Raw genomic sequence first — 56,734 nt, 5'->3', positions numbered from 1 at the left:
TGAGCGACGCGTTCATGCCGGTGCCGACCAGTGACATGGCCGGCGGCTTCCTCACCGTCAAGAACGACAGCAAGACCGCCGACAAACTCACCAAGGTCACCAGCGACCTGTCGGACAACGTCACGATCCACGAGACGAAGAACCAGAAGATGCAGGAGGTGGCTTCCTTCGACATCCCCGCCAATGGCGAGCTGGACCTCGAACGCGGCGGCAGCCACATCATGTTCATGGGTCTGAAGCAGAAGCCGAAGCAGGGCGGGAAGGTCACCGTCGAGCTGCACTTCGAGAAGGCCGACCCCATCAAGGTCGACCTCCAGGTGAAGGAAGCCACCTACAACCCGAAGCACCACTGAGGTAACCAGAGGGACTTGAGGGACTGACATGACGGCCACCGCCCCCCGCCTTCGAACCACCGCGAGCCGAAGCCTGACCCGGCTGCTGCTCGTCACGGTGGCGCTGCTCGGCGCGCTCTTCGCGGGCGCCGAGCCCGCGTCGGCGCACGCCGCACTGACCGGCAGCGACCCGAAGGAGGGGGCGGTGGTCGCCACCGCCCCGGCCCAGGTCGCCCTCACCTTCTCCGAGGGCGTCGCCCTGGACGCCAACTCCATCCGGGTCCTGGACCCGACGGGCAAGCGCTCCGACACCGCCGAACTCGTCAACCTGTGCAGCGGCGACGTCGTCAAGTACGGCGTCCGGCTGCGCACCGGCATCCCGAACGGCACCTACACGGTGGCCTGGCAGGCGATCTCCGCCGACAGCCACCCCGTCTCCGGCGCCTTCACCTTCTCGATCGGCGCGCCCTCGGCGACCACCGCGGTCGTGCCCACCCAGGCGGTCGGCGGCGGCCTCGTCGGCGCCCTCTACGGCATCGCGCGGTACGCGGCGTACGGCGGATTCGTGCTGCTCACCGGCGGCGCGGCCTTCGTGCTGGCGTGCTGGCGGCGCGGGGCGACCGTGGGACCGGTGCAGCGGGTCGTCGTCGGTGGCTGGCTCACCATGACCGCGGCAACGCTCGCGATGCTGCTGCTTCGCACGCCCTACACCGGCTCCGGGAAGCTCTCGGACGCCTTCGACCTGAACGGCCTGCGGGCGGTCCTGGAGACCAAGCCGGGCGCGGCGCTGATCTCCCGGCTGCTGCTGCTCGGCGCCGCCGCCCTGTTCGTGTCGGTCCTGTTCGGCGCGTACGCCAAGCGGGAGGACGAGGCCGAGAAGAAGGACCTCACCTTCGGCCTGGCCATCGGCGGGGCCGTGGTCGCCGCCGGTCTCGCCGCGACCTGGGCACTCGCCGAGCACGCCTCGACCGGCCTCCAGCCCGGCATCGCCATGCCCGTCGACGTGCTGCACCTGCTGGCCGTGGCGGCCTGGCTCGGCGGGCTCGTCACCCTCCTCGTCGTCCTGTACCGCTCCCCCGGCATCGAGCGCGCGGCCGTCCTGCGGTTCTCGCGGATCGCGTTCTGGAGCGTGGCGGTGCTCGCCGCGACCGGCGTCTACCAGTCCTGGCGGCAGGTCGGCACCTGGTCGGCCCTGGTCGACACGGCCTATGGGCAGCTGCTGCTCGTGAAGGTCGGCCTGGTCGCGGTGCTGGTAGGGACCGCCTCGGTCTCGCGGCGCTGGACCGCGCGCCTGTCCGAGCACACCGCGCCGGAGGCCGACGCCGCCCTGGTCGTCGAGGAGCGCGCGAGCGAGCCCGAGCCCGTCACCGTCCCCGACGACGGCAAGGACGCCAAGCGGGCCGCTCAACTCGCCCGCCAGCAGGCCGCCCTGAGCACCGCCCGCGAGAAGCGGATCCGGGATGCCGACCCCGAGCGGACCGGGCTGCGCCGCACCGTCCTCGCCGAGGCCGGCGTCGCCGTGGTGCTGCTCGCCGTGACGACCGTGCTGACCTCGACCGAGCCGGCCCGCACCCAGGAGGCGGTGGACAAGGCGAAGGCCGGGTCCCAGGTCGCCGTCGCGGACCGGCCCGTCGACATCCGGCTGCCGTTCGACACCGGCGGCCAGAACGGCAAGGGCACCGTCGAGCTCGCCCTCGACCCGGGCCGCACCGGCTCCAACGACCTGCGAGTGTCCCTGGAGGACCCGGCGGGCAAGCCGAAGGACGCCCCCGAGGTGAAGGTCTCCTTCACGCTGGCCGCCAAGTCGGTGGGACCGCTGCCCGTCGTGCCCGACCGCGTCGCCGCCGGACAGTGGAAGGCGAGCGGCGTCCAGATCCCCATGGCGGGCGACTGGCAGATCTCGGTGACCGTACGCACCTCGGAGATCGACGAGACCACCGTGGACAAGAACGTCAAGATCGGCTGAGTAGAACTGACATGAGCGAGACCAAGAACTCCGATCGGGCTCCGGCCGCCGCCACCGGGGCGACCCTCGACATCTCCCGCCGCAAGCTGCTCGGCACCGTCGGCGGAGTCGGCGTGGCGGGCCTGGCCCTTGGCGCGGCGGGCGGGGCCGGGGTGTACGCGGCCGTCGAATCGCCGGACGGCACAAGCCCGTTGACGTCGGTGGGTTCCACGGAGGTGATGTTTCACGGGAAACATCAAGCGGGGATCGCCACTCCGCTTCAGTCCACCGGCCATCTGATCGCCTTCGACCTGGCCCCCGGCGCCGGGCGCAAGGAGGCGGCCGCGCTGATGCGGCGCTGGTCGGCGACGGCCAAGTCCCTGATGGCGGGCGAGCCCGCGAGCAGCGGCGACACCGGCGTGGCCCTGGACGCGGGCCCCTCCTCGCTGACAGTCACCTTCGGCTTCGGCGCCAGCTTCTTCGACCGCACGCAGCTGGCCGACCGGCGCCCCGCACAGCTGGACCCGCTGCCCGACTTCTCCTCCGATCAGCTCGACCCCAAGCGCTCGAACGGCGACCTGTGGGTGCAGATCGGCTCGGACGACGCCCTGGTCGCCTTCCACGCGCTGCGCGCGATCCAGCAGGACGCGGGCTCCGCGGCGAAGGTGCGCTGGCAGATGAACGGCTTCAACCGCACCCCGGGCGCCACCCAGAAGCCGATGACCGCCCGCAATCTGATGGGCCAGATCGACGGCACCGGCAACCCCAAGCCCTCCGACGCCGACTTCGATCAGCGCATCTTCGTGCCGGACACCGCGCAGCCCGCATGGATGGCGGGCGGCTCGTACGCGGTCGTGCGCCGGATCCGGATGCTCCTGGACACCTGGGAGAAGCTGCCGCTCACCGAGCAGGAGCAGGTGATCGGCCGCAAGAAGTCGAACGGCGCCCCTCTTTCGGGGGGTACGGAGACGACGAAGATGCAGCTCGACAAGTTCGGCCCGGACGGCAAGCTGGTCATCCCGGAGAACGCCCACGCCCGCATCGCCGCCCCCGAGCAGAACGGCGGCGCGGCCATGCTGCGGCGCGCGTTCTCGTACCACGACGGCATCGCGGCGGACGGGACCCCGGACGCGGGCCTGCTCTTCGTCGCCTGGCAGGCCGACCCGGTCAAGGGCTTCGTACCGGTGCAGCGCAAGCTCGACCGGGGGGACGCGCTGTCGCCGTTCCTGCGGCACGAGGCGAGCGGCCTGTTCGCGGTACCGGGCGGACCGCGGGCCGGCGAGTACGTGGGGCAGCAGCTGCTGGAGTCGTGAGCGGGGCCCGGCAGAGGTGGGCCGGGACGCCCGGCGGAACGGTTCGCCGTGAGCGGGCCGCGGGGTGGGCCCGGTCGCCCCGAGCGGTGGGTGCCGGTGACTTCGGGCCATTAGTGTGACGTGCATGTCCGCCACGCGATACACCTATCTGGGTCCCGAGGGCACGTTCACCGAGGCCGCCCTGCGCACGCTCCCCGAGGCCGCGACCCGCGAACTGGTCCCGATGGTGTCCGTGCCGGCCGCCCTGGACGCGGTACGCAGCGGGGAGGCGGCCGCGGCCCTGGTCCCGATCGAGAACTCGGTGGAGGGCGGCATCACCACCACCCTGGACGAGCTGGTCTCGGGCGAGCCGCTGATGATCTACCGCGAGGTGCTGCTCTCCATCAAGTTCGCGCTGCTCGTACGCCCGGGGACGACGCTGGCGGACATCAAGACGGTGACCGCCCACCCGGCCGCCCAGCCCCAGGTCCGCAACTGGCTGAAGGCCAATCTGCCGGAGGCGCTCTGGGAGTCGTCCGCCTCCAACGCCGACGGCGCCCGCCTCGTCCAGGAGGGCCGCTACGACGCGGCGTTCGCGGGCGAGTTCGCGGCGGCGACGTACGGCCTGGAACCGCTGATCACCGACATCCACGACGCGGTCAACGCGCAGACCCGCTTCGTGCTCGTCGGCCGCCCGGCCCGCCCGGCGGCGCCGACCGGCGCGGACAAGACCTCGGTGGTGCTGTGGCAGCGCGAGGACCACCCGGGCGCCCTCCTCGAACTGCTCCAGGAGTTCTCGGTGCGCGGGGTCAACCTGATGCTGCTCCAGTCCCGGCCGACCGGGCAGGGCATCGGCAACTACTGCTTCGCCATCGACGCCGAGGGCCACATCTCGGAGCGCCGGGTGGGGGAGGCGCTGATGGGCCTGCGGCGGATCTGCCCCGAGGTGCGCTTCCTCGGCTCGTACCCGCGCGCCGAGGTGACGCTCGACGACGTACGGGCGCTGCGGGCGGGGACCTCGGACGCGGAGTTCGTCGAGGCGGCGGAGTGGCTGGCCCGCTGCCAGGACGGCCGCGCGTAAGCCAGGACCACAGGGGCCTGCGGCGGCACTGTCCCCAGCCCCCACCCGGCCCGGCGGCTGGTCCTACCTGCTGATTTTCGTTGTCCACAAAGTTATCCACAGGCCTGCTTCTCGACCTGTGGGTAAGTCGACAACACAACCGGACACAGTCGACAAATCCCTGTAGTGACGACACATCAGTCCACAGGCCGCCAGGACATCCTCTGTCACCTCAATTCCATTGATCAACTCTTTAGAGCGAGCAATTCCCACCCGAATGAGTGTGTGGAACGGGTTTGAGAGGGGAAACCTCGGTCCTGCATGCGGCTTTCGGAACGATCCCTTCCGCAGTCCACAGACCCACCGCACAGCCTGTGGATAAGTTTCCGGGGGTGTGCGCTTCTGTGGACAACTCCTGTGCATCACAAGGGAGTCGGTCAACGGCGGTCCGGAAAGCGCCTCTTTTCGGGGGATAGTGGCAATTTCATTGACAGCCACCGGGAGCCCGCCGCGGAAATTCCCGGACCGGATTGCCCAATTCGGTCAATTGGGACAAAATGCCGCGCTGATGGCGGCGCGAGGGATATCCGGTGGGGTGCCGGGAGTCCGCACCGGTAGCCTGGAGGGGTGATTGACCTTCGCCTGCTCCGTGAGGACCCCGACCGTGTTCGCGCCTCCCAGCGCGCCCGTGGAGAGGACGTCGCCCTCGTCGACGCCCTGCTCTCCGCCGACGAGCTGCGCAGGTCCTCGGGCCTCCGCTTCGACGAGCTGCGCTCCGAGCAGAAGTCGCTCGGCAAGCTCATCCCCAAGGCCACGCCGGACGAGCGCGCCGAGCTCCTGAAGAAGGCCGAGCAGCTCAAGACCGACGTCAAGGCCGCGGAGGCCGCGCAGAACGAGGCCGACGAACAGGCCAAGCAGCTGCTCCTCCAGCTCGGCAACATCGTCCACACGGACGTGCCCGTCGGCGGCGAGGAGGACTTCGTCGTCCTGGAGACGCACGGCACCATCCGCGACTTCGGCGCCGAGGGCTTCGAGCCCAAGGACCACCTGGAGCTCGGTGAGGCGCTGGGCGCCATCGACGTCGAGCGCGGCGCCAAGGTGTCGGGCTCCCGCTTCTACTACCTGACCGGTGTCGGCGCGCTCCTGGAGCTCGCCCTGGTCAACGCGGCGATCGCGCAGGCCACCGAGGCCGGGTTCATCCCCATGCTGACGCCGGCGCTGGTCCGCCCGCGCGCCATGGAGGGCACCGGCTTCCTCGGCCAGGCCGCCGAGAACGTGTACCACCTGGAGAAGGACGACTACTACCTGGTCGGCACCTCCGAGGTCCCGCTCGCGGCGTACCACATGGACGAGATCATCGACGCGGACAAGCTGCCGCTGCGCTACGCGGGCTTCTCGCCGTGCTTCCGCCGCGAGGCCGGTACGTACGGCAAGGACACCCGGGGCATCTTCCGGGTGCACCAGTTCGACAAGGTCGAGATGTTCTCCTACGTCCACCCGGACGACGCCGAGAGCGAGCACAAGCGCCTCCTGGACTGGGAGAAGCAGTGGCTGACCGCCCTGGAACTGCCCTTCCAGGTGATCGACGTCGCCACCGGTGACCTCGGCGCCTCGGCCTCGCGCAAGTTCGACTGCGAGGCGTGGATCCCGACCCAGGGCAAGTACCGCGAGCTGACCTCGGCGTCCAACTGCGACGGCTTCCAGGCCCGGCGCCTGTCGGTCCGCATGCGGGACACCACCGACGGCAAGAGCAAGGTCGCCCCGCTGGCCACCCTGAACGGCACGCTGTGCGCGGTCCCGCGCACCATCGTGGCGATCCTGGAGAACCACCAGCAGGCCGACGGCTCGGTGCGGGTCCCGGCCGTGCTCCGTCCCTACCTCGGCGGCCGAGAGGTCTTGGAGCCGATCTCCAAGTGAGCACCACCGTGGGGCGCGCGTTCCCGTACAAGCTGATCGCGACCGACCTGGACGGGACGCTGCTGCGCTCCGACGAGTCGGTCTCGCAGCGCACCCGTGACGCGCTGGCCGCGGCCACCGAGGCGGGCGCCGCGCACATCGTGGTGACCGGCCGGTCCGTGCCCTGGACCCGGCACATCCTCGACGACCTCGGCTACGAGGGCCTCGCGGTGTGCGGCCAGGGCGCGCAGGTCTACCACGCGGGTGAGCACCGGCTGCTTACGTCGGTGACGCTCGACCGCCAGCTCGCCGGGCTCGCCCTGTCCAAGGTCGAGGCGGAGATCGGCCCGCTGGCGCTCGCCGCGAGCCGTGACGGCATCGACGGGGAGGTCCTGGTCGGCCCCGGCTACCAGGTCCAGGAGGGCCCGCTGCCGGTCCGGTCCTTCGAGGACCTCACCGAGCTGTGGTCGGCGCCGCTGAACAAGGTCTACATCCAGCACCCCGGGTACGACGACGACGCGCTGGCGAAGATCACGCGGCAGGTCGTCGGCAGCCTGGTGGACGTGGTCATGGCGGGCGCGGGTGTCGTGGAGCTGCTGCCGCTGGGCCTGAGCAAGGCCACCGGGCTCTCGCTGGCCGCACGCCGGCTCGGCTGCAAGGCCGCGGACACGATCGCGTTCGGCGACATGCCGAACGACATCCCGATGTTCGGCTGGGCCCAGCACGGCGTGGCGATGGCCAACGCCCACGACGAACTGAAGGCCGTGGCCCACGAGATCACCGCGTCGAACGAGGACGACGGCATCGCGGTCGTCCTGGAGCAGCTGCTTCAGCGCTGAGGGTTAGAGGCGTTGCGACCTTGAGGCGTTGAGGCGTTGAGGGTTTTCGAGGGTGCGGAGCTTCGAGGAATCGAGGCTTTGAAGTCCGGTCCTGGGCAAACGCAGTAAACGCCGCCCCTGGGGAACGAGTTGGGCATGGGTAAGGGGCGTCCGCCATTGCGGGCGCCCCTTACCCATGTAGGAGGGGCGGCCTCGCGCTGATGCGCGCTCGAAGCGGCCGCCCCGGCAGCCGCGCGCGGTCGGCCCGTCGGAGTCGTCGGTGCTGCTCCGATGCCCCGCGTGGCCCTGCCGGGAGCGCGACGGACTCGTCCGTACGGTCCTCTTCGGACCTGTACGAACCGTCTTCGTCTCGCTCTTTCCCCCGTCCGGCGGGCCCGCGTCTGCCGCGTGCGGCTGCCTCAACCACTGTGCCCGGCACCGTCGTTGGCCGCCACTGGTTTTCGCGTGGGCACGCCCCGGGTCAGCGGATAGCAGGCGAAGCCGATGGAGAGCGCGGTCACATGGCCGAGGTCGGTGAACGTACCGCCGGTGGCGAGCGGGATGCCGAAGAACGCGACCACCCCTACGAGGTATAGCCAGCGCCAGGGGTACGGCAGCCTGTAGACGAGGATGCCCGCCGCCGCGGCGAGCCCGTAGCTGACGCCGATGTCCACGACGTGCGACATGGCGTGCGCGAGCCTCTTGGGCAGGTGCTGGTTCTGGATCGACCACAGCACGTACTCCTGGCTGATCAAGGTCGCCACCACATGCCCGACGACGACCGTGCACAGCCAGCGCAGCGTGCCGAGCCAGCGCTCCACCGTGCCGTGGACGACCTCGAAGAGCACCAGGTAGAGCAGGAGCGAGGACGGATTCTCGATCCAGAACGCGCTGGTGAAGAGGGACTGCGCGGGGTGCCGGGTCAGCTCGTGGATGTTGCTGCTGTTGCGGTGCAGCAGGAAGCGCTCCAGGCCCTGGGTGGACAGCTGGATGACGAGGCTGGTGATGGCGATGATCAGCAGCCAGATGTGCGTCCCGGGGGTGGAGCGCAGCCAGGACCGGACCGGCCGCGAGCGCTCGGTGCCGCGGTGGAGCAGCGTCGTCATCCCTAGATGATGCCGCGAAACTCTGAGGAGCAAGTGAGAGGCGGTTGTAGGACGACTGCGGGTTGGCTGGGTGAAGTCAGTTGTAGGATGACTGGGCAACCGGGTGAATGGAGTGGGCGACGTGGCTCTTCGTACGGCAGGGCGGCAGTCCCTGGTGGACGCCGTGGTCGATCAGCTGAAGGCCCAGCTGACCAACGGCGAGTGGGCGGTCGACGACCGGATTCCGACCGAGCACGAGCTCGCCGAGCAGCTGGCCGTCGGCCGCAACACGGTCCGCGAGGCAGTACGCGTCCTGGTGCACGCCGGGCTGCTCGAATCCCGCCAGGGCAACGGCACATTCGTCCGCTCCACGGCCGACCCCTCCGCGGTCCTCCAGGGAATCCGGGCCGCCGACGCCCTTGACGTACTCGAACTCCGCGTCGCATTGGAGGCCGAGGCCGCCCGGCTCGCCGCCGAACGCCGGGACACCGCCGACATGGTGGCCCTGCGCGGCGCACTCCAGACCCTGCGCGAACACGGCGACCGCGCCGCCGACGCCGACATGGCGTTCCACATGGGCGTCGTACAGGCCACGCACAACCCCGCGTTCATCGAGGTCTACCGGTTCTTCTCGGTGCAGGTGCACGAAAGCCTGATCACCTCGCTGCGCGACGAGGAGATGCCGCCGATCGACCTCGACACGCACGAGGCGCTGGTCGACGCGATCGAGAGCGGGGACCCCGGGGCGGCCGAGCGGGCGGTACGCGAACTGCTGCGCAAGCCGCTGGAGGCGGTACGGGCGGTGGCGGCCCGGCGGAGTGGGTGAGGTTCGTCCGGACGGCGGGCCGACGCCCGAAATCTGAACCAGCCGAAATCTGAACTCGTTGAGAAAGGTGCCTGTTTTGTCACGCCCGGATGTTGATCGCCTGCTGTTGCCCGATGCCGAGGCCGACGTACGGCCGTCGCCACAGGGCGCCGCCGCGCGACGGGCGCTGCTCGCGCATCCGGTGGTGCTGCTGGTCGGGATCGTGCTGGCGTCGCTGAACATGCGGGCCGCGCTGGCCAGCGTGTCGCCGCTGGTGAGCGAGATCAGCCAGTCGTTCGGCCTGTCCTCGACGGCGAGCAGCCTGGTGACCTCGGTGCCGGTGCTCTTCCTGGGGCTCGGCGCGCTGGTGGCGCCCTGGCTGGCCCGCCGCTTCGGGAGCGAGCCGGTGCTGCTGTCCGCCCTGCTGCTCCTGGCCGTCGGCATCCTGGTGCGCGTCGCCCCGTCGACGGTGGCGCTGTACGGCGGAGGCGTACTCGTCGGCACGGCGATAGCCCTGCTCAACGTGCTGATGCCGGGCCTGATCAAGCGGGACTTCCCGGACAAGGCGGCGTCCATGACGTCGGTCTACACCGGCGCGATGATCGCGGGCGCGACGCTGGTTGCGGCTTCGTCGGTGCCGCTGGAGAAGGCGTTCGGCGGCAGCTGGGAAGCCTCCTTGGCGGTGTGGTCGCTGCTCGCGGTCCTCGCGGCGGTGGCCTGGCTGCCGCAGGTCCTGATCGCCCGCGGCCGTACGGGCCATGAGGTACGGACAGCGACGTCCTCGGCCTCCTCTGCCGCCGGGAAGAGCGTGTGGCGCTCGCCGCTGGCCTGGCAGGTCACCCTCTTCATGGGGCTCCAGTCGCTGTGGTCGTACGTGCTGATCGCCTGGATGCCGACGATCTTCACGGACCACGGGATGAGCCGCTCCACAGCGGGCGTGATCTTCGCGTTCAACAACCTGATCCAGGTGGCCGGCGCGTTCGGCGTGCCGCTCCTGGCCGGCCGCATGCGCAGCCAGCGCCCGCTGATCGTCCTGGTCACCTCGCTGGTCGCGGCCGGTTACGCGGGCCTGATGGTCGCCCCCGTGAGCGGCGCCTGGCTGTGGGCGGCGGTCCTCGGCATCGGGCAGGGCGGCGCGGTGGGCCTGGCACTCACCCTGATCGTGCTGCGCTCGGGCGACGCGCGGACGGCGGCCCAGCTGTCCGGCATGGCCCAGACGATCGGCTACCTGCTGGCCGCGGCCGGTCCCATCGCAGCGGGCGCGGTCCACCAGGCGACGGGCGGCTGGACCGTACCGATCGCCCTGGTCCTCGGCGTGTGCGCGGCGGCGCTGGCGGTGGGGCTGTTCGCGGCGCGGGACCGGACGGTTTAGGCGAGGCCGGGCGGGCCCGGCGGTCTGGGCGGGCCGGCAGGATGGGGTGCCTGACCGGGTTCGGCTCAGCCCGAACAGCGCGCCGAAACGTTTGTTCCCAACACGTGTTCCCTGGATGCGTGACCTGTACGAAAGTCCGCTCGTTGTCCAACGTGCGTGGAGGCAACTGGAGTAGTGGCGTCGTAGCTCTCGTGAATTTGAGGATTGCCGGTCGCTGTACGAGAACCGGTCATTGAGTCAGTGGCGTAGATGAGCGGACCTCCACCCCTGTAGCCCGGGGACAGGGCGTCCAAGTCATGCACCACCGACCATGAACGGAAGGCCGGACCATGCCATCCGAAGTCGCCCTGCTCGAATCGCGCACCCTGCGCACCGACCACCTGGGACGTGTCGACGTCCTGGAGAAGGTCAAGGCGTTGCAGCTGCTACCTGATGGGCTGCACGTGACCACCGAGGGGGTCGCCCAGTACTTCGTTGTCCACAAGGAGGCTGTGCATAGCCTCGTCAGGCGACACCGCGAAGAGCTCACCAGCAACGGAATGATCACTCTTGGCGGCGATGAACTGCGCATCGATGACGTGGTCAAGATGACCACGTCATCCGAGGCCCCCAATGACACCCCCGAAAGTTATCCACAGGGCCGCTCGCACCTCCGGGTTTTCACCCGCCGAGCCGTCCTCAACATAGCCATGCTTCTTCGCGACAGCGAAGTGGCGCGGTGTGTGCGTACCTATCTCCTCGACACCGAGGAGCTCCATCGGGCCGCCGTCGCGAGCGACCCCCGCTACGACGGTCTGGACCGGCGGGTCACCAACCTGGAGGGCTCCATGGCTCAGATCGGGCCCGCGCTCCAGGAGCTCGGGCCGGTACTGAGGCGGATGTCGGTTCGGCTGGAATCGATGGACCATCGGATGGCGGCGATGGATCACCGCCTGGAGACGATGGATCACCGGATGGACACGATGGACCGGCGGCTGGAAGCCATGGACCATCGGGGCGAATCCATGGACCGGCGGCTGGAATCCGTAGACCGTCGGCTCGACACCACCAACCGCGTGGTCGGCGCCATGAGCGTCCGGCTCACGGATCTCTCCGAGGACGTCGCCGACATCCGGCGGCGGCTCCCGCATCCCCCGCACCCGGGGCGCAAGCGCCGGAGGTAGCCGGGCCGGAAGTATCCGCCCCCTCCGCACAACAGGCCGTGCCCGGCGACGAGTTGATGTCGCCGGGCACGGCCCCCGTCCGGGAAACCCCCGTCACTCCTCCCCGGCCAGTTTCAGGGTGCGCAGCTTCTGGCCCGCGTACCAGGTGGCTGCCACGGTCACGCCGACCAGGAGGACTACCGCGAGCGGCAGGCCCACGTCGGAGGAGATCACGTCGTTCTCGCCGATCTTCTGGGCCAGGGCGAGCGACCACTGCTGGACGCTCAGGGTGCGCGCGCCCGGTACCAGGTTGCCGAACAGCGACTCCCAGACCAGCGCGTACACCAGGCCGAAGACCACGGCGTGCCGGGTGACGGTGCCGAGCAGCAGGAACACCGCGGCGTACGCGATGGAGGCGACCAGGGCGGCCACGGTGTAGGCGATCGCGATCTGCTGGCCGTTGCCGTTCAGGATGAACCCTGCGATCAGTGTGGGGATCGCGGAGAACGCCATCGTCACGGCGATCGCGACGATCAGCTTGGTGAAGATGATCGTCGAGCGCTTCACCGGCTTGGCCAGCAAGTAGACGATCGAGCCGTCGTCGATCTCGGGGCCGATCGCTCCGGTGCCGGCGATGACACCGATCAGCGGCACCATCGTGGCCAGCGCGAAACTGCCGAGGAGGTCGGCGGCGACCTGGTCGTCGGCCCCGCTGAAGGACCGTACGGCCACCGAGATCACGATCAGCAGGGCGGGCAGGACGAAGAGAATGGCGGCCCGGCGGCGGCCGAGCAGAGCCCGGTAGGTGAGCCGGGCGACGGTCGGGTTGTACATGGGAACGTCACCGCTCCTTTCTGGAGGCGCTCAGGCCGCTACGAGGTAGGAGAAGACGGATTCGAGGGACTCGTCGGAGGGCGAGACCGTCAGCAGGCGGATGCCGTTGGCCTGGGCGACCTGCGGGAGCAGCGTGGTGAACCGGCCGAAGTCGACGGCCTGGATGCGCAGCGCGCCCTCCTTGAGGTCCACCTCGATCCCGGCGGTCGACGGGTCGGCGATCAGCGCCGCGGCCAGCGCGCGGTCGTCGCTGGAGCGGATCAGATAGCGGTGCGGGCGGTCCGTCATCAGGCGGCGGATCTTGCGGAAGTCGCCGCTGGCCGCGTGCCGTCCGGCCACGATGACCTCGATGTGCGAGGCGAGTTGCTCGACCTCTTCGAGGATGTGGGAGGAGAACAGGACCGTGCGGCCCTCGGCTCCCATCCGGCGCAGCAGGTTCATCAGCTGCATGCGCTGGCGCGGGTCCATGCCGTTGAACGGCTCGTCGAGCAGCAGCACCGACGGGTTGTGGACGAGGGCGGAGGCCATCTTGACGCGCTGGCGCATGCCCTTGCTGTACGTCTGGATCTTGCGGTCCTGTGCGTACTCCATCTCGACCGTGGCGAGCGCCTGGCCGGCCTCGCGGGCGCCCAGGCCGTGCAACTCGGCGTTGGCGACGACGAATTCGCGGCCCGTGAGGAAGTCGTACATGGCTTCCCGCTCGGGGACGATGCCGATCTTCTTGTAGACGGACTCGTTGCGCCAGATCTGCTCGCCGTCGAGCGTGACCGTTCCCGTGGACGGGGCGAGGAAACCGCCCATCATGTTGATGAGGGTGGACTTTCCGGCGCCGTTGGGGCCGAGCAGTCCGGTCACACCGGGGCCGATCGTCATGGTGACGTCGTTGACCGCCACCACGTTGCCGAACCAGCGTGAGGTGTGGTCGATGTCGATGGTGGTCACAGCCCGACCTTCCGGTAGCGGCGCATCAGGACGGCGTACGAGCCGTAGATGAGCGCGAGGACGACGAGCAGGTAGACCGCTCCGGTTCCGGATCCCGGGCCGTGGCCACCGGGGAAGTTGGAGCTCGCTCCGAGGAACGCGGTCTGTACGCCGTCGATGAGCGTGATGGGGGAGAACAGGCCGAGCCACTGGACCGCCCCGGGGGAGCCCTGGTTGAAGGCGATGGCCTGGACGGCGGAGACGGCACCGTAGGAGACCGTCAGGACGGCGATGACGGCGGCCACTCCGAAGCCGCGGCGCGGCGTCAACGCGGCGATGACCAGGCCGAGTCCGGCGAAGAGGAGGGAGAGCAGTGCCACTGAGACCAGCCCCTGGGCGAACCCCTTGGTCTGGTCCGCGAAGTCGAGTTTGGCGAGCAGGGAGCCGATGTACAGCACCACCAGGGGCGCGCCGGTGATGATGAACAGGGCCGAGGCCATGGCGGCGAACTTGGCCAGGACGTAGTCGAGGCGCTCGATCGGCCGCGAGAAGTACAGCGGCACCGTCTTGAAGCGCAGGTCGCGCGAGACGGTCTGGGGTGCCTGGGCCGCGATGAACAGGCCGATGACGGCCTGAAGGAAGATCGCGTACCGCGTGTACTGCACCGGCAGGTCGTTGGCCTTGGTGGCGACGGCGACCGCGACCATGATGGCCGCGGGCACGCACATCACCGCGAACAGCAGCATCGGCAGAACCTTGGACTTGGCGCTGCGGCCCAGGCCGTACGCCCCGCGCAGGGACTGCGAGAAGAGCGAGCGGCGGGCGTAGGCCCGGCCCAGGCGCGGCCCGTCGTAGTTGCGGTAGCCGATGTTGTGGATCTGGGTCTGGGCGCTGTCAGTTGCCATCGCGGCCGGCTCCCTTCTGCTCGGCGCCGGCCGCGGTGGCTGCCCATGCGGCGGCGCGTTCGGAGACCGGCTCCTGCGCCGGGGTCTGGAATACCTCGGCGATGTGGTGACGGCGCTGTTCCATCCGTACGAGACCGAGGCCGAGGTGGGCCACGGTGTCGCGGACCGTGTCGTAGGTGTCCTCGCCGGTGGCCTCGACGAGGAGGATGTGGCCGGCGCCGGGCAGTCCGTCCTCGACGCCCGCGTGCAGCGTGAGCCCGGCCGCGGCGAGCGCCTTGCGGACCGCCTCCGTGCCGTCGGGGTGGCTGTCGGAGTCGGTGACCTCGACCGCGAGGGTGGTGGTGGTCTGCGTGAAGTCGCTGGTGGAACTGGAGCGGAGCAGCTGGCCGCCGTCGATGACGACCACGTGGTCGCAGGTGCGCTCCAGCTCGCCCAGGAGGTGCGAGGTGACCAGGACCGAGATGCCGAAGTCGGTGTGGATGCGGCGGATCAGGCCGAGCATCTCGTCGCGGCCGACCGGGTCCAGGCCGTTGGTCGGCTCGTCGAGGAGGACCAGCTGGGGGTCGTGGACGAGCGCCTGGGCGAGCTTGACCCGCTGCTTCATGCCGGTCGAGTAGCCGCCGATCGGCCGGTAGCGCTCCTCGTAGAGGCCCACGTGGCGCAGCGTGTCGGCGGTTCGCTCGCGGGCCGCGGTGGCCGGCAGGCCCGACATGCGCGCCATGTGCACGACGAACTCGGTGGCCGAGACGTCGGGGGGCAGGCAGTCGTGCTCCGGCATGTAGCCCACCCGCTCCCGGATGGCGCTGCCGCTGGTGGCAACGTCCAGGCCGAGCACGGCGGCGGTCCCCTCCGTGGCGGGCGAGAGACCCAGAAGGATCTTGATCAACGTGGACTTGCCGGCTCCGTTGGCGCCCACCAGCCCGGTCACGCCGGGGCCGATGTCCAACGAGAGCCGGTCAAGCGCGGTCACCCTGGGGAACCGCTTGCTCAGGCTTTCGGTCGCGATCACAGTCACGTCATCGACGGTAGTGGCGCAGGCCACACGAATCGTCAGCCCAGACGGCTGGATCCATGTCCGACTCCAGAGGTACGGGCCCGTAGGGGAACCCGTACGTGAGGCTGATGGGGTCGCTGCCGCGAGGGACGGAGTTGTCCACAACCGGCCCGTTGTCCACAGCCTTGCGCAGGACCCTTGACGCAGCCGCCGGGCATTGTCACATTCATCAGTGTCAAGTTACGCACGCGTAGGGCGACAGGGGTGGACGGATGCCATCGGCACTGAAGGCTGAACCCGACACGCGGCTGCGCGGGTTCAGGGAAGTACAGAGCCTCGCGTACGAGTGCGCGGAAGCGGTGGCCGCGCAGCTCAAGCCGGGGGTGACCGAGCGGGAGGCCGCGCGGATGCAGCGGGACTGGCTGCGCGAGCGGGGCGTGCGGGACTGGTTCCACCTGCCCTTCGCCTGGTTCGGCGACCGCACGGCGTTCGTGCACTTCCGCATCCCGCTGCAGTTCTTCCCCACCAACCGGCGCCTGGAGGCGGGGATGCCCTTCATCCTCGACATGGCCCCGGTCTACAAGGGCTTCACCGCGGACATCGGCTACTCGGGCTGCCTCGGGCTGAACCCGGTGCACAACCGGCTGCTCGCCGACCTGGAGGCGCATCGCGAGCTGATCCTGCGCGAGGTGCGCGAGAAACGGCCGCTGCGCGAGATCTACGAGGACGTGGACCGGCTCATGGTCCGCCAGGGCTACGCCAACCGGCACCGCGCCTATCCGTTCGGCGTGATCGCTCACAAGATCGACCGGGTGAAGGAGCGCCGCTGGTCGCCGAACGTGTTCGGGTTCGGCACCCAGGCGCTGAAGGGCCTGGCGAGCGACGCGGTGCACGGCCACCGGGACGGCTGGTCACCGCTGTGGTCCCCCTACAAGTTCTCCGACCACCCGCCGCGGCCGGGGCTGTGGGCGGTCGAGCCGCACCTCGGCTTCCGGGGTACGGGCGCGAAGTTCGAGGAGATCCTGGTCGTCACCGACTCCAGGGACCCGGAGCAGAGCGCGTTCTGGCTGGACGACGACCTGCCGCATGTGCGGCGCTGGGCCGAGGAGAAGGCGGCGTGAGCGTGACGAGCGTGGACATCGAGGGAGCGCGCGAGCGCTGGGTGCGGACCGGCGGCGTGGAGCTGTGCGTGGCGGAACTGGGCGACGAGTCCCAGCCGACCGTGCTCCTGGTGCACGGCTACCCGGACAGCAAGGAGGTGTGGTCCGAGGTCGCCGAGCGGCTGGCCGAGCGCTTCCACGTGGTGCTGTACGACGTCCGCGGGCACGGCCGCTCCACGGCGCCGGCCCCGCTGCGCGGCGGGTTCACGCTGGAGAAGCTTACGGACGACTTCCTGGCGGTCGCGGACGCGGTGAGCCCGGACCGGCCGGTCCATCTGGTCGGCCACGACTGGGGTTCGGTGCAGGGCTGGGAATTCGCGACCGTCGAGCGCACCGAGGGCCGCATAGCGTCCTTCACCTCGATGTCCGGTCCCTCGCTCGACCACTTCGGGCACTGGATCAAGAACCGGATGAGCCGCCCCACCCCGCGCAAGGTGGGCCAGCTGCTCGGCCAGGGCGCCAAGTCCTGGTACGTGTACATGCTGCACACCCCTGTCCTGCCCGAGCTGGCCTGGCGCGGGCCGCTCGGCAAGCGCTGGCCCAAGATGCTCCAGCGCCTGGAGAACGTGCCCGCCGACGGCTACCCCACGGCCTCCCTCGCGCAGGACGCGGCGCACGGCGCCTGGCTCTACCGGGACAACGTCCGCGCCCGGCTGCGCCGCCCGCGCCCCGACGCGTACGCCCATGTGCCCGTCCAGCTGATCACGCCGCTCGACGACGCGTTCCTGTCGCCGAAGCTGTACGCCGAACTGGAGCACTGGGCACCCCGGCTGATCCGCCGCACCCTCCCCGCCAAGCACTGGATTCCGCGCACCCGGCCGGACCAACTGGCCGCCTGGATCAGCGAGTTCGTGCGCGCCAACGAGGACGGCACACCGGCCAGGGACACCGTCGCGACCGGCCCGTACGCCGACCGGTTCGGCGGCCAGCTGGTGCTGGTCACGGGGGCGGCGAGCGGTATCGGCCGGGCCACGGCCTTCGCGTTCGCCGAGGCCGGGGCGCGGATCGTCGCCGTGGACCGGGATGCCGAGGGGGCGGCGCGGACCGCGGAGATGTCCCGGCTGATCGGCGCGCCCGAGGCCTGGGGCGAGGCCGTCGACGTCAGCGACGAGCAGGCGATGGAGAAGCTCGCCGAGAAGGTCGCCACCGAGTACGGCGTCGTCGACGTCCTGGTCAACAACGCCGGGATCGGGCTCTCGGGCTCATTCTTCGACACCACGGCAGAGGACTGGAAGAAGGTCCTCGACGTCAATCTGTGGGGCGTCATCCACGGCTGCCGCATCTTCGGCAAGCAGATGGCCGAGCGCGGCCAGGGCGGCCACATCGTCAACACCGCGTCCGCCGCCGCCTATCAGCCGTCCCGGGCGCTGCCCGCGTACAGCACGTCGAAGGCCGCGGTGCTGATGCTCAGCGAGTGCCTGCGTGCCGAACTGGCGGGTCAGGGAATCGGAGTCTCGGCGATCTGCCCGGGCCTCATCAACACCAACATCACCTCGACCACGCACTTCGCCGGGACGGACGCCAAGGAGGAGAAGCGCCTCCAGAAGAAGACCTCCCGCCTGTACGGGCTGCGCAACTTCCCGCCGGAGAAGGTCGCTTCGGCGATCCTGCGCGCCGTGGTGAAGAACCAGGCCGTGGTGCCGGTGACGCCCGAGGCACGGGGCGCGCACCTCATGTCCCGCTTCACACCGAGGATGCTGCGCGCGATCGCCCGATTGGAGCCGCCGCTGTGAGTACGGAGCGCCGAGAAGGCACGAAGAGCGAGGAGCACTACCGGATAGCCCCGCGCCGGGTCTCGTTCGACTGGGACGGGACACCGCTGCACTGGATACCGGACGAGCCCACCGCCACCCACGTCATCAATGTGCTGCACCTGCTGCTCCCGGCGGGCGAGCGCTGGTTCGTGAAGGTGTTCAAGGAAGCCCTGCCGCTGGTCGACGACCCGGTGCTACTCAAGGACGTCAAGGGGTTCATGGGCCAGGAGGCCACCCACAGCGTCCAACACGCGTATGTACTGGACCACTTGGCGCATCAGCGGCTCGGCACCGAGGCCTACACCCGGCACGTCGACTTCCTCTTCGAGAAGCTGCTCGGCGAGGCGCCGCCGTTCGGGGCGCCGATACCGACCCAGGAGTGGCTGCGCTTCCGGCTCTCGCTGATCGCCGCGATCGAGCAGTTCACGGCGGTCCTCGGCAACTGGGTGCTGCACGCCGAGGGCCTGGACCGGGCCGGCGCGGACCCGGTCATGCTCGATCTGCTGCGCTGGCACGGCGCGGAGGAGGTCGAGCACCGGGCGGTGGCCTTCGACATGTACCAGCACTGCGGCGGCACGGGCCTGCCCCGCTACGCCCGCCGCGTCGAGGGCATGGCGGTCGTCGCCCCGGTGCTGCTGTGGCTGTGGGTGTGGGGCGCCTCCTATCTGATGCGGCACGACCCCCGGCTCGCGGGCCGGATGCGCTACTCGCTGCGTGAGCACAACCGGGCCGTACGCCGCGGTCTGCTGCCCACCTGGAAGGAGCTGGGCTCGGCCATACCCCGCTACTTCCGCCGGTCGTACCATCCCTCGCAGGAGGGCTCCCTGCGCAAGGCCGTCGAATACCTCGCGACCTCGCCGGCGGCCCGAGCGGCGGCGGGCGCGGCGGGCCGCGCCGCCCTGGGGTAGAGGGAGTGGGTTTGTCCGGGCAGTCAGCACTTCAGCAGGTGGCGCCGGCGGCGACGCCGGCCGAGTACCGGATCGAGGACCTGGCGCACGCCAGCGGCGCCACGGTCCGCACCATCCGCGCCTACCAGGACCGGGGCCTGCTCCCCCGGCCCGAGCGGCGCGGCCGGTCCAATGTGTACGGCGACACCCACCTGGCCCGGCTGCACCAGATCGCCGACCTCCTCGACCGCGGCTACACCCTGGCCTCCATCAAGGAACTCCTGGAGGCCTGGGACGCCGGGCGGGGGCTCGGCGGCGTGCTCGGCCTGGTCGCCGAGGTCAGCGGGCCCTGGACGGACGAGGAGGCCGCCCGGATCTCCCGCGCCGATCTCGACGAGACGTTCGGCGGCAACCCCGACGACAAGGCCGTCGCCGAAGCGGTGGAGCTCGGCATCCTGGTGCGTATCCCGGACAACGACGCCGAGTTCCTCGTTCCCAGCCCCCAAGAGCTGGCGGTGGCCGCCGAGTTGCATGCCGCCGGGGTGCCGCTCGACGCCATCTCGGGGCATCTGCGCGAGCTGCGCGGTCAGGTCGAACACATCGCGGCCCGCTTCCTCGACTTCACCACGGAACACGTCTTCGCCCGCTACCTGGGCCACCACCCCCCGACCGACACCGAGGCAGCCGAGGCGGCCGATCTGGTGCGCCGCCTGCGCCCGCTGGCCCAGCAGACCGTGGATGCCGAACTGGCCCGCGCGATGCGCCTGTTCGCGACCCGCCACCTCCAGAAGCACCTGGGCACCCCGGCCGCCACTCCCGTCACCCCGGACCCCGGCCCGGTGCCTCTCCCCGCCGAGACGGTCAGGGCGGTTCAGGACCTGGTGGGCCCCGACAATGTCGCCGCGTTCATCACAGCTGCCACCGAACGAGAGGTACAGGCTCGCGCCATGGATGCCCTGTCCCTCTCAACACGGCATAGGGACCGACCATCCACACCACCAAATAGCCCATAGGGGAACTTATTTACTCAAAGCTCCTTTATAGGGCTTGACTTGTCCACAGCGCTGTCAAATTGCCTGTGGATAACGCGACTTCGCTGTGGAACAAACCCAACTGGGGTCCTCAATAAGGTGATTGCGGTCACTCCTTGCTCGATTCCGGTCACCGATCGGCGAGCCAGTTGCCGTGGAAGCCGAACGGCACGCGCTGCGGAAGATGGACCGTCGCGACCGGCGGTGCCGCGAGGTCGTCCGCGTCCAGGACGACGAGATCACTGGCGTCCCTGGCGGCGTCGTACACATAGCTGAGCAGCCACCCCGGCCCGCCCGGCCGGTCGTCCGCCGGGGCGAACGCCGCCTCCGCCGGAGCCCGCCCCGCCCCGAAGTCGTGCCGTGCCACCGCCCCCGTCCTCAGGTCGTACCGGAGCAGTGCCCCCGATACCGGCCCCGAGGACGGCGTCCGCGCCACCGTGACGTGCCCGAACCCGGCATCGAGCCCGGCCAGCCGGTCGTCGATCCGGGGGAACTCGCACGCCTGGTCGTCGAGCTGCTCCTCCCCGGCCACGCCCGTCGCCAGGTCCAGCGTCCACTTCCACAGGGTGGCCCCGCGCGCCCCCAGCCGCTCGTACCGCACGACGTGCAGCACGATCCGCTCCCCGCGCCCGGCGCCGTCACCCGGCTCGTCGTACGCGTTCAGCGCGTGGAAGACGTAGCAGGGGTCGACCGTCAGCCACCGCACCTCTCCGTACGGGTCGTCCCTGCGCAGCACGCCGAGCCGCGCCCCGTACTCCGCGTCCCAGCGGTAGGGCAGCCCGCCGCCGGGCCGCATCGCCGTCTCCGGGTCGAAGACGGCGGGCAGATCCATGAACACCACATGGGAGGCGGTGAGGTGGAAATCGTGCATCATCGTCGCCCCCGGCACCTCCACCGGCCGGCTCACCACCAACGCACCCTTGGCGTCGGCCCGGTGGTAGGTGAGATGGGGCGGCTCGGCCGTCCCGTATCCGAAGAAATGCAGCTCTCCGGTGGCCGGGCAGGTCTTGGGGTGGGCGGTCATCGCGGTGCTGAGGCGGCCGCCGAAGTCGTACGCGCCCAGCGTCTCCAGCTCGTGCCCGGGCCGGCAGTCCAGTTCGTACGGGAAGGACGACTCAACCAGGGCCAGGGTGCGGCCGGCGTGGCGGACCACATGGGTGTTGGCGGACCCGGCGGTGAAGTCGGTGTTGCCCTGCCGGTCGTGCACCCGGGCCCCGTCGGTGAAGGTCGACGTACGCACCCAGCGGTTGCGGTAGGCGCGAGCCCTGCCGCCTTCGAGCCGGACGCCGTGCACCATTCCGTCGCCGAAGAACCAGTGGGCGGAGGCGGCGTCCTGCGGGTTGGGCCCGTTGCGGACGTACCAGCCGGTCAGCTCGGGCGGTATGGAGCCGGTCACTTCCAGCTCGTGCGTGGTCAGCTCCTCGGCGACCGGGGCGAAGTTGCCCGCGAGGTGCGGGGCCGGCGGGGTCGCTGCGGCGGTGGGCGTGGCGGTCATCGTCAGGCGCCCTTCTGGACGGCGGCGCGGCGGGCGCGCTCCGGGTACTGGGCCGTGATCACGGCCGGGACGGCGAAGCCGGCGACCTGCACGGCTATCGAAGCGGCGCTGCCCAGCGACTCGGCGTCGATGACGGCGAGGGCGGTTGCGGTCAGGGTGAAGGCGAGGGCCCACACCGAGGTGAGCACCACGTTGATCCGGACGAACACCGGGTGGGTCCACACCTCGCGCGGCGCCTGGCGCTTGGCTATCCCGGTGGTGAAGGGCCTGCGGACGGCCAGCGTGGCCCAGGCCGTCAGCGCCAGCCAGCCGGTGGCCAGCGCGCCGCCGTAGTCACGCAGCCCGCTGTCGGGAGCGGCGAAGGCGATGACGCTCAGCACGGCGAAGAAGGCGATCGTGGACTGCTCCAGGATCAGGGAATCGGCGGACACCCCGCGCTTGCGGTCCATCGCGAAGAGATAGGCGCCGGCGGCGAGGGCGGCGAGCGCGCCCCACTGCCAGTGCGCGCTGCCGACGGCGGCGAAGACGATCCACGGGATGAATCCGCGCAGGTAGTTCATGGGAGTCCCCTCTGTTCCGAGCTCTGCGGCCCGGCTCCACATTCCAACTTCGACATGTCGAATATAGAGGTTGCTACTTTGACGTGTCAAGAGTGGAATGTAGAGTGGAACGCATGAGCCTCCGCCATGCAGTCCTGGGCCTCCTCACCAACCGTCCGGCCAGCGGGTACGACCTGATGAAGCTGTTCGAGACGTCGCTCGCCCACGTCTGGTCGGCGACCCAGAGCCAGGTCTACGGAGAGCTGGGCAAGCTCGCCGACGGCGGCCTGGTCGAGGTGTCCGCAGAGGGGCCGCGCGGTCGCAAGGAGTACGCGATCACCGAGTCGGGAAGATCCGAACTGCACCGCTGGCTCACGGAGGTTGAGCCGGTCCGCACCCGCCGCAGCGACTCCCTGCTCCGCGTCTTCTTCCTCGGCGAACTCACCCGCGTCGAGGCGAAGGCCTACCTCCTTACCGAGGCCGAGCGTTCGGCCCAGCAGCTCGCGGGCCTCAAGGAGGCGGAGTCGGCCATCGACTGGGGCGACGACCCGATCTCGGTGCACGGCAGGCTCGCCCTGGAGTACGGCAAGCGGCTCAGCGCGATGCACGAGGAGTGGGCCCGGTGGGCGGCGGAGCAGCTGGCTCCCTGACTCCCTGTCTCCCGACGGGGCCCGCCACCAAGGGAATGGGGATGCCGGGACCCCCTCCGGCCCGGCACCCTGGCGCCATGACGGAAACCCCGCCGGAGCCGCCGCGCGACAGCCAGCGGCCGCTCCCCGACGACAGACGCACCGTCAAGGTGTCCAAATACCTCTCGAAGCACCTGCGCCATCAGCCCGAGCGGATCGGTCTCGTCCTCGACCCGAACGGCTGGGTGGAGATCGACGTGCTGCTGCGGGCCGCCGCCGCGCACCGCTTCCCCATCACCCGTGCCGAGCTCGACCACGTCGTCGCCACCAACGACAAGCGGCGTTTCGCCGTGGAGGGCGGCCGGATCCGGGCCAGCCAGGGCCACACCGTGGCCGTGGACCTCGGCCTGCCGCCCGCCGAACCGCCCGCGTACCTCTACCACGGCACCGTGGCCCGCAACCTGGACGCGATCCGCGCCGAGGGTCTGCGCCCCATGGACCGGCAGCACGTGCACCTCTCGCCCGACCGCGAGACCGCCACCCGGGTCGGCGCCCGCCGCGGCCGACCGGTGGTCCTGAGCGTGGACGCCGGCGCCATGCACCGGGCCGGCCACGTCTTCCACGTCAGCGCCAACGGCGTCTGGCTCACGGATTCCGTACCGCCGGAGTATCTGCGGCTGCCGGGCTGAGCGGTACCGCCGGGCGCCGACGACAGCAGCCGGGTCCGCTCCCGCGGGAGCCCGCGCGCCAAGCGGCGGCAACGGCACTCCCGGGCAGCGCATCCACCCCGCCCACACCCGTACACCCGCCCCACCGCGCCCCCTCCTGTCCTAGCGTCGCCCGTGGGAGCCCTCTCCCCGTGCCGTCCGGGCCCGCCACAGGCGCCGGGAACGCCCCTGCAGGGGTGCCCGGCGGAGCCCGTGAGGTGCCGGACTGCGGTCGTGACAACCGCTCGACATCAGGGAGTACGGATGAGTTCGCTCGCTTCTCAGAACGCCGCGACGGAGGGGAACAGGCTGGGTGTCGACCTCCTCACCAAGGAGTTCCCGCCCGAGGTGTACGGCGGCGCGGGAGTGCACGCCGGGGAGCTCGCCAAGGCGCTGCGGGCCCTGGTCGATCTGCGGGTGCGCTGCTTCGGGGAGCCGCGGAACGAGTCAGGAGTGACGGCGTACCGGGAGCCGGGGCTCGCGGCGGGGGCCAACGCGGCGCTGCGCACGCTCGGCGTCAACGTGGAGATGGCGGCCCGAACGGCCGGAACGGATCTGGTGCACAGCCACACCTGGTGATCACGCAATGCTGAAACTTGAAGGGGGAGCAAATGTGCAGAGAAACGGACATGCACGTACCGGCCTTCCTGCGCCGCGGCCGACGGCGCACGCGGACCGGGGATTCGACGCAGCTCCGGAAACAAGGCTCTCACCGGGGCGGGCGGGCCGGGGCATCACCGAGTACCAGGCCCGTCCGCCCCTGCTCACCGAGGAGACGCGCCACGCGGTGCTGGGCCTGATGGTCGCGGGCCACACAGACGCCGCGATAGCCAAGCGGCTCGGAATGAGCACCCGTACGGTCTCGACCCACATCAAGAAGCCCTCCGAGCTGTTCAACAGCCACAGCCGGGCCCAGCTCGCCTACCTGCTCGCCCAGTCGGGAATCCTGGAGGACATCCCCGCCTGACCGCGGTCCCGGCCACCCCTCACTCCGGGCCGGGCCTCAGCTGCCCACGGCTGCCGGCCGCACCCGCCCGCCGTAAGCTCTGAGACATGAGTCTGCGCCTGAGCACCGTGATCCTGCCGGAACGCCGTTGGTCCGAAGGGGGCCGCGAACGGTGGCGCCACGCGGAGACACTGGGCTTCCACACGGCGTACACATACGACCACCTCTCCTGGCGCACCTTCCGCGACGGCCCCTGGTTCGGCGCGGTCCCCACGCTGACCGCGGCTGCCGCCGCCACCGAGAAGCTGCGTCTGGGCACGCTCGTCACCTCCCCGAACTTCCGGCACCCGGTGACCCTGGCCAAGGACCTCATCTCGCTCGACGACATCTCCGGCGGACGGATCACCCTGGGCATCGGCGCGGGCGGCAACGGCTTCGACGCCTCGACGCTGCTCAGGGGCGACGAGGAGCCCTGGACGCCGCGCGAACGGGCGGACCGGTTCGGGGAGTTCGTGTCGCTGCTCGACCTCCTGCTCACCGAGGACTCGGTCTCGCACGAGGGAACGTTCTACTCCGCGAACGAGGCCCGCAACATCCCCGGCTGTGTGCAGCGGCCGAGGCTGCCGTTCGCGGTGGCCGCAACCGGACCGCGCGGCATGAAGCTGGCCGCCCGCCACGGGCAGGCGTGGGTGACCACGGGTGACCCCAGGATTTTCGAGAACGGCACGCCCGCCGAATCGCGCGCGGCGATCCGGGACCAGATCGAAAAGCTCGGCAAGGCCTGCGCGGAGCTGGGCCGTGAGGTGGCCGACCTGGACAAGATCCTCCTCACCGGCTTCACGCCGGACCGCAACCAGCCCCTGGACTCCCTCGACGCCTTCGTGGACTTCGCGGGCAGGCACGCGGAACTCGGCATCACCGAGATCGTCCTCCACTTCCCGATCCCCGACTCGGACTTCGCCACCGACCAGGCCGTCTTCGAGAAGATCGCCACCGAGGCACTCGCCCAGCTCCGCTGACCGTCCTCTCAGATGTGCGCCTACTCGCACGCCCGTGCGCCTGTATACGGGACAATGGGCCGGTGACCTCTGCTACGGATCCCGCTCCGGCCACCCGCCCCGTACCGACCGCGCCGCGGCTCATCGCGACCGACCTGGACGGCACCCTGCTGCGTGACGACAAGTCCGTGTCGGACCGTACGATCGCGGCCCTGGCCGCCACCGAGGAGGCGGGCATCGAGGTCTTCTTCGTCACCGGGCGCCCGGCCCGCTGGATGGACGTCGTCAGCGCCCATGTGCACGGCCACGGCCTGGCCATCTGCGGCAACGGCGCGGCCGTCGTCGATCTGCACGGCGACAGCGACGGCCACCGCTTCGTGAAGGTGCGGCCGCTGGAGCGGGGGGCCGCCCTCGACGTCGTCACCCTGCTGAGGGCGGCCGTGCCCGGCACGTCCTTCGCGGTCGAGCGCACCCGCGGCTTCCACCACGAACTCGCCTATCCGCCGATGCACCTGGACCCGGCGGCGAGCATCGCACCCGCCGAGAAGCTGCTGGCCGAGGACTCCGACGCGGCGGGTCAGCCGGTGCTCAAGGTGCTCGCGTTCCATCCCGAACTGGCCCCGGACGACTTCCTCGCGCTGGCCCGCACGGCGGTCGGGGCGCGCGCCGAGATCACCCGGTCCAGCCCGACCGCACTCCTGGAGATCAGCGGCGCGGGCGTCTCGAAGGCCTCCACGCTGGCCCTGTGCTGCGCCGAGCGCGGCATCTCGCCCGCCGAGGTGGTGGCTTTCGGGGACATGCCGAACGACATGGAGATGCTGAGCTGGGCCGGCACGTCGTACGCCATGGGCAACGCCCACCCCGACGTCCTGGCCACCGCCTCCGGACGTACGGTCGCCAACAACGAGGACGGCGTGGCGGTCGTGATCGAGCAGATCCTCAAGACGCTCTGAGGGACTCCGGGTACGAGCCGGACCGGCACGGAAGGTGTGGTTTCACGTGAAACACCCACCGGCTGCCCGACGATCCGGCCCTGCCCGGCCGGCCCCGGCTGATCAGAGCGGCGCTTCCCAGACGACGGTGGTGCCGCCCCCGCCGTCGCCGAGCCCCGGGCCGTACGAGCTCGATCCGCCCAGCGCCTCCGCACGCCGCTGAAGGTTGCGCAGTCCGCTGCGGCGGCCGCCCGGGGGGATCCCGACCCCGTTGTCCGCGACGGTCAGGCGCACCCCCGCGCTGCCGTCCGGCAGTTGCGCCGTGGCGTCGACGACGACCTCGATCCGGGACGCCTCGGCGTGCCGGAAGGCGTTCGAGAGCGCCTCGCGCAGCGCCGCGATCAGGTTCTTGCCGGTCAGCTCGCCGACCAGGGTGTCGACGGCGCCGAGGAAGCGGTGGGCCGGCTTGAAGCCGAGCGGCACGGCGGCCATGTTGATCTCCCGCAGGACGCGCGTGCGCAGCCCGGAGGGCGCCTCGGCCGGGCCCTGCTGGAGCGCGAAGATCGCGGTGCGGATCTCCTGGATGGTGACGTCGAGTTCGTCGACCGCCTTGCCGATGCCGCCCTGCACCTCAGGCACGACGGACTTGCGCTGGGCACCCTCCAGCATCATCCCGGTGGCGAAGAGGCGCTGGATGACCAGGTCGTGCAGGTCGCGGGCGATCCGGTCGCGGTCCTCGTACACCGCGAGCCGCTCCCGGTCCCGCTGGGCCTCGGCCATCATCAGGGCGAGCGCGGCCTGCGAGGCGAACTGGCTGGCCAGCGTCCGTTCCGCCTCGGTAAAGGCGCGCCCGCCGCGCACCCGGGGGGTGGCGAGAGCGCCGAGGACCCGGCCGCCGCTCTGCAACGGAAGCAGCATGCTCGGCCCGTACAGCTCCGACAGCTTGGTGATCATCCGGGGGTCGGTGGCCGCGTCGTCCACGAAGACCGCCTCGCCTTCGAGCAGCGTCGAGACGACCGGGCTCTCGGGCGGGATCACCACGCCGAGCGAGACGCGCGGGTTGTCGGCGGAGACCGCGACGATCTCCAGGCCGCCCTCGTCGGCGGGCAGCAGCACTATGCCGGCGTCGGAGATGGCGAGGTGGCGGGCCTGTTCGGCGACGACCTCCAGGGCGTCGTCCGCGTCGCCGCCCGAGAGGAGGGCCGTGGTGACGGCGACCGAACCGTCGATCCAGCGCTCACGCTGGCGCGCCGCCTCGTAGAGCCGCGCGTTGCCGATGGCGATCCCGGCCTCCGTGGCGAGGACCCGCACCATGTGCAGGTCGTAGTCGTTGAACTCGCCCCCGTTGTGCTTCTCGGTCAGGTAGAGATTGCCGAAGATCTCGCCCTGGACGCGGATGGGGACGCCGAGGAAGGTGCGCATCGGCGGATGGTTCGGGGGGAGTCCGGCCGAGCGCGGATCGGCCGAGATCTCGGCGAGCCGCAGCGGCTCGGGGTGGTGGATCAGCCAGCCGAGCAGCCCGCGGTGGCCGTCGGGCCGGCGCCCGATCGCGCGGGCCACTTCGTCGCTGACGCCGTACGTCACGAAATCCGAGAGCCCTCGGCCCTCCTCGTTGACGACGCCGATGGCCGCGTACCGGGCGCCGGCGAGCTCGGCCGCCGTCTCGCAGATCCGGTCCAGCGTGGAGTGCAGCTCAAGGCCCGTCCCCACCGAGCGCATCGCCTCCAGGAGCTGCGGCACCCGCGCGGTCAGCTCGGTGGACAGGCCCTGCAGGCTGCGCGTGGCCCGGGTCGCCGCTTCGAGCGGATCCTGGCCCTGGTGGTCCAGGTCCTTGACGTCCTGGTGACCCGTGGGTCTCTTCGGCACTGGCGGCACTGGCATGCCTTGAGACTAGTTAGTCCTATTTGGCGGGGAAAGTCGGGTACTGCGTGGCCTCGGTCTCGCGCTCCCTCTCCAGCATGCGCCGCAGGGGGCCGTCCACCAGCGCCAGATCCTCGTATGCGCCGCGCTGCACGGTCCGTCCCTCGTCGAGCACGACCACTTCGTCGACGGCTTCGAGGCCCCGCAACCGGTGCGTGATCAGCACGGTCGTACGGCCTTCGGTGGCATCGAGCAGGTCCGCGGTGAGCGCGTCGGCGGTCGCCAGGTCCAGGTGCTCGGCCGGTTCGTCAAGGACGAGGACCGGGAAGTCGGCGAGCAGGGCCCGGGCCAGGGCGAGCCGTTGGCGCTGTCCGCCGGACAGCCGGGCGCCGTGCTCACCCACGAGGGTGTCGAGGCCGTCGGGCAGCCCGTCGACCCAGTCCAGCAGCCGGGCCCGCTCCAGGGCGGCGCGCAGATCGTCGTCGGTGGCGTCGGTGCGGGCGAGCCGCAGGTTCTCCCGCACCGAGCTGTCGAAGAGGTGCGCGTCCTGGGCGCAGAGGCCCACGAGCCTGCGCACGTCGTCGCCGCTGTGCCGGATCGCATCGCTCCCGGCGATCTCGTACGCGCCCTCCTTGGCGTCCAGGAACCGGAGCAGCACCTGCGCGAGGGTGGTCTTGCCGGATCCGGAGGTGCCGACGACGGCGACCCGCATGCCCTGGGTGAGGCGCAGCCCGAAGTCGTGCAACGCGTCCCGCTCCTGCCCGGCGTACCGGGCGCCGATCCCGCGCAGCTCCAGCGGGAACGGCGAGCGTGGCGCGGCGGCGGGCGCCTCCGGCTCCTGTACGGGGGCGGGCGCGTCGAGCACCTCGTAGACGCGCTCGGCGCTGCGCCGGACCCGCTGGCGGGACTGCACGGCGAGCGGCAGCCCGGTCACGGCCTCGAAGGCGGCGAGCGGAACCAGCACGACCACCGCGAGCTCGACCCCGTCGAGGCGCCCGGCGACGACCGCCTGCACGCCGACCAGCGCGGCGGCGGCCACGGTGAGTCCGCAGGTCAGCGCCGAGAGCCCGCCCCCGAGCGCGGTGGCGGCGGCGCCTCGCGCGGAGATCCTGGTCAGTACCGAGTCGGCGTCCTTCACATCGCCGGTGCGGCGGCCGAGGGCTCCCGCCACGGTCAGTTCGCCGGTTCCGGTGAGCAGATCGGCCACCCGGGTGGCGAGCACCCCGCGGGCCGGGGCGAGCCGGCGCTCGGCCCGCCCCGCCAGGGCCCCGCTGACGACCGGGACCACGACCCCGGCGACGAGGAGTCCGGCGGCGAGCACGGCACCCGCTTCGGGAAGCAGCCACGCGGTGAACCCGGCGCTCAGCACGGACACGACAACGGCGACTCCGGCCGGCAGAGCCCAGCGCAGCCAGTAGTCCTGGAGTTCGTCCACATCGGCGACGAGGCGGGACAGCAGGTCGCCGCGCCGGGTCTCGCGCAGTCCGGCGGGGGCGATCCGCTCCAGCTGCCGGTACACGGCGACCCGCAGTTCGGCGAGCATCCGCAGCACGGCGTCGTGCGAGACGAGGCGCTCGGCGTAGCGGAACACGGCGCGGCCGATGCCGAAGGCGCGGGTCGCGGTGACGGCCACCATCAGATAGAGCACGGGCGGCTGTTGCGAGGCTCGCGAAATGAGCCAGCCGGAGGTGGCCATGAGGCCCACGGCCGAGCCGAGCGCCAGCGCGCCGAGCAGCAGCGCGAGCGTGATGCGGCCGCGCAGCCCACGGGCGGCGGAACGGACCCGGGCGAGCGGATTCCGGGCAGCGGCCGGGGTTCCTGGCGTGGCCGCCTCCAAGCCATCGACAGGCGCCGCCACCTTGCCGGTTGGGGCCGCAGCCGTCTCTCGCCGGACCGGGACGGGGGACGGCGTTTCGGCGGGCCGCAGCTCCACCACCCGGTCCGCGACGGCGAGCAGCGCCGGGCGGTGCACGACGAGCAGGACCGTGCGGCCCACCGCCAGCCGACGCACCGCATCCACGATGCCGGCCTCGGTCTCGCCGTCGAGCGCGGCCGTCGGCTCGTCGAGCAGCAGCACCGGCCGGTCGGCCAGGAAGGCACGGGCCAGCGCGAGGCGTTGGCGCTGTCCGGCCGAGAGGCCCGCGCCGCCCTCGCCCAGAACCGTGGCCATGCCGTTCGGCAGCGCGGCCACGAAGTCGTGCGCCCCCGCATCCCGCAGCGCGTCGAGCACGTCCGCGTCATCTGCGTCCGGGCGGGCGAGGCGGACGTTCTCCGCGATCGTCCCGGCGAAGAGGTGCGGCCGCTGCGGCACCCAGGCGATCCGCTCGCGCCAGTCGGCCAGGGACAGCGTGGCGAGATCGGCGCCGGAGACCAGGACCCGGCCGCCGTCCCGCGGATTCACGAAGCCGAGCACCGCGTTGAGGAGCGTGGACTTCCCGACGCCGCTCGGCCCGGTCAGCGCCACGGTCTCGCCCGGCTCCACCACCAGGGAGGTGGGCGCCAAGGAGGGTTCCGTGCGCCCGGGGTGGCGCACCGTCACGCCGTCGAGTTCGATGCGGACCGGACCCGCGGGCACCTTGTCCTTGCCGTCCTCGGGCAGCGGGGTCTCCAGGACCTCGAAGATCTCCTCCGCGGCCGAGAGTCCCTCCGCCGCCGCGTGGTACTGCGCGCCGACCTGGCGCAGCGGCAGATAGGCCTCGGGGGCCAGGACCAGGATGACCAGACCCGTGTAGAGATCGAGGTCGCCGTGGACCAGACGCATGCCGATGCCGACCGCGACCAGCGCCACCGAGATCGTCGCGAGCAGTTCGAGGGCGAAGGACGAGATGAAGGCGATCCGCAGGGTCTTCAGCGTCGCCCTGCGGTAGTCCGAGGTGATCGTCCTGATCGACTCGGCCTGTGCCTTGGCCCGGCCGAACACCTTCAGCGTCGGCAGCCCGGCGACCACGTCGAGGAAGTGCCCCGAAAGCCGGGACAGCAGCCGCCACTGACGGTCCATCTGCGACTGGGTGGCCCAGCCGATGAGCACCATGAACAGCGGGATGAGGGGCAGGGTGACGACGATGGTCGCCGCCGACACCCAGTCCTCCGTGACGATCCGCGCGAGCACCGCCACCGGCACCACGATGGCGAGACCGAGTTGTGGCAGGTAACGCGCGAAGTAGTCGTCGAGGGCGTCGACCCCACGGGTGGCGAGCGCGACGAGCGACCCCGTGCGCTGACCGCTGAGCCACTCGGGGCCGAGCCCGGCGGCCCGCTCCAGGAGCCGGCCCCGCAGCTCCGACTTGACCGCCGCGCTCGCCCTGTTGGCGGCGAGTTCGGTGAGCCAGGAGACCAGAGCCCGCCCGACCGCGACCGCCGCGAGGAACAGCAGCGGTGTCCTCAGCCCGGCCGCGTCCTGGCCGTGCTGGAACGCCCCTACGACGACGTCGGCGATGAGCATCGCCTGGGCGACGATCAGCCCCGCCCCGACCAGGCCGAGGGCCACCACCGCCGCCAGGAAGAAGCGGGTGGCGCGGGCGTACCGGAGCAGACGCGGATCGATCGGTTTCACGTGAAACATCCCCCAACCGGAAGGATCAGAGCGGGGCCGGAGGGGTGTGTTTCACGTGAAACACACCCCCGTTGAACCATGAGGACCTCAGGGTCAGTGCGCGTCGGCGATGTTCTTGGTGCCGATCCGCTTGCGGAACACCCAGTACGTCCAGCCCTGGTAGAGCATCACGATCGGGGTCGCGACCCCCGCACACCAGGTCATGATCTTCAGCGTGTACGGGCTGGACGAGGCGTTGGTGACCGTGAGGTTCCAGGCGTCGTTCAGCGACGACGGCATGACGTTCGGGAAGAGCGTCAGGAAGAGCATCGCCACCGCGGCCGCGATCGTGATGCCCGACAGCGCGAACGACCATCCTTCGCGCCCGACCTTGATGGCCACGACCGCCCCGACCAGCGCGAGTACGGCGACGGCCATCGCGACCAGGCTCTTCGTGTCACCGCGCGAGGCCTGGGTCCAGATCAGGAAGCCGAGCGCGAGCACGGCTGTCGCCAGACCCAGCTTGAGCGCCAGCGCCCTCGACCGCTCGCGGATGTCACCGAGCGTCTTGAGCGAGGCGAACACCGCGCCGTGGAAGGTGAAGAGGAAGAGCGTGACCAGGCCGCCCAGGATCGCGTACGGGTTGAGCAGGTCCCAGAAGGTGCCCACGTACTCCATGTGCGCGTCGATCTTCACCCCGCGCACGATGTTGGCGAAGGCCACGCCCCAGAGGAACGCCGGGATAAGCGAGGTCCAGAAGATGGCCTGCTCCCAGTTGCGCTGCCACTTCTCCTCCGGCCTCTTCGCCCGGTATTCGAAGGCGACACCGCGGACGATCAGGCAGACCAGGATGATCAGCAGCGGCAGATAGAAGCCCGAGAAGAGCGTCGCGTACCACTCGGGGAAGGCGGCGAAGGTCGCGCCGCCGGCCGTGAGCAGCCACACCTCGTTGCCGTCCCAGACGGGTCCGATGGTGTTGATCAGGACGCGCTTCTCGGTGCGGTCCCTGGCCAGCAGCTTGGTCAGAATGCCGATCCCGAAGTCGAATCCCTCCAGGAAGAAGTAGCCGATCCACAGGACGGCGATGAGTACGAACCAGACGTCGTGGAGTTCCATGCCTCGATCTCCTCAGCCTCAGTACGAGAAGGCCATCGGCCGGTCGGGGTCGCGGTCGTCCCCGCCGATCTTGGTGGGCGGGTTGAGGTCGGCCTCGGTGAGCTCGGGCGGCCCGGCCTTGACGTACTTGACGAGCAGCTTGACCTCGACCACCGCGAGTACGGCGTACAGCAGCGTGAAGACGATCATCGAGGTGAGGACCTCGCCCTGCGAGACGCTGGGGGAGACCGCGTCCTTGGTGCGCAGCACGCCGTACACGACCCAGGGCTGGCGGCCCATCTCGGTGAAAATCCAGCCCCACGAGTTGGCGATCAACGGGAAGCCGAGCGTCCAGACGGCGGCGAACCAGTACCACTTGGTCAGTCGGGTGCCGAGTGCCCTGCTCTTGAAGAGCACCAGGTTCGGCACTTCGTCCTCACCGGTCCGCATCGCCGGCGCCAGCATGAACTTCTTGCGGGTGAGCCAGAGTCCGGCCAAGCCGATGGCGAAGGACGTCATGCCGAAGCCGATCATCCAGCGGAAGCCCCAGAAGGTGACCGGGATGTTGGGCCGGTAGTCGCCGGGCCCGAACTTCTCCTGCTCCGACTTGTTCACGTCGTTGATGCCGGGGACGTACGAGGAGAAGTTGTTGTCGGCGAGGAAGGACAGTATTCCGGGCACCGAGATCTCGACGTCGTTGTGGCCCTTGGCCACGTCGCCGACGGCGAAGATCGAGAACGGTGCGGAGTTCTGGCCGTCCCACAGGGCCTCGGCGGCAGCCATCTTCATCGGCTGCTGCTTGAACATGACCTTGCCGAGCGAGTCTCCGCTGACGGCCGTGAGCAGCCCTCCTATCACCAGCGTGACCAGGCCGAGCCGCAGCGACGTACGCATCACCGGGATGTGCTTCTTGCGGCGCAGGTGGATGGCGGCGACGCCGACCATGAACGCGCCACCGGTGAGGAAGGCCGCGGTCAGCGTGTGGAAGACGACGACGAGCGTGGTGTCCTGCGTCAGGACGTGCCAGAAGTCGGTGAGCTCGGCGCGCCCGGTGGCCTTGTTGAGCTTGTAGCCGACCGGGTGCTGCATCCAGGAGTTGGCCGCCAGGATGAAGTAGGCGGACAACATGGTGCCGATGGAGACCATCCAGATGCAGGCGCAGTGGATCTTCTTCGGCAGCTTGTCCCAGCCGAAGATCCACAGCCCGATGAAGGTCGACTCGAAGAAGAAGGCGATGAGCGCTTCGAAGGCCAGCGGGGCACCGAAGACGTCGCCGACGAACCTTGAGTAGTCGGACCAGTTCATGCCGAACTGGAATTCCTGGACGATGCCCGTGACCACACCCATCGCGATGTTGATCAGGAAGAGCTTGCCCCAGAACTTGGTCGCCTTGAGGTACTTCTCCTTCCCCGTTCGCACCCAGGCGGTCTCCAGGCCCGCGACAAGCGCCGCGAGCGAGATCGTCAGGGGGACGAAGAGGAAGTGGTAGACGGTGGTGATACCGAACTGCCATCGCGCCAGGGTTTCCGGCGCCAGAGCCAGGTCCACGTCGGCACTCTCCTTACATCGCCGTGGTCACAGCCTCAGCCTGCCCGTTTAATCCCACCGATTCCAGGATGAAGCGGGCGAGCTTGTGAACGCGTTCACATTCACAAGCATTATGTCGCACGGGCTGTCGACACCCTTCAGGGGGGTCCCCTTAAGGCGGGGCGGGTTCTGCCGAGCGGACATGGACACCCCCTTCCCAAGGCTTTCAACATATTGTTGAATTCGGCGCCATGGAGAACCAGCTGCGCATTCGCATCTCATGGCCCGCGGGCAGCCTCACCGCGACGCTCGAAGAAACCCCCACGAGCAAGGCGCTCGCGGGGGCACTCCCGATCGTCTCCACCGCCCACACCTGGGGGGAGGAGGTCTACTTCGACACCCCCGTCTCCCCCGCCCGGGAGGCGGATGCCCGCCAGGTGGTGGAGCCGGGGACGGTGGCGTTCTGGACCGACGGCGACGCGCTCGCGCTCCCCTACGGCCCCACGCCGATCTCGCGCGGCGACGAATGCCGGCTCGCGAGCCCGTGCAACGTCCTCGGCCGCATCGACGGCGACCCCCGGCTGCTCGCCACGGTCCGCTCCGGCGACCCGATCCGGGTCGACGCCGTCTAAACGCTTGCCGGGAGGCCCTTCGGGGCGCCTTCCCCGGCACCCCTCCGAGCCGTCCTGAGGGGAGACGCCTCAGGCCTGCTTGCGGAAGCCCTCCGCGACCTTGAGGAACAGGTCGTTGGCCTCGCTCTCGCCGATCGTGACGCGCACGCCCTCGCCCGCGAACGGCCGGACCACCACGCCCGCCGCCTCGCACGCCGCGGCGAAGTCCACCGTGCGCTCCCCAAGACGCAGCCAGACGAAGTTCGCCTGCGTCTCGGGCACGGTCCAGCCCTGCTGCACCAGGCCCTCGTACACGCGCTGCCGCTCGCAGACCAACGAGCCCACGCGGCCCATCAGTTCGTCCTCGGCGCGCAGCGAGGCGACCGCCGCGTCCTGGGCCAGTTGGCTGACGCCGAACGGCACGGCCGTCTTGCGCAGCGCCGCCGCGACCGGCTCATGGGCCACCGCGAAGCCGACCCGCAGCCCGGCGAGCCCGTACGCCTTGGAGAAGGTGCGCAGCACGGCCACGTTCGGCCGGTCGCGGTAGATCTCGATCCCGTCCGGCACCTCGGTGTCGCGGATGAACTCCCGGTACGCCTCGTCGAGCACCACCAGGACATCGGAGGGCACCCGGTCCAGGAACCGCTCCAGCTCGGCCCGGCGCACCACGGTGCCGGTCGGGTTGTTCGGGTTGCAGACGAAGATCAGCCGGGTCCGTTCGGTGATCGCCTCGGCCATCGCGTCAAGGTCGTGCACGTCGCCGGGGGTCAGCGGCACTCGGACGGACGTGGCTCCACTGATCTGGGTGATGATCGGGTACGCCTCGAAGGAGCGCCAGGCATACATGACCTCGTCACCGGGGCCGGAGGTGGACTGGATCAGCGACTGGGCCACGCCCACCGAGCCCGTGCCGGTGGCCAGGTGCGTCAGGGGAACCCCGAAGCGCTCGGCCAGCTCGTTCATCAATCCGGTGCACGCCATGTCCGGATAGCGGTTGATGTTCCCCGCGGCCGCCATCGCGCTCTCCATCACGCCGGGGAGCGGCGGGTACGGGTTCTCGTTCGAGGAGAGCTTGTAGGCGACCGGGCCGTCGGACGCCGCGGGCTTGCCGGGCTTGTAGGTGGGGATGCCGTCCAGCTCGGCGCGCAGCTTGGGGCTCGTCTCGCTCACCGCAGGTCCTCCTCGACCGTTCCGTGCCGGTGTGGTGCCCGCCGCGGCGGACAGCTCCGTACACATCCAATACTCCTCACCTTATGAGGATTCGGCTCCCCTGCGAATAGCGGACGGGGAGCGGTTCCCGGCGGGCGTACGGGAAGGGGGGAGCGCTCCCGTTCCGTCCGCGCGCCGGTGGCCCGCGCCGTGGCGCGCATCACCCGTGAAGGTGAGTTGAGACCTCTTCGAGACATCGGACAGTTGTCAGCCGCTCACGGGTCGACAAGCGCCACCACAACGCCTGATCGCCCAACTCCCTTGCATAGCAAGGCCACTGACGCTTTTCGATCATGCAGAAACGTGCCTGTCAACGCGTGCATATGCACCCGGGCCAACCGCCCGTCATCGCCCTACTATCGGCTCGCCATGACAGCAGCAGGGAAGCACCAGGTGAGCCGGTCGACCGGTCGCCGGCTGGGGCGGGCGGGCATTCGGGACGTGGCCGCCGCCGCCGGTGTCTCCATCACGACCGTCTCCGACGCGCTCAACGGCAAGGGCCGGCTCCCCGACGCCACCCGCCGCCACGTCCGCGAGGTCGCAGACCGGCTGGGCTACCGCCCATCCGCAGCGGCCCGCACGCTCCGTACCGGAAAGTCGGGCCTCATCGGCCTGACCGTCACGACCTACGGGGATGAACCTTTCACCTTCACCGAATTCGCGTATTTCGCCGAGATGGCCAGAGCCGCGACTTCGGCCGCGCTGGCCCGCGGGTACGCCCTCGTCATCCTGCCCGCCACCTCACGCCGCAGTCCGGCGGACGTCTGGTCGAACGTCGCCCTCGACGGCACCGTCGTCATCGACCCCTCCGACCAGGACCCCGTCGTCACCGAACTCGTACGCCAGGGCCTTCCGGTCGTCTCCGACGGCCGCCCGGCGGGCTCCCTGCCCGTCACGGCCTGGGTGGACAACGACCACGAGGCCGCCGTACTCAGCCTGCTCGACCATCTCGCCGCCGCCGGCGCCCGCCGGATCGGCCTGCTCACCGGAACCACCACCGACACCTACACCCGGCTGTCCACCGAGGCCTATCTGACCTGGTGCCAACGCGTCGGCCAGGACCCGGTGTACGAGTCCTACCCGGCGCACGACCCGTGTGCGGGCGCCGTCGCAGCCGACCGGCTGCTCGCCCGCCCGGACCGGCCCGACGCCGTGTACGGACTCTTCGACCCCAACGGCACCGACCTGCTCGCGGCCGCGCGGCGCTACGGACTGCGAGTACCCGAGGACCTGCTCCTCGTGTGCTGCAGCGAGTCCACCGTGTACGCCACCACCGAACCGCCCATCACCACCCTCTCGCTCAAACCGCGGCGCATCGGCACGGCCGTCGTCCAGCTCCTCATCGACGCGATCGAAGGAATCGACAACGGTCACCCGATCGAGCAGGTGATACCGACCGAACTGATCGTGCGGACCTCGTCCCAGCGGCGCCCGCCGCGCACCACGGTCAGCCCGCCCCGCTCACCGGCCAAGGACCAGACCGGCCCCAACAAGGAGTGAACTCCCGGCCGGGCGAAACTTCCCGGCCGGTTCACGTTGGACTCAAGATCGTCCAAGCGGCAGAATCAGCCTGCCCCTGATCACCACATTGGGGACATAAACCCCCGCGAACACCGCTCGCACCCGGATTGACCACCCCTGGTGCGTCACACAGCATGAGGCGCATTCCTATGATGGGCGCACGACACCACGGATCCCCGCCCGACCTGGCGGCTCCCACGGTGTACGGCGGTGCGACGGTGGTGGAGGGGTCGATGACTCAGGGGGCCGGTCAGGGACCCGTGCGGACGGAGACGTTGCGTGACTTCCGGGTGCCGCCGTACGCGCAACAGACCCCCGTGCCACCGCCCGAGGAACCTCCCGCGCGTCCGGAGCCGGTGGTGCAGGTCTTCCGCCCGGAGTCGCCCGTCGGCCACCCGGAAGCACCTGCGCCCTTCGCGTCCGCTCCGGAGCCTGGCGCGACCACCTATTCGGACGACGAGCCCCCCGAGGGCTACACGCCGACCGCACGCGACCTCCCGGTGATCCACCGGGGGGACACCGTGAAGCTGCCGACGGTCGAACCCGTCGCCCCCGAGGTGCCCGAGGGCCCCGGCCCGCTGTACGTCGTCGGCGACGTCCACGGCTACCTCGACGAACTGCTGGCCGCCCTGCGCGAGCAGCGCCTCATCGACGAGTCCGGCAACTGGGCCGCGGGCACCGCCCGCCTCTGGTTCCTCGGCGACTTCACCGACCGGGGCCCCGACGGCATCGGCGTCATCGACCTGGTCATGCGGCTCTCCGCCGAGGCCGCGGCCGCCGGCGGCTACTGCAAGGCCCTCATGGGCAACCACGAGCTGCTCCTCATCGGCGCCAAGCGGTTCGCGGACACCCCGGTCAACTCCGGCGCGGGCACCGCCACCTTCCAGGCCGCCTGGCTGCTCAACGGCGGCCAGAAGGCCGACATGGACCGGCTCCAGGACGTACACCTGCAGTGGATGTCCCGACTCGATGCCATCGAGCACGAGGACGACCACCTCCTCATGCACTCCGACACGACCGCCTATCTGGATTACGGCGACTCGATCGAGGCGGTCAACGACACCGTCCACGCCATCCTCAACCGCAACGACGCCGACGAGTGCTGGGACCTGTTCCGCAAGTTCACCAAGCGCTTCGCCTTCCGCGACGAATCGGGCCCGCAGGCCGCCCGCGAGCTGCTCTCGGCGTACGGCGGGCAGCGGATCGTGCACGGCCACAGCCCGATTCCGTATCTGCTCGGCGAGGTCGGGACGGAGGACGGCGAGGAGGATTCGCGCCCCGTGGTCGAAGGTCCGCACGTGTACGCCGACGGTCTTGCCATCGCCATGGACGGCGGTGTGACCATGGCCGGAAAACTGCTGGTCCAGCAGCTTCCGTTGCATGACTGACGGTTGACCGGGAAGGCGTTCTGCAAAGCGCCGGGTATGCCATTTCCGGAAACACCCTGTCACCCCGTGCCGTAGCGGCTCTACCATCGGGTTATCCGTAGCAGGCTCTCCTCCGTTTCCGCCCAACTGCCCGTTCACCAGGCGGGCTTCCCGGCCCTACGGAGCATCGGGGGATGCACATGAACAGCGCTCCGCACCTGCTCGCCGAGGACCGCCCGGAGTTCGAGCGGATTCTCGACGAGGCACTGCGCACCGCGCATGAACGGCCCGAGCTGTCCGGTATCGGCGACCGCCTCAACGCCGTGCAACTGCGCACCATGGTGCTCGCCGCCGGTACGTTCGTCACCGAGCGGGCCGCCGCCGAGTACGAGAACTACGTCCGGGCGCGCGAAGAGCTGCGCTCACCCTCCACAACCGTCGCGCGCGATTCCGTCCTCGCCGCCGCCGAGGAGGTGAGCCTGGAGCCCTCGGGCGCGGGCATCGGCGCGGTCGTGGCCGTGCTCGCCCCGGTGCTCGCGGGGACCGCCGCCGCGATCTTCCTCCTGGTCGGCTACATCCTGAAGATGCTCAACCCGGTGCCGGCCTTCGCCGACACCATGCTGACGGCGGGCTGGTTCTTCGGCGCGCTGACCGCCGCCGCGATACTCGCCGCCGCCGTCGGACTGCTGATCACCGCGGTACGCAACGGCGCCACCCAGGTCGTGGCCATCGACGAGGACAGTGAGGCGGACGCCCCCGACGAGCGCACCCAGGAGTTCGCCCGGGCCCGCGAGGCCTGGCGCCACGCCCTGCTCGAACGCGGCATCTACCCGTTCCTGCGCGACGCCCTTGCCGACCCGAGCGTCGATCCCGGCGCCCCGGCCCCGCGCCGCCCGATCGGCCGCATCCCCACTCTCGGCTACGACCGCCCGGGCTTCGACAGCCCCGACGAGGGCCGCTCCCCCACCAACCACCCCAGCTTCACCAGCCCGGACTTCACCAGCCCCGACTTCGGGGGGCCGGAGCACCAGCCGGACTGAACCGGCGGGTGCGGCGCCGCACCCGGGAGCGGACTGCTCCCGGGGCAGCGCGAGGACCGCACGACCTCAGTCGGCGATCGGCAGATAGACCCGGTTGCCCGCGTCCGCGAACTCCTTGGACTTCTCCGCCATTCCGGCCTCGATCTCGTCGGACTTCAGGTCGCCGCCGTGCTCGCGGCGAATGTCCTGGGAGATCTTCATCGAGCAGAACTTCGGACCGCACATCGAGCAGAAGTGCGCGGTCTTGGCCGGCTCCGCGGGCAGCGTCTCGTCGTGGAACTCCCGGGCGGTGTCCGGGTCGAGGGCCAGGTTGAACTGGTCCTCCCAGCGGAACTCGAACCGGGCGTCCGAGAGTGCGTCGTCCCACTCCTGCGCGCCCGGGTGCCCCTTGGCCAGGTCCGCCGCGTGTGCGGCGATCTTGTACGTGATGACGCCGGTCTTCACGTCGTCCCGGTTGGGCAGGCCGAGGTGCTCCTTGGGCGTGACGTAGCAGAGCATCGCGGTGCCCCACCAGGCGATCATCGCCGCACCGATGCCGGAGGTGATGTGGTCGTAGGCGGGCGCCACATCGGTGGTCAGCGGCCCCAGGGTGTAGAACGGGGCCTCCTCGCAGATCTCCTGCTGGAGGTCGATGTTCTCCTTGATCTTGTGCATCGGGACGTGTCCCGGGCCCTCGATCATCGTCTGTACGTTGTGACGCTTGGCGATCGTGTTGAGTTCCCCGAGCGTGCGCAGCTCCGCGAACTGGGCCTCGTCGTTGGCGTCCGCGATGGAACCGGGCCGCAGGCCGTCGCCCAGCGAGTACGTCACGTCGTACGCCGCGAGGATCTCGCAGAGCTCCTCGAAGTTCTCGTACAGGAACGATTCCTTGTGGTGCGCCAGGCACCAGGCGGCCATGATCGATCCGCCGCGCGAGACGATGCCGGTCTTGCGGCGGGCGGTCAGCGGCACGTACCGCAGCAGCACGCCGGCGTGGACCGTCATGTAGTCGACGCCCTGCTCGGCCTGCTCGATGACCGTGTCCTTGTAGATGTCCCAGGTCAGTTCCTCGGCGCGGCCGTCGACCTTCTCCAGGGCCTGGTACAGCGGCACCGTGCCGATGGGGACGGGGGAGTTGCGCAGGACCCACTCACGGGTGGTGTGGATGTTGCGGCCCGTGGAGAGGTCCATGACCGTGTCCGCGCCCCACTGGGTGGCCCAGGTCATCTTGTCGACCTCCTCCTCGATGGAGGAGGTGACCGCGGAGTTCCCGATGTTGGCGTTGACCTTCACCAGGAACCGCTTGCCGATGATCATCGGCTCGATCTCGGGGTGGTTGATGTTGGCGGGCAGCACGGCACGGCCCGCCGCGATCTCCTCGCGGACGACCTCGGGGGAGACGTTCTCGCGGATCGCGACGTACTCCATCTCCGGGGTGATCTCGCCGCGGCGCGCGTACGCGAGCTGGGTGACGGCCTGGCCGCCGCGGCCCCGGCGGGGCTGGCGCGGGCGGCCCGGGAAGACCGCGTCGAGGTTCTTGAGGCCCCCGCGCGGCGAGGTGTGCTTGATGCCGTCGTCCTCGGGGCGGACCGGCCGGCCCGCGTACTCCTCGGTGTCGCCGCGCCCGATGATCCAGTTCTCCCGGAGCGGGGCGAGGCCTCGGCGGACGTCGGTCTCGACGTTCGGGTCGGTGTACGGCCCCGACGTGTCGTACAGCGTCACGTCCTTGCCGTTGGTGAGGTGCACCTGGCGGACCGGCACCCGGAGGTCGGGGCGCGAACCCTCCACGTACCCCTTGTGCCAGCCGATGGACTTCCCGCTCTCCTCAGTGCTGGAGGCAGGCGTGCGTGCGTCCTGAATGGTCATGAGACCTACTCCCTACGCCGGCATTACCCGGTAACAGGTTCGGCGGTCGGCGCAGCCGTTCCCGTACGGTTCGTACGGATTTCAGCGCCCTCTCAGCCCGGTGCTCCGAGCTCCCGCGTGTGCAAAGGTGTCACCACGCTAGCGTCATCACGGGCGCGCTGAACAGAGGGCCCCCTCGGTTCTTGCGATGATCGGTCGGTGACCTCACCAGAACCGCACCTTCCGCGCCAGCACGGCGGACACGGCCACGGGCACGGCCACGCGCACAGCCACGGACCCGCGGCCCCCGTCTCCAAGCACCTGCGCAAAGTCATCGCCGCTGTGCTGATTCCTTTTTCCACAGCGGTACTTGTGGGCCTCGTGGTGCTCTGGCCGGGTGGTGCCCCGGCGCACCAGCGCACCGGCGTCGGCTTCGACCGCCAGACCCAGCAGGCCAAGGTCATCAAAGTGGACAAGGTGGACTGCAAGTCGGTCAACGCCGGTCAGACCCCGTCGAACGGCGACACCTCCACCGCCGAGGGCCAGCAGGCCAGAAACGCTCAGCAGGGTCTGTGCGGCAAGGCCACCGTCGAGGTCACCTCGGGCAAGGAGAAGGGCCGCACCTTCACCGAGATCGTCCAGCCCGACTCGCCCCGCCAGTTGCACGCGGGCCAGGGCGTGATCGTCGCGTACGCCCCCGACGCACCCCATGACCTGCAGTATTCGGTGACGGACGTGAACCGCAGGCTCCCCATGGCGCTGCTCGCCGGGATCTTCGCGCTCGCCGTCGTGGTCGTCGGTCGGCTGCGCGGGGTGATGGCGCTCGTCGCCCTGGTGGTCTCGTTCGCCGTGCTGACGCTGTTCATCCTCCCGGCGGTGCTGCAGGGCTCCAATCCGCTGCTCGTGGCGGTGGTCGGGGCCAGCGCCATCATGCTGATCGCGCTCTACATGTGCCACGGCCTGTCCGCACGCACCTCCGTCGCCGTCCTCGGCACCCTCGTCTCACTGATGCTGATCGGGCTGCTCGGCTCGCTCTTCATCGGCTGGGCCTCGCTCACCGGGAACACCGACGACAACACCGGCCTGATCCACGGCCTCTATCCGAACATCGACATGTCCGGCCTGCTGCTCGCCGGCGTCATCATCGGCTCGCTCGGCGTCCTCGACGACGTGACGGTCACTCAGACATCGGCGGTGTGGGAGCTGCACGAGGCGAACCCGACGATGGGCCCGCGCGGCCTGTACCGGGCGGGCATCCGGATCGGCCGCGACCACATCGCCTCGGTGGTCAACACGCTGGTGCTCGCCTACGCGGGCGCGGCGCTGCCCCTGCTGCTGCTGTTCTCGATCGCGCAGAGCAGCGTGGGCACGGTGGCCAACAGCGAGCTGGTCGCCGAGGAGATCGTCCGCACCCTGGTCGGATCGATCGGCCTGGTCGCCTCGGTGCCGCTGACCACGGCGCTCGCCGCTCTGGTGGTCTCCGCCGACCGCCCGGCCGCCGAGGCCCGCAGACCGTCGCGCTCGAGTGCGGTACGCAGCGGAGGCGGCCACCGCCGCAAGAAGTAGCCGCTCAGCCGGCGTTCTCTTCGGCGAGGATGCGCCCGAGCGCGTCCTCCAGATGCTCGTCGAACTCGCCGAGCGTCCATTCCTGGCCCAGCGGTACGAGCTTGTCGGTGCGGTCCAGGAAGGCCACCAGGGGCGCCGCGCCGGCCCGGAAGAGGGCGTGGTCGCCGCCCACCTGAAGGCGGATGTGCACATCGGAAAGCTCCTCGGGCCCGCTCGGCTCGACCCGCACATCACCGTCCCCGGCAGGCCCGTTGATGCCGTCGAGCAGCAGTTCACGGCCAAATGCCCAGGTGACCGGCGCGTCGCCGGGAAGGTGGAAGGTCATGCGCACCGCGTAAGGATCCATCGCGTCGTACGTCAGCTCCACCGGGATCCGGAAGGAAAGCTCCTCGGAGACGAGGAAGCTCATCATGACTTCTGCCTGAACCGATTCACGCATCTCACGAACCCCGCTTTAGCTGAAACTGGCCAGGAATGATCCACCGTGGCCCTCTTGACGCAATCGTGCTGGAAGCGGTAGCAGATCACAAGGAGTGAGTTTTCAGATACTGATAGAGAATGCGAGCGAACCAAGCAGGCCCCCCACCTCGCCGCGTAGCCGCTCAATGGCCGGCAGCAGGCGTTCTTGCTGGTCAAGGGGTACGGAAATGGCCATGGTCGCGACGCTGGAGCCGGCCGTGACGGGGATGGCGGCACAGACGGTACCCAGCGCGTACTCCTGCCGTTCGATGACGGGTTGCGTACGCTCCGTAGCCGCCAGCCGTTCGGACAGGGCGCGCCGGTCCCGCACGGTGTAGGGGGTGATCGCCTCGACCGGATGCCGGTCCAGGTAGTCCTCGCGGGCGCGGTCGTCGAGCTGGCCGAGCAGGCACTGGCCGATCGCGTGGGCGTGCCCGGTCTCGCGGAAGTCGGCCCATTCCTCGACGGCGGGCGCGGAAGGGGTGTCGGCAACCCCGGCGATCTCGATCTCACCCTCGCGGTAGACAGCGAAGTAGACGGGCACCCCGATGGAGTCCCGCCAGCGGCCCAGCGAGTTGGTGATCTTGTTGCGTCGGCTCTGCCGGGCTCCGCCGTCCGCCAGCCGCTCGGCCGCCGGTCCGAAGACGAACACCCCGTTCTCGCGGCGCAGATAGCCCTCGTGGGTCAGGGTCCGCAGCAGGTGGTACGCGGTGGGCAGCGGCAGTCCGGCCTCGCGCGCCAGCTGCTTGGCGGGGGCGCCGTCCAGGTGGGTGCCCACTGCTTCCAGCAGGCGCAGGGCCCGCTGGACCGAGCCGATCAGGGTAGGGACGGCGGCATTCGAAGCCGTGGCCACAGGTCACCCCCAGGCGTGCTGACGGGCAACACGCCCGCCCGCGGGGGCCGCCCCCGCGCGCCCGCCGTGATCCCGGGGTCGGCGGAACGGGCCGGTCGGACCGGTGTCGGATGCGGTCAGGACCCGTAATTCCCAAGGGGCGGCAGAGCCTTGCCACTCTAATGGCCGACCTCATGGAGGAAGGGGGTTCGGCCCGGTCCGTTCCCCCGGCCGGGCTAATCCCCGTGTGCCCCGGACGCGGCTCGCCGCGTCCGTCCGGGCCCTGGGCCGGCGCGGTGCGGGCGCCGGGCGGAGTTTGTGGTCCGCCCGGACCCGGCTACCAGTCGCTGTGCGAGGAGGACGAGGAGGACATGAACCTGCGCACCAGGTAGATCACTCCGCCGACCAGGGCCACGAAGACCAGGACCTTGAAGAGCAGCCCGAACAGGAAGCCGACCACGCTCGCGATCAGGCCGCCGAACACGACCAGGGCGATGACGGGCACGGCGACCCACTTCACCCACCAGGGCATCCCCGCGAATATCTCCCGTGCCGCCATCGTCCCTACCTCTTTCTGTCGGTATTTCTGTCAGTTCACGAGTTCTGTGCTTTCGACACTCTCGATGCTAGGGGCGAGAGGGTACCGAGCGGGGCCCTCGCAGCCCTTGGACTCCCCTGACCGAACCCCTAGGGAGAATCGGGGGCTGCCCTCAGCTCTCAGGCGGAGAGAAGACGACCAGAACCCTCAGGTCCTCGGTGATGTGGTGGAACTTGTGCGCCACCCCGGCCGGCACGTAGACCACGCTGCCCCGCGCGACCTGCGTCGTCTCCAGACCCACGGTGATCGAGGCGCGGCCGCTGACCACGAAGTAGATCTCGTCCTGGGCGTGCGGAGACTGAGGGTCGTGCGCGCCCGCGTCGAGGGCGTAAAGGCCCGCCGACATGTTCCGCTCGCGCAGAAACTGCAGGTACGCACCGTCGTTGGCGGCCCGCTCCGCCTCCAACTCGTCGAGCCGGAAATCTTTCATCGTCCTCTGCCCCTGCGCTTGTGCCGATCAGGTCTGCCACGATCAGACCCATGAAGAATTTTGTAGTCAAGACGATCGCCAACGCGGCCGCTCTCGCGGTGGCCATCTGGCTCGTGAAGAACATCACCCTGACCGGCGACAACACCGGCAAGAAGGCGTTGACGCTGGTTCTGGTCGCGCTGATCTTCGGCGTGGTGAATTTCGTCGTGAAGCCCGTCGTGAAGTTTCTGTCGTTCCCCCTCTTCATCCTCACGCTCGGCCTGATCACCCTGGTGATCAACGCGTTGATGCTGCTCCTCACCTCGTGGCTCGCCGACAAGCTGAACCTCAGCTTCCACGTCGAGGGCTTCTGGACCGCCGTGGTCGGCGCCCTGATCATCTCGATCGTGTCCTGGGCGATGCACGTCGTCCTGCCCGACGACAAGGACTGAAGGTTGGCGACCCCCCGTTCCGCTGGTTCTCCCAGCTCGATCCCCGCGACGGAAATGGAGCGTGTGGCATGACAGGTGACGGCACTCGATCCGTACGCGCCGGGCTTCCCGAGCCGGTGGCCTTCGAGCCCACCCTGCCCGGGCCGGTGTTCGCCGCCCACTTCCATCTGCCCGGCGAGGCGGCCGGACCGTACACCTACGGCCGCGACACCAACCCGACATGGACCCATCTGGAGCGGGCCATAGTCGAGCTGGAGTCCCCCGACGAGAGCGCCGAGGCGATCGTCTTCGCCTCCGGGATGGCGGCGATCTCGGCCGTGCTGCTCTCCCAGGCGCGCTCCGGCGACACTGTGGTCCTGCCGGACGACGGCTATCAGGCCCTGCCGCTGGTCCGCGAGCAGTTGGAGGCGTACGGCATCGAGGTGCGCACCGCGCCGACCGCCGCCGATGCCCAACTGGCCCACCTGGACGGCGTGAAGCTGCTGTGGATCGAGACCCCCTCCAATCCGGGGCTCGATGTGTGCGACGTACGGCGCCTCGCCCGGGCCGCACACGACGCGGGCGCGCTGGTGGCGGTCGACAACACGCTGGCCACGCCGCTCGGGCAGCGTCCCCTCGAACTCGGCGCGGACTTCGCGGTCGCCAGCGGCACCAAGGGCCTGACCGGGCACGGCGACCTTCTGCTCGGCTATGTGGTGTGCCGCGATCCAAACCTCGCCGCACGGGTACGCAAGTGGCGCAAGGTCGTCGGGGCGATCCCGGGCCCGATGGAGGCATGGCTGGCCCACCGCTCCCTCGCGACACTGCATCTGCGCGCCGACCGGCAGGCCGCGAACGCCCTGGCCCTGGCCGAGGCGCTGACCAAGCGCGCCGAGGTGACGGGCCTGCGCTACCCGGGCCTGCCCTCGGACCCCTCCTACCGCCTGGCCTCGGCTCAGATGCGGCGCTTCGGCTGTGTGGTCTCCTTCGACCTGCCCGACCGTGCCTTCGCCGAACGGTTCCTGGAAGCGCTGAGCCTGGTCGACGACGCCACGAGCTTCGGCAGTGTGCGTTCCACCGCTGAACGCCGCGGCCGCTGGGGCGGCGACGCGGTGTCGGAGGGCTTCATCCGCTTCTCGGTCGGCGCGGAGGACGCCCCGGACCTGATCGCGGACGTGGAACGCGCACTGGACGAGGCGGGCGCGGCGGGCTGAGCAGGGGCGTCCGAGGCGTCCGCTTTCCTGCCCGCGGCGGTGCCCACAGAGCGGATCAAGCCAGAAGCGATACGTAAGACGGACGGTCCGAGCCTCCCCCCTCATGGCTCGGACCGCCCCGGTTCTCGCGCGCCAAGAACCGCTCGGACAAGGCTAGTTGACTCTGCGTCAGTGTCCAATCACGGTAGCGACAGAGACCTATCGACATATTTATAGTTGTGTCCGGCCGGGGACGTCGTGAGGCAGTTCAGGACGGGAGGGCACAGCATGGATCTTGCCCTGCTGCGTACGTTCGTCACCGTGCACCGGGCCGGCTCCTTCACCCGGGCCGCGGCGTTGCTCGGGCTCTCACAGCCCGCGGTGACCAGCCAGATACGCACCCTGGAGCGGCAGTTGGGCCGCCCCCTCTTCCTGCGCCAGGCGCGCGGGGTGACCCCGACGACCATCGGCGACGAACTGGCCCAGCGGGCCGCGCCGCACCTGGACGCGCTCGTCGAGATCACCGAGGCCGGCCTCAGCGAGGAGCCGGGCCTGCGGACCCTGCACCTGGCCGGGCCGCCGGAGTTCACCTCGCTGCGCGCCCTGCCCGCGCTCACCCGGCTCCTCCCGCACGGCCTCGCGCTGCGGGCCTCCTTCGGCAATGCCGAGGAGACCCTGGAGGGCCTGGCCGCCGGACACCACGATCTCGCCATCGCCACCGCCCGTCCGCGCGGCCGGCTGCTGTCCTCGACTCCGCTGTGCGACGAGGAACACGTGCTGGTCGCCGGGGTTCGCTGGGCGGCACGGCTCGGTCCCGGGGTGCTGCGCCACGGCGGGCCCGAGGTCCTGGAGCCCATACCCGTGGTCGAGGTCCACGAGTCGCTGCCGCTGGTGACGCGCTACTGGGCGTCGGTGTTCGACGCCAAACCCGCCGCCGCGGGCGCGGTCGTCGCCCCCGACCTGCGGGCGGTCCTCGCCGCGGTGGCGGCCGGAGCGGGCCTGGCCGTGCTGCCGCGCTATCTGTGCGAGACAGCCCTGGAGGAGGGCCAGGTGGTGGCGCTGCTCGACCCTCCGGTGCCGCCGCTGCGCACGTATTTCCTGGCGGTGCGCACCGGCACACTGGGCCTCGCGCACATCGCGCGGGCGCAGGAATGGCTGCTGCGCGCTGCGGTCGACTGGGGTTGAGGAGCTGCGGGGGAGGCCCGGGGAGTTTCGCAGGGGTCCCATCGGGCCACATTTCTCCCATGACCGTACGTCCAGTGGTCAAGCGCACCGCACGAGCCGTTCTGCTCGACGGCGACGACCTGATTCTGATCAAGCGCACCAAGCCCGGCATGGATCCGTACTGGCTCACCCCAGGTGGCGGCGTCGAACCCGAGGACTCCACCGTCGTCGAGGCCCTGCACCGCGAGGTGCACGAGGAGCTCGGCGCGAAGATCACCGACGTGGTGCCGTGCTTCGTCGACACCGTCGAGCACATCGGGGCCGACGGCGGCGCGACCGGCGTGAAGGTGCAGCACTTCTTCGTCTGCCGCCTCGATTCCATGGATCCCTCGCTGCGGCACGGCCCCGAGATCGAGGAGCCCTGCGGGGAGTACGAGATCGTCCGCATCCCGTTCACCCGCGTCGGCATCGCCTCGGTGCACCTCGTCCCGCTGTCCCTCAGGCACTACCTGGACGGCAACATCGAGGGCGTGCGGGCCATGCACGCACCCGACCTGGGCTAGCCGGGCCGCTCACCCCGCGCCGCGCACCAGCGCGTAGGCCTCACGCAGGTCGCCGCCCGTGTACGTGTGGGTGGCGAGGCCCGCGAGATGGTGGTCCGCGTTCACCGCGACCGACACGGGCACCGCCGCGAAGAGGTCCACGTCGGACATCGAGTCCCCGTACGCCACACAGCTCCGGGGGCCGACGCCGAACTCGGCGCACAGGCGGTTCATGACGCCCACCTTGGCCGCCGGGCTGAGAATCCCGGCGGGGTCCACGGGCCGCGTGAAGGGAACGTCCGGGAAGACAGAGCCGTGGGCGGCGTGGGCGCCCCAGGCGAGCAGCCGTTCCACGAAGAAGGAAGGGGAGAGCGAGATGACGGCGCAGTAGTCGCCCCGCTCGCGGATCTCCCGCCAGACGTCCTGGATCCCGGTGAGCCAGGGAGCGGTCGCGAAGGCATTCGCCACATGCACCTCGGTGAGCCCGGACCACAGGGCATGCACGCGCACCGCGTACTCGGGCGGCCCGATCCGGCCTGCGGACAGCTCCCGCTCCAGCTCGCCTATTTCGCTGAGCACTCCAAGCTGCCGGGATATCTCGACCGGTGCGGCGGAGCCCCGCATGAGCGTTCCGTCGAGGTCGAAGAGGTGAAGTCTCGCCATGTACGCCGAGGTTAGTAGGTGGGGTTACTCCCCCTGTGGGACGCCTCACCCGGGCCCTCACCGGCACGCTGTTTCACGTGAAACATCCCTCTCGCCCCGCATCCGGTCGTACGAGCCGCACGCCGTTTCACGTGAAACATCTACGGCGGCCCGTCCGCCGCCGCTGGCTCGTGGCTCATGTCGCCGTCTCGGTGAGCTGGCTGGGGCTGACGATCGGGCTGCTCGCTCTCGGCATCACCGCCTACACAACGGACTCCGCCGCCATGACCGAGGCCGCGTACCGTGCCATGAAGGTCTTCGGTGACTGGCTGCTGGTGCCCATCGCCCTGGTGACCCTGGGCACCGGCGTTGTGCTCTCGCTGGGCACCCGGTGGGGGCTCGCCCGGCATCGCTGGGTCTGGATCAAGTTCTGGCTGACCCTCATCACGCTCTGTCTGTCGGCCTTCCTGCTGCGGCCCGAGATCAACCGTGCTGTCGCGGCCGGAGTCCCCGACACCAGCCTGGTGGCCGCCCCGGTCGTCTCCTCCAGCGCGTACTTCTTCATGACGGCGATCTCCGTACTCAAGCCGTGGGGGCTGACGAAGCGTGGCCGGAAGTACCGTGCCGAGAGCCGGAAAGTGGTGGACGCCGCGCCGGTGCGTCAGACAACCTGACCCTCATGCCCTCACCGCTCACCGAGCTCCCCCTGCGCCGCCTGACCACCGAAGACCTGATCGCCTGTGCCGACCTCTCCGAGGACCGGGGCTGGCCGCGCGAGGAGCACAAGTGGGGACTCCTGCTCGCGGCGGGCACCGGGTACGGGATCGACGCCCCCGACGGCAAGGGCCTGGTCACCGCCTGTGTCGTCACCTCGTACGGCCCGGGTCTCGCGGCGATCGGCATGGTCCTGGTGGCCGAGCGCTTCGCCCGGCAGGGCGTCGGACGCCGTCTGATGAAGCACGTGATGCGGGAGCTGGAGGGCACTCCGCTCACCCTGCATGCCACACCTAACGGGCGACCGCTGTATGAGGAGCTCGGCTTCGAGACGACCGGCCGCGCCGAGATGGTCAGCGGCCACTTCCGGCCGTCCGGCCCGGCCCCGACGGTGGCGACCCGCCCCGCGACCGCCGACGATCTGCCCAGGATCCTGCGGCTCGACGCCGAGGTCTTCGGGCAGGACCGCACGCACATGATCACTCGCCTGCCGGCCTTCTGCGACCAGTTGCGGGTCGCGGAGGACTCGGCCGGGCTGATCGGATTCGCGGCTGCCTGGCCCAACATGAACACCCATGTGGTGGGCCCGCTGATCGCCCGCGACACGGAGACCGCGAAGGCGCTGGTCGCCTCGCTCGCGGCCGGCACGGACCGCCCGCTGCGCACGGATGTCGACGTACGCCATGAAGAGCTGCTGACCTGGCTGAAGGTCTCCGGCATGGAGACGGTCGCCTTCAACGCGGTGATGACCTACGGCATCCCGGCTCTCCCGGGCGACTGGACCCGGCGCTTCGCGCCCCTGACGGTGGCCGCGGGCTAGCCGCCCGCAGATGGGAGTCCGCCCCTATGCGCCGTGATTCCACGGGCACTTGAGGGCGGACGTGCGGCGATCAACGCCGGGCCAGGGCCTCCACGGCCGCGTTCGCGAACCCGTGGTCCTGGTCGGGGGCACCGCCGCCCACGCCGATCGCGCCGATCAGGCGGCCGTCACGGTGGACGGGAACACCGCCCGCGATGAACAGGAGCGGCCGGTCCAGGGCCGTCGGCAGGGTGTGGAACAGGCCTCCCGGCTGGACCGCGTCCACCAGGTCGGCGGTCGGGGCGTTCAGCTGGAGCGCCGTGTACGCCTTGCGGGTGCTGGTCTCCCCGGCGATCAGAACGGCCCGGTCGTCCCGGCGGAAGGCGAGCAGATGGCCGCCCGCGTCGAGGACGGTGACCGCGACAGTGACTCCGGCCGCCTCCGCGGCGGAACGGGCCGCCTCGACGAGGGCTTCCGCATCGTGGGTGGTGAGCGGGGCTACGGCGACGGTGGTGGTGCTCATGAGGGGTAACTCCTTGGTAGTGCTTGGTAGTTGATTCAGTGGTGCACGGCGGAGGCCCGAACCGGCTCGGGAACGCCGCCCGCGACGATCCGGCTGCCCGCGTTCGTACGCCGCTCCAGCGCACTGGAGACGATGGCGAGCACGACGGCGGCGGCGGCGAGTACGGCTCCGACCCAGTTGGGGGCGGTGTAGCCGAGACCGGCCGCGATGACGATGCCGCCGAGCCAGGCGGAGAGTGCGTTGCCGAGGTTGAAGGCACCGATGTTGACGGCCGAGGCCAGGGTGGGTGCGCCTGCTGCCTGGTCGAGGACGCGCTTCTGCAGCGGGGGCACGGTCGCGAAGCCCAGTGCGCCGATGAGGAAGATCATGACGGCGGACGCGGTCTTGTCATGGGCGGCCATCGTGAACAGCGCCAGGACCAGGGCGAGCCCGGACAGGGACACATAGAGCAGCGGCATGAGCGCGCGGTCGGCGAACCGGCCTCCGATGAGGTTTCCGGTGACCATGCCGAGGCCGAAGAGGACGAGCAGCCAGGTGACGGAGGTGTCGGCGTAGCCGGCGACGTTCGTCATCATCGGGGTGATGTAGGTGATCGCGGCGAACACTCCGCCGAAGCCGAGCACGGTCATCGCCATGGCGAGCAGCACCTGGACATTGCGGAACGCGGCGATCTCGTGCCGCAGCCGTACGCCCTCGGCCTTCGGCATGTCCGGGACGAGCTTGGCGACGCCGAGCAGGCCAAGCACCCCGAGTGCCGCGACGACGAAGAACGTCGCGCGCCAGCTGACCTGCTGACCGATGAGCGTCCCGAAGGGCACTCCCACCACGTTGGCGACGGTCAGGCCGGTGAACATCATCGCGATCGCTCCGGCCTTCTTCTCGGGCGCGACCAGATCGGCCGCGACGACCGAGCCGATTCCGAAGAACGCGCCGTGCGCGAGGGACGCGACGACCCGCCCGGCCAGCATCAGCCCGAAGACGGGCGCGACCGCGGAGAGCACGTTGCCGACGATGAAGAGGCCCATCAGCAGCATCAGCATCCGCTTGCGACTGATCTTGGTGCCCAGGATGGTCATCAGCGGAGCGCCGAGCATCACGCCGAGGGCATAGCCGCTGACGAGGTATCCGGCGGTGGGGATGGAGACATCGAAGGTTCCGGCGACCTCGGGGAGCAGCCCCATGATCACAAATTCTGTGGTGCCGATACCGAACGCCCCGATGGCGAGGGCTAGGAGCGCGAGTGGCATGGGATGACCTTCCAGGAGATTGCGTGAGCCCCTTACGGGCGTCCACAATAATTGCAGACGCGGACTAATTTCAAGCGCGGGCTATTGCAGTCGTGGACTATCCTGAGGACAAGCCGCTCCGGACGGAGGACAGACGCATGACCGCGACGGACCCCGCACTCACCGCCCTCTCCCAGGGCTGGTGCGCACTCTCCCTGCTGCACGGCAAGATCGACGCCCATATCGAGCGCGCCCTGCAGTCGGGACACGACCTCAGCGTGCGCGAGTACTCCCTGCTCGATGTCCTCAGCCGCCAGCACAGTGGCCCCGGCGGTCATCTCCAGATGAAGCAGGTCGCCGACGCCGTGGTCCTCAGCCAGTCGGCCACCACCCGCCTGGTCACCCGGCTCGAGGACCGCGGCCTGCTGACCCGGTACCTCTGCGACACCGACCGGCGCGGCATCTACACCGACGTCACCGAATCCGGACTGGCCCTGCTCGCCGAAGCCCGGCCCACCAACGACAGGGCTCTACGCGAGGCGCTGGACGAAGCGGCGAAGAACCCTGAACTGGCGCCCCTGGTCCGCACGGTCGAGGAACTCCACGTCCCTGCCTAGGGCACTCCACACACAGGGCAGCCGGGCGTACGCTCCGGGCCATGAGCGATCTTGAGATCAGGCCTGCCGCACCCGAGGACATCCCGGCGATCGTGGCCATGCTCGCGGACGACTCGCTGGGCGCCCAGCGGGAGTCGCCGGACGACCTCACTCCCTACCGCATGGCCTACGACCGGCTCGCGGGCGACCCGAACCAGCATCTGGTGGTCGCCGCCCGCGGTGGCAAGGTCGTCGGCACCCTCCAGCTGACCGTCGTCCCCGGACTCTCCCGGCGCGGATCGACCCGCTCGATCATCGAGGGCGTACGCGTTCACAGCGCCGAGCGCGGCAGCGGGCTCGGCACCAGGCTCATCGAATGGGCCGTCGACGAATCGGCGTGCCAGGGCTGCCAGTTGGTCCAGCTGACATCGGACGTCACCCGCACCGACGCTCACCGCTTCTATGAGCGGCTGGGGTTCGAGGCCTCACATGTGGGATTCAAGAAGCCGCTGTAGGCCGTGTTTCACGTGAAACACGGCCTAAAGCGTGTTGCAGAAGGTTGTGTCCGGGCAGGTCAGAGCCGAAATGGTGCCTGGTCGGTTCATGTGGCCAGGGCGAGGTTGTGCATGTGGGCGACGGCCTGGACCGCGTGGTGCAGACCGTCGCCGCGCTGTCGGCAGTCGCGGAGGATCTTGAAGTGCTTCATGCGGGCGAAGGCGTGCTCGACGCGGGCTCGGACTCGGCGGTGCTCGGCGTTGTCGTCTTCCTCGCCAGGCAGGAGGGCACGTCCTTGACGTTTTCGGTGCGGGACGACGAGTCCGGTGTTGATGTACGCGCCGTCGGCAAGCATGGTGACGCCCTCGCATATTGCGGCCAGGCCGGAGTCCCGCCATGCCCTCGCATCAGCGGTGTTGCCGGGCACCGGCCAGGCCGCGGCAACCACCAGCTTGGTGTCGGCATCGATGATGACCTGCACGTTCGCTGAGAACCGGTAGTTGCGGGAGGACGCCCCGGTCCTCCGGTCGCGGACCGGGATGAGGGTGCCGTCCACGATCCACAGCCGTTCCACTGCGTCGACCGGACGGGTTGCCGGCTCGATGGCCAGGAGCGGCCGCAACCGCTGGATCACCCGGCATACCGTCGCGGGCGAGACGCCGAAGAGCGGGGCGAGCTGCCGCATGGTGACGTTCGTACGGTAGTAGACGGCCACCAGCAGCACCCGGTCGGCCAGCGGCAGGCACCACGGCCGACCGCCACCAGGCCCGTTCCCGCCCCGTTCCCGCACCGCCTTCAGCAGCCGCTCGAACTGCCACATCCGCAGGCCCGTGAACGTCTCCACCCACAACGGCTCAACTCTCAACACCCCACGCATACAAGGGAAATGCCCGAATCCACGCCTTCTGCAACACGCTTTAGAGAGACTCACAGGGCCCCAGCGGGCCGTTTCACGTGAAACGTCAGATCCCGCGCCAGCCCTCGGGGTCCACACCACCCGGCACTGCCGTGGCCTCGGGCCCGTACGGCTCACGTGTGAACACGAACGACCCGAGGTCGAGGTGGCTCACCGAGCCGTCCGGCCGCCGAACCGCACGGAGCGTCTCGCCCCGGTAATAGCCATCGAGGCCGACCCAGGTGCCATCGGCGGCGGCCTTGAACCGGGAAGCCCGGCCGGTGCCGCGGAGCGGCTCCAGAGCCACCCCGCGGTCGGCGGTCAGGCGCAGTCCATAGGCGGCCGTGCCCCAGTACCAAGGTCCGGTGAGTGCCAGAAGTTGCTCATTCGCCTCGGGAAGCGGGCACCAGGGCTCCGGGAAGCGCGGTTCGGCCTCCGCCACGATCCGTACGAGATCGGCCGCCAGCGTGCCGCACATCGGACCTGAGGTCGCATTGGCGAGTGCGACGGCGGCCACCCCGTCCGCCACGCTCACCCACAGGCCCGCCACGAATCCGGGCAGCGAGCCGGTGTGCCCGGCGAGTTCACGGTCGTCGGAGCGAGCGAGCTGCAGGCCGAGCCCGTATCCGCCGTCCCAGCCGCCGGGCTCCGGCGCCACGGCGGGGGTGCGCATCTCCGCCACCGATTCGGCACTCAGCACCCGCTCGTCGCCCTCGGCGAGGAAGACGGCGAAACGGCAGAGGTCCGCAGCGGTCGACCAGAGCTGTCCTGCGGGGGCCATCAGGCCGAGGTCCTCGGACGGTTCGGGCAGCAGCACATCGGCCCACGGGTGCACGGCCCAGCCCCCGGCATGGGGGTGGACCGGCTGCGTGGTCGTGCGGTCGAGTCCGAGTGGTTCGAGGATCTCGGTGCGCAGCGCCTCCTCCCAAGGCACTCCGCGCACTGCCTCCACCAGGGAACCGAGCAGCGTGTAGCCCGGGTTGGAGTAGTGGTGCAGTCGGCCCGCGGGATGCAGTTGCGGCTGATCCCCCAGCACATCGGCAAGCTCCGGGCGCAGATCGCCAGGCGTCCGCTCCCACCATGGCGCGGGCGACTCGGCAGCCAACCCAGCGGCGTGGGAAAGGAGTTGAGCGATGGTCGCCCCGCCCGCAGCAGTGCCCGGGAGGTGCTTCTCCAGGGGGTCGCCGAGGTCGAGCAGCCCTTCGTCGCGCAGCCTCAGGACCAGTACGGCGGTGAAGGTCTTCGTGATGGAGCCGATGCGGTACTGGACGTCGGCATCCGGGCCGTGGCCGTCGACAGAGGTGCGCGATCCGGACCAGAGCATCCGGCCGTCCCGCACTACGGCGGCGACGAGCGAGGGCGCCCTCCTTTCGGCCTGCTCGACCGCGATGCGGTGCAGCAGGGCGCGCCGCGTGGCGGGGAGCAGCCCTTCGAAGGGGGACGGCGATGCGGGTGAACTCGATGAGGTCATGGGGCAAGGTCTAGCCGCGCACCCGCGTCCAGTCGACCGCTTTTCGCGGGAGTCGGTGTCGCCGTACACGTGATCGTGCTCAGCTGCGTACGAGTGAAGATGCTCGCTTTGTGA

54 protein-coding genes (1 of these 54 cut by a window edge) are annotated in these 56,734 nt (G+C 70.1%); 32 read left to right on the top strand and 22 right to left on the bottom strand.

All coding sequences use genetic code 11. From position 1 onward, the window contains the following. From IE206_RS25190 to IE206_RS25165, 6 genes are all read left to right on the top strand, one after another. A protein-coding gene (locus tag IE206_RS25190) for a copper chaperone PCu(A)C (RefSeq protein ID WP_226598989.1) crosses the window boundary here: on the top strand, positions 1–353 show its 3' portion. 82 nt of this gene lie to the left of the window's left edge; only the last 353 of its 435 coding nucleotides appear in the window; its start codon lies beyond the left edge, outside the window; its stop codon occupies positions 351–353. A gap of 28 nt (positions 354–381) precedes the next feature. Next, positions 382–2,298, top strand: a complete 1,917-nt coding sequence (locus IE206_RS25185; protein ID WP_189965795.1) for a copper resistance CopC/CopD family protein — start codon at positions 382–384, stop codon at positions 2,296–2,298. Positions 2,299–2,309: 11 nt separating this feature from the next. After that, complete coding sequence (efeB, locus tag IE206_RS25180; protein ID WP_189965794.1) at positions 2,310–3,590, top strand: iron uptake transporter deferrochelatase/peroxidase subunit; 1,281 nt, start codon at positions 2,310–2,312, stop codon at positions 3,588–3,590. A gap of 124 nt (positions 3,591–3,714) precedes the next feature. Continuing rightward, positions 3,715–4,650: a prephenate dehydratase gene (pheA, locus tag IE206_RS25175; RefSeq protein WP_053729810.1), complete on the top strand. Its 936-nt coding sequence runs from the start codon at positions 3,715–3,717 to the stop codon at positions 4,648–4,650. A 606-nt stretch (positions 4,651–5,256) separates the two neighbouring features. After that, positions 5,257–6,546, top strand: coding sequence for a serine--tRNA ligase (gene serS, locus IE206_RS25170; RefSeq protein WP_189965793.1), 1,290 nt, complete (start codon positions 5,257–5,259; stop codon positions 6,544–6,546). Then, complete coding sequence (locus tag IE206_RS25165; protein ID WP_226598981.1) at positions 6,543–7,364, top strand: HAD family hydrolase; 822 nt, start codon at positions 6,543–6,545, stop codon at positions 7,362–7,364. The genes serS and IE206_RS25165 overlap by 4 nt, the downstream gene beginning before the upstream one ends. A gap of 398 nt (positions 7,365–7,762) precedes the next feature. On the opposite strand, the gene IE206_RS25160 is transcribed toward IE206_RS25165, so the two are convergent. After that, positions 7,763–8,449: a rhomboid-like protein gene (locus tag IE206_RS25160; protein WP_189965792.1), complete on the bottom strand. Its 687-nt coding sequence runs from the start codon at positions 8,447–8,449 to the stop codon at positions 7,763–7,765. A 121-nt stretch (positions 8,450–8,570) separates the two neighbouring features. On the opposite strand from IE206_RS25160, the gene IE206_RS25155 reads away from it, so the two are divergent. The 3 genes from IE206_RS25155 (at position 8,571) to IE206_RS25145 (ending at position 11,768) form a co-directional block, all read left to right on the top strand. Further along, on the top strand, positions 8,571–9,254 hold the full coding sequence (locus IE206_RS25155; protein WP_189965791.1) for a FadR/GntR family transcriptional regulator: 684 nt from the start codon (positions 8,571–8,573) through the stop codon (positions 9,252–9,254). Positions 9,255–9,360: 106 nt separating this feature from the next. After that, positions 9,361–10,605: a CynX/NimT family MFS transporter gene (locus IE206_RS25150; protein ID WP_189965788.1), complete on the top strand. Its 1,245-nt coding sequence runs from the start codon at positions 9,361–9,363 to the stop codon at positions 10,603–10,605. A gap of 329 nt (positions 10,606–10,934) precedes the next feature. Next, the gene (locus IE206_RS25145) at positions 10,935–11,768 is read left to right on the top strand and encodes a hypothetical protein (RefSeq protein WP_189965787.1); all 834 of its coding nucleotides are present in this window, start codon (positions 10,935–10,937) and stop codon (positions 11,766–11,768) included. Between the two features lie 93 nt (positions 11,769–11,861). Here the strand turns inward: IE206_RS25145 and IE206_RS25140 are convergent, their stop codons facing one another. Genes IE206_RS25140 through IE206_RS25125 form a run of 4 tightly spaced genes read right to left on the bottom strand, consistent with a single transcriptional unit; the run spans position 11,862 to position 15,416 of the window. Then, positions 11,862–12,581 (bottom strand): ABC transporter permease, encoded by a 720-nt coding sequence (locus IE206_RS25140; RefSeq protein ID WP_189965785.1) that lies wholly within the window; start codon positions 12,579–12,581, stop codon positions 11,862–11,864. 30 nt (positions 12,582–12,611) lie between these two features. Then, positions 12,612–13,523 carry an ABC transporter ATP-binding protein gene (locus IE206_RS25135; RefSeq protein WP_189965783.1) on the bottom strand — a complete coding sequence of 304 codons (912 nt, stop codon included), beginning with the start codon at positions 13,521–13,523 and terminating at the stop codon, positions 12,612–12,614. Continuing rightward, the gene (locus IE206_RS25130) at positions 13,520–14,407 is read right to left on the bottom strand and encodes an ABC transporter permease (protein ID WP_189965782.1); all 888 of its coding nucleotides are present in this window, start codon (positions 14,405–14,407) and stop codon (positions 13,520–13,522) included. The genes IE206_RS25135 and IE206_RS25130 overlap by 4 nt, the downstream gene beginning before the upstream one ends. Then, on the bottom strand, positions 14,397–15,416 hold the full coding sequence (locus IE206_RS25125; protein ID WP_373300982.1) for an ABC transporter ATP-binding protein: 1,020 nt from the start codon (positions 15,414–15,416) through the stop codon (positions 14,397–14,399). Before IE206_RS25125 ends, IE206_RS25130 begins: the two co-directional genes overlap by 11 nt. Positions 15,417–15,673: 257 nt before the next feature. On the opposite strand from IE206_RS25125, the gene IE206_RS25120 reads away from it, so the two are divergent. From IE206_RS25120 to IE206_RS25105, 4 genes are read left to right on the top strand one after another with little or no spacing between them, the layout of a single operon-like run. After that, positions 15,674–16,522, top strand: a complete 849-nt coding sequence (locus IE206_RS25120; RefSeq protein ID WP_189965778.1) for a M24 family metallopeptidase — start codon at positions 15,674–15,676, stop codon at positions 16,520–16,522. Between the two features lie 11 nt (positions 16,523–16,533). After that, positions 16,534–18,294, top strand: coding sequence for an SDR family oxidoreductase (locus IE206_RS25115; RefSeq protein ID WP_189966025.1), 1,761 nt, complete (start codon positions 16,534–16,536; stop codon positions 18,292–18,294). Beyond that, positions 18,291–19,223, top strand: coding sequence for a metal-dependent hydrolase (locus tag IE206_RS25110; protein ID WP_189965776.1), 933 nt, complete (start codon positions 18,291–18,293; stop codon positions 19,221–19,223). Before IE206_RS25115 ends, IE206_RS25110 begins: the two co-directional genes overlap by 4 nt. Positions 19,224–19,228: 5 nt before the next feature. Further along, positions 19,229–20,215: a MerR family transcriptional regulator gene (locus tag IE206_RS25105; protein WP_373300979.1), complete on the top strand. Its 987-nt coding sequence runs from the start codon at positions 19,229–19,231 to the stop codon at positions 20,213–20,215. Positions 20,216–20,363: 148 nt separating this feature from the next. On the opposite strand, the gene IE206_RS25100 is transcribed toward IE206_RS25105, so the two are convergent. Beyond that, positions 20,364–21,728 (bottom strand): carotenoid oxygenase family protein, encoded by a 1,365-nt coding sequence (locus tag IE206_RS25100; protein WP_189965774.1) that lies wholly within the window; start codon positions 21,726–21,728, stop codon positions 20,364–20,366. Between the two features lie 2 nt (positions 21,729–21,730). Continuing rightward, positions 21,731–22,288 carry a hypothetical protein gene (locus tag IE206_RS25095; protein ID WP_189965772.1) on the bottom strand — a complete coding sequence of 186 codons (558 nt, stop codon included), beginning with the start codon at positions 22,286–22,288 and terminating at the stop codon, positions 21,731–21,733. A gap of 113 nt (positions 22,289–22,401) precedes the next feature. On the opposite strand from IE206_RS25095, the gene IE206_RS25090 reads away from it, so the two are divergent. The 6 genes from IE206_RS25090 (at position 22,402) to IE206_RS25065 (ending at position 26,500) form a co-directional block, all read left to right on the top strand. After that, positions 22,402–22,917: a PadR family transcriptional regulator gene (locus tag IE206_RS25090; RefSeq protein WP_189965770.1), complete on the top strand. Its 516-nt coding sequence runs from the start codon at positions 22,402–22,404 to the stop codon at positions 22,915–22,917. A 77-nt stretch (positions 22,918–22,994) separates the two neighbouring features. After that, entirely contained in the window at positions 22,995–23,585 is a 591-nt protein-coding gene (locus IE206_RS25085) for an RNA 2'-phosphotransferase (protein WP_189965768.1), read from the top strand. Positions 23,586–23,867: 282 nt separating this feature from the next. Beyond that, positions 23,868–24,182 carry an alpha-maltose-1-phosphate synthase gene (locus IE206_RS25080; RefSeq protein ID WP_189965766.1) on the top strand — a complete coding sequence of 105 codons (315 nt, stop codon included), beginning with the start codon at positions 23,868–23,870 and terminating at the stop codon, positions 24,180–24,182. A 34-nt stretch (positions 24,183–24,216) separates the two neighbouring features. Continuing rightward, positions 24,217–24,570 carry a response regulator transcription factor gene (locus tag IE206_RS25075; protein WP_226598984.1) on the top strand — a complete coding sequence of 118 codons (354 nt, stop codon included), beginning with the start codon at positions 24,217–24,219 and terminating at the stop codon, positions 24,568–24,570. Positions 24,571–24,656: 86 nt separating this feature from the next. Then, on the top strand, positions 24,657–25,568 hold the full coding sequence (locus tag IE206_RS25070; protein ID WP_189965762.1) for an LLM class flavin-dependent oxidoreductase: 912 nt from the start codon (positions 24,657–24,659) through the stop codon (positions 25,566–25,568). A gap of 44 nt (positions 25,569–25,612) precedes the next feature. Further along, on the top strand, positions 25,613–26,500 hold the full coding sequence (locus tag IE206_RS25065; RefSeq protein ID WP_189966021.1) for a Cof-type HAD-IIB family hydrolase: 888 nt from the start codon (positions 25,613–25,615) through the stop codon (positions 26,498–26,500). Between the two features lie 102 nt (positions 26,501–26,602). On the opposite strand, the gene IE206_RS25060 is transcribed toward IE206_RS25065, so the two are convergent. From IE206_RS25060 to IE206_RS25045, 4 genes are all read right to left on the bottom strand, one after another. Next, a complete protein-coding gene (locus IE206_RS25060; protein ID WP_189965759.1) occupies positions 26,603–28,360 on the bottom strand; it encodes a GAF domain-containing sensor histidine kinase in 1,758 nt (585 codons plus the stop codon). Between the two features lie 19 nt (positions 28,361–28,379). After that, positions 28,380–31,901: a thiol reductant ABC exporter subunit CydD gene (cydD, locus tag IE206_RS25055; RefSeq protein WP_226598986.1), complete on the bottom strand. Its 3,522-nt coding sequence runs from the start codon at positions 31,899–31,901 to the stop codon at positions 28,380–28,382. 84 nt (positions 31,902–31,985) lie between these two features. After that, positions 31,986–32,987: a cytochrome d ubiquinol oxidase subunit II gene (gene cydB, locus IE206_RS25050; protein ID WP_189965757.1), complete on the bottom strand. Its 1,002-nt coding sequence runs from the start codon at positions 32,985–32,987 to the stop codon at positions 31,986–31,988. A gap of 18 nt (positions 32,988–33,005) precedes the next feature. Further along, positions 33,006–34,514: a cytochrome ubiquinol oxidase subunit I gene (locus IE206_RS25045; protein WP_189965756.1), complete on the bottom strand. Its 1,509-nt coding sequence runs from the start codon at positions 34,512–34,514 to the stop codon at positions 33,006–33,008. 230 nt (positions 34,515–34,744) lie between these two features. Here IE206_RS25045 and IE206_RS25040 point away from each other — a divergent pair, with 230 nt between their 5' ends. Beyond that, a complete protein-coding gene (locus IE206_RS25040; protein ID WP_189965755.1) occupies positions 34,745–35,125 on the top strand; it encodes a cyclophilin-like fold protein in 381 nt (126 codons plus the stop codon). Between the two features lie 69 nt (positions 35,126–35,194). On the opposite strand, the gene hisC is transcribed toward IE206_RS25040, so the two are convergent. Then, entirely contained in the window at positions 35,195–36,274 is a 1,080-nt protein-coding gene (gene hisC / locus IE206_RS25035) for a histidinol-phosphate transaminase (protein WP_189965754.1), read from the bottom strand. 408 nt (positions 36,275–36,682) lie between these two features. Between hisC and IE206_RS25030 the strand changes: the two genes are divergently transcribed. From IE206_RS25030 to IE206_RS25020, 3 genes are all read left to right on the top strand, one after another. After that, positions 36,683–37,813, top strand: coding sequence for a LacI family DNA-binding transcriptional regulator (locus IE206_RS25030; RefSeq protein WP_189965753.1), 1,131 nt, complete (start codon positions 36,683–36,685; stop codon positions 37,811–37,813). A 254-nt stretch (positions 37,814–38,067) separates the two neighbouring features. Continuing rightward, positions 38,068–39,222: a metallophosphoesterase gene (locus tag IE206_RS25025; RefSeq protein WP_189965752.1), complete on the top strand. Its 1,155-nt coding sequence runs from the start codon at positions 38,068–38,070 to the stop codon at positions 39,220–39,222. A 173-nt stretch (positions 39,223–39,395) separates the two neighbouring features. Then, on the top strand, positions 39,396–40,241 hold the full coding sequence (locus IE206_RS25020) for a hypothetical protein (protein ID WP_189965750.1): 846 nt from the start codon (positions 39,396–39,398) through the stop codon (positions 40,239–40,241). Between the two features lie 66 nt (positions 40,242–40,307). Here the strand turns inward: IE206_RS25020 and thiC are convergent, their stop codons facing one another. After that, positions 40,308–42,086 (bottom strand): phosphomethylpyrimidine synthase ThiC, encoded by a 1,779-nt coding sequence (gene thiC, locus IE206_RS25015; RefSeq protein ID WP_226598987.1) that lies wholly within the window; start codon positions 42,084–42,086, stop codon positions 40,308–40,310. 198 nt (positions 42,087–42,284) lie between these two features. Between thiC and IE206_RS25010 the strand changes: the two genes are divergently transcribed. Further along, positions 42,285–43,631: a YibE/F family protein gene (locus IE206_RS25010; RefSeq protein ID WP_189965748.1), complete on the top strand. Its 1,347-nt coding sequence runs from the start codon at positions 42,285–42,287 to the stop codon at positions 43,629–43,631. Between the two features lie 4 nt (positions 43,632–43,635). Here IE206_RS25010 and IE206_RS25005 read toward each other — a convergent pair whose 3' ends face one another. The 4 genes from IE206_RS25005 to IE206_RS24990 form a co-directional block, all read right to left on the bottom strand. Beyond that, complete coding sequence (locus IE206_RS25005; RefSeq protein WP_189965746.1) at positions 43,636–44,070, bottom strand: SsgA family sporulation/cell division regulator; 435 nt, start codon at positions 44,068–44,070, stop codon at positions 43,636–43,638. A gap of 102 nt (positions 44,071–44,172) precedes the next feature. Next, entirely contained in the window at positions 44,173–44,943 is a 771-nt protein-coding gene (locus tag IE206_RS25000; RefSeq protein ID WP_189965744.1) for an IclR family transcriptional regulator, read from the bottom strand. A 316-nt stretch (positions 44,944–45,259) separates the two neighbouring features. Next, positions 45,260–45,481, bottom strand: coding sequence for a DUF5326 family protein (locus IE206_RS24995; RefSeq protein WP_189965742.1), 222 nt, complete (start codon positions 45,479–45,481; stop codon positions 45,260–45,262). Positions 45,482–45,632: 151 nt separating this feature from the next. After that, positions 45,633–45,950 (bottom strand): cupin domain-containing protein, encoded by a 318-nt coding sequence (locus IE206_RS24990; protein ID WP_189965740.1) that lies wholly within the window; start codon positions 45,948–45,950, stop codon positions 45,633–45,635. Positions 45,951–46,000: 50 nt separating this feature from the next. Between IE206_RS24990 and IE206_RS24985 the strand changes: the two genes are divergently transcribed. The 4 genes from IE206_RS24985 to IE206_RS24970 all read left to right on the top strand — a co-directional run bounded on the left by IE206_RS24985 (position 46,001) and on the right by IE206_RS24970 (position 49,280). Beyond that, entirely contained in the window at positions 46,001–46,381 is a 381-nt protein-coding gene (locus IE206_RS24985; protein ID WP_189965738.1) for a phage holin family protein, read from the top strand. Positions 46,382–46,449: 68 nt separating this feature from the next. Continuing rightward, the gene (locus IE206_RS24980; protein WP_189965735.1) at positions 46,450–47,574 is read left to right on the top strand and encodes a cystathionine gamma-lyase; all 1,125 of its coding nucleotides are present in this window, start codon (positions 46,450–46,452) and stop codon (positions 47,572–47,574) included. A 267-nt stretch (positions 47,575–47,841) separates the two neighbouring features. Continuing rightward, on the top strand, positions 47,842–48,738 hold the full coding sequence (locus IE206_RS24975; RefSeq protein WP_189965733.1) for a LysR family transcriptional regulator: 897 nt from the start codon (positions 47,842–47,844) through the stop codon (positions 48,736–48,738). 59 nt (positions 48,739–48,797) lie between these two features. Next, positions 48,798–49,280, top strand: a complete 483-nt coding sequence (locus IE206_RS24970) for an NUDIX domain-containing protein (RefSeq protein WP_053724685.1) — start codon at positions 48,798–48,800, stop codon at positions 49,278–49,280. A gap of 9 nt (positions 49,281–49,289) precedes the next feature. Here the strand turns inward: IE206_RS24970 and IE206_RS24965 are convergent, their stop codons facing one another. Beyond that, complete coding sequence (locus IE206_RS24965; RefSeq protein ID WP_189965731.1) at positions 49,290–49,922, bottom strand: HAD family hydrolase; 633 nt, start codon at positions 49,920–49,922, stop codon at positions 49,290–49,292. A 131-nt stretch (positions 49,923–50,053) separates the two neighbouring features. Between IE206_RS24965 and IE206_RS24960 the strand changes: the two genes are divergently transcribed. Further along, positions 50,054–50,575: a DUF2269 domain-containing protein gene (locus IE206_RS24960; protein WP_189965729.1), complete on the top strand. Its 522-nt coding sequence runs from the start codon at positions 50,054–50,056 to the stop codon at positions 50,573–50,575. A gap of 5 nt (positions 50,576–50,580) precedes the next feature. After that, positions 50,581–51,435: a GNAT family N-acetyltransferase gene (locus tag IE206_RS24955; protein ID WP_189965727.1), complete on the top strand. Its 855-nt coding sequence runs from the start codon at positions 50,581–50,583 to the stop codon at positions 51,433–51,435. Between the two features lie 70 nt (positions 51,436–51,505). Here the strand turns inward: IE206_RS24955 and IE206_RS24950 are convergent, their stop codons facing one another. After that, complete coding sequence (locus IE206_RS24950; RefSeq protein ID WP_189965725.1) at positions 51,506–51,937, bottom strand: GlcG/HbpS family heme-binding protein; 432 nt, start codon at positions 51,935–51,937, stop codon at positions 51,506–51,508. A gap of 35 nt (positions 51,938–51,972) precedes the next feature. After that, positions 51,973–53,184 carry an MFS transporter gene (locus tag IE206_RS24945; protein WP_189965723.1) on the bottom strand — a complete coding sequence of 404 codons (1,212 nt, stop codon included), beginning with the start codon at positions 53,182–53,184 and terminating at the stop codon, positions 51,973–51,975. Positions 53,185–53,321: 137 nt separating this feature from the next. On the opposite strand from IE206_RS24945, the gene IE206_RS24940 reads away from it, so the two are divergent. After that, positions 53,322–53,780, top strand: a complete 459-nt coding sequence (locus IE206_RS24940; protein WP_189965721.1) for a MarR family winged helix-turn-helix transcriptional regulator — start codon at positions 53,322–53,324, stop codon at positions 53,778–53,780. Positions 53,781–53,821: 41 nt separating this feature from the next. Further along, complete coding sequence (locus tag IE206_RS24935; RefSeq protein WP_189965719.1) at positions 53,822–54,274, top strand: GNAT family N-acetyltransferase; 453 nt, start codon at positions 53,822–53,824, stop codon at positions 54,272–54,274. Positions 54,275–54,360: 86 nt separating this feature from the next. Here IE206_RS24935 and IE206_RS24930 read toward each other — a convergent pair whose 3' ends face one another. Next, complete coding sequence (locus tag IE206_RS24930) at positions 54,361–55,131, bottom strand: transposase family protein (RefSeq protein ID WP_189965717.1); 771 nt, start codon at positions 55,129–55,131, stop codon at positions 54,361–54,363. An 85-nt stretch (positions 55,132–55,216) separates the two neighbouring features. Beyond that, positions 55,217–56,620, bottom strand: a complete 1,404-nt coding sequence (locus IE206_RS24925) for a serine hydrolase domain-containing protein (RefSeq protein WP_189965715.1) — start codon at positions 56,618–56,620, stop codon at positions 55,217–55,219. Positions 56,621–56,734 lie beyond the last annotated feature (114 nt).

The sequence above is a fragment of the Streptomyces violascens genome (assembly GCF_014649955.1).
GTDB lineage: Bacteria > Actinomycetota > Actinomycetes > Streptomycetales > Streptomycetaceae > Streptomyces > Streptomyces violascens.
This window is presented reverse-complemented; position numbering and strand designations above follow the sequence as displayed.

What these genes read in the sequence shown, in the direction of transcription:
- IE206_RS24945 (WP_189965723.1), bottom strand. Translation starts at nt 53,184, where the DNA reads ATGCCACTCGCGCTCCTAGCCCTCGCCATCGGGGCGTTCGGTATCGGC.
- IE206_RS24930 (WP_189965717.1), bottom strand. Translation starts at nt 55,131, where the DNA reads ATGCGTGGGGTGTTGAGAGTTGAGCCGTTGTGGGTGGAGACGTTCACG.
- IE206_RS24980 (WP_189965735.1), top strand. Translation starts at nt 46,450, where the DNA reads ATGACAGGTGACGGCACTCGATCCGTACGCGCCGGGCTTCCCGAGCCG.
- IE206_RS25025 (WP_189965752.1), top strand. Translation starts at nt 38,068, where the DNA reads ATGACTCAGGGGGCCGGTCAGGGACCCGTGCGGACGGAGACGTTGCGT.
- IE206_RS25160 (WP_189965792.1), bottom strand. Translation starts at nt 8,449, where the DNA reads ATGACGACGCTGCTCCACCGCGGCACCGAGCGCTCGCGGCCGGTCCGG.
- IE206_RS25060 (WP_189965759.1), bottom strand. Translation starts at nt 28,360, where the DNA reads ATGCCAGTGCCGCCAGTGCCGAAGAGACCCACGGGTCACCAGGACGTC.
- IE206_RS25140 (WP_189965785.1), bottom strand. Translation starts at nt 12,581, where the DNA reads ATGTACAACCCGACCGTCGCCCGGCTCACCTACCGGGCTCTGCTCGGC.
- IE206_RS25005 (WP_189965746.1), bottom strand. Translation starts at nt 44,070, where the DNA reads ATGCGTGAATCGGTTCAGGCAGAAGTCATGATGAGCTTCCTCGTCTCC.
- IE206_RS25080 (WP_189965766.1), top strand. Translation starts at nt 23,868, where the DNA reads ATGAGTTCGCTCGCTTCTCAGAACGCCGCGACGGAGGGGAACAGGCTG.
- IE206_RS24975 (WP_189965733.1), top strand. Translation starts at nt 47,842, where the DNA reads ATGGATCTTGCCCTGCTGCGTACGTTCGTCACCGTGCACCGGGCCGGC.
- IE206_RS25130 (WP_189965782.1), bottom strand. Translation starts at nt 14,407, where the DNA reads ATGGCAACTGACAGCGCCCAGACCCAGATCCACAACATCGGCTACCGC.
- IE206_RS24950 (WP_189965725.1), bottom strand. Translation starts at nt 51,937, where the DNA reads ATGAGCACCACCACCGTCGCCGTAGCCCCGCTCACCACCCACGATGCG.
- thiC (WP_226598987.1), bottom strand. Translation starts at nt 42,086, where the DNA reads ATGACCATTCAGGACGCACGCACGCCTGCCTCCAGCACTGAGGAGAGC.
- IE206_RS24965 (WP_189965731.1), bottom strand. Translation starts at nt 49,922, where the DNA reads ATGGCGAGACTTCACCTCTTCGACCTCGACGGAACGCTCATGCGGGGC.
- IE206_RS25090 (WP_189965770.1), top strand. Translation starts at nt 22,402, where the DNA reads ATGAGCCTCCGCCATGCAGTCCTGGGCCTCCTCACCAACCGTCCGGCC.
- IE206_RS24990 (WP_189965740.1), bottom strand. Translation starts at nt 45,950, where the DNA reads ATGAAAGATTTCCGGCTCGACGAGTTGGAGGCGGAGCGGGCCGCCAAC.
- IE206_RS24925 (WP_189965715.1), bottom strand. Translation starts at nt 56,620, where the DNA reads ATGACCTCATCGAGTTCACCCGCATCGCCGTCCCCCTTCGAAGGGCTG.
- IE206_RS24985 (WP_189965738.1), top strand. Translation starts at nt 46,001, where the DNA reads ATGAAGAATTTTGTAGTCAAGACGATCGCCAACGCGGCCGCTCTCGCG.
- IE206_RS25030 (WP_189965753.1), top strand. Translation starts at nt 36,683, where the DNA reads ATGACAGCAGCAGGGAAGCACCAGGTGAGCCGGTCGACCGGTCGCCGG.
- IE206_RS24955 (WP_189965727.1), top strand. Translation starts at nt 50,581, where the DNA reads ATGCCCTCACCGCTCACCGAGCTCCCCCTGCGCCGCCTGACCACCGAA.
- IE206_RS25120 (WP_189965778.1), top strand. Translation starts at nt 15,674, where the DNA reads ATGCCATCGGCACTGAAGGCTGAACCCGACACGCGGCTGCGCGGGTTC.
- IE206_RS25085 (WP_189965768.1), top strand. Translation starts at nt 22,995, where the DNA reads ATGACGGAAACCCCGCCGGAGCCGCCGCGCGACAGCCAGCGGCCGCTC.
- IE206_RS25020 (WP_189965750.1), top strand. Translation starts at nt 39,396, where the DNA reads ATGCACATGAACAGCGCTCCGCACCTGCTCGCCGAGGACCGCCCGGAG.
- cydB (WP_189965757.1), bottom strand. Translation starts at nt 32,987, where the DNA reads ATGGAACTCCACGACGTCTGGTTCGTACTCATCGCCGTCCTGTGGATC.
- cydD (WP_226598986.1), bottom strand. Translation starts at nt 31,901, where the DNA reads ATGTTTCACGTGAAACCGATCGATCCGCGTCTGCTCCGGTACGCCCGC.
- IE206_RS24970 (WP_053724685.1), top strand. Translation starts at nt 48,798, where the DNA reads ATGACCGTACGTCCAGTGGTCAAGCGCACCGCACGAGCCGTTCTGCTC.
- pheA (WP_053729810.1), top strand. Translation starts at nt 3,715, where the DNA reads ATGTCCGCCACGCGATACACCTATCTGGGTCCCGAGGGCACGTTCACC.
- efeB (WP_189965794.1), top strand. Translation starts at nt 2,310, where the DNA reads ATGAGCGAGACCAAGAACTCCGATCGGGCTCCGGCCGCCGCCACCGGG.
- IE206_RS25040 (WP_189965755.1), top strand. Translation starts at nt 34,745, where the DNA reads ATGGAGAACCAGCTGCGCATTCGCATCTCATGGCCCGCGGGCAGCCTC.
- IE206_RS24940 (WP_189965721.1), top strand. Translation starts at nt 53,322, where the DNA reads ATGACCGCGACGGACCCCGCACTCACCGCCCTCTCCCAGGGCTGGTGC.
- IE206_RS25095 (WP_189965772.1), bottom strand. Translation starts at nt 22,288, where the DNA reads ATGAACTACCTGCGCGGATTCATCCCGTGGATCGTCTTCGCCGCCGTC.
- IE206_RS25100 (WP_189965774.1), bottom strand. Translation starts at nt 21,728, where the DNA reads ATGACCGCCACGCCCACCGCCGCAGCGACCCCGCCGGCCCCGCACCTC.
- IE206_RS24935 (WP_189965719.1), top strand. Translation starts at nt 53,822, where the DNA reads ATGAGCGATCTTGAGATCAGGCCTGCCGCACCCGAGGACATCCCGGCG.
- IE206_RS24995 (WP_189965742.1), bottom strand. Translation starts at nt 45,481, where the DNA reads ATGGCGGCACGGGAGATATTCGCGGGGATGCCCTGGTGGGTGAAGTGG.
- IE206_RS25185 (WP_189965795.1), top strand. Translation starts at nt 382, where the DNA reads ATGACGGCCACCGCCCCCCGCCTTCGAACCACCGCGAGCCGAAGCCTG.
- IE206_RS25070 (WP_189965762.1), top strand. Translation starts at nt 24,657, where the DNA reads ATGAGTCTGCGCCTGAGCACCGTGATCCTGCCGGAACGCCGTTGGTCC.
- IE206_RS25145 (WP_189965787.1), top strand. Translation starts at nt 10,935, where the DNA reads ATGCCATCCGAAGTCGCCCTGCTCGAATCGCGCACCCTGCGCACCGAC.